Origin of the sequence: Streptomyces sp. PA03-3a (assembly GCF_033792735.1) — a bacterium.
Classification (GTDB): Bacteria; Actinomycetota; Actinomycetes; order Streptomycetales; family Streptomycetaceae; genus Actinacidiphila.
In genome coordinates, this window is record NZ_JARAVM010000052.1 from 1 (window position 1) to 40,784 (window position 40,784).

At 72.3% G+C, this 40,784-nt stretch carries 41 protein-coding genes, 1 rRNA gene, 1 pseudogene and 2 riboswitches; of the genes and pseudogenes, 26 read left to right on the forward strand and 17 right to left on the reverse strand.

What is annotated here, in order from left to right; translation table 11 throughout:
• The 12 genes and pseudogenes from rrf to PV342_RS37300 form a co-directional block, all read left to right on the forward strand.
• Nucleotides 1-96 (forward strand): 5S ribosomal RNA (gene rrf, locus PV342_RS37245); the annotation flags it as partial.
• 117 nt (nt 97-213) lie between these two features.
• Nucleotides 214-822, forward strand: a complete 609-nt coding sequence (clsA, locus tag PV342_RS37250; RefSeq protein ID WP_500320578.1) for a cardiolipin synthase ClsA — start codon at nt 214-216, stop codon at nt 820-822.
• A 140-nt stretch (nt 823-962) separates the two neighbouring features.
• Nucleotides 963-3,458 carry a mannose-1-phosphate guanyltransferase gene (locus PV342_RS37255; RefSeq protein WP_018558710.1) on the forward strand — a complete coding sequence of 832 codons (2,496 nt, stop codon included), beginning with the start codon at nt 963-965 and terminating at the stop codon, nt 3,456-3,458.
• Between the two features lie 94 nt (nt 3,459-3,552).
• Complete coding sequence (locus PV342_RS37260; RefSeq protein ID WP_406262765.1) at nt 3,553-4,494, forward strand: DUF881 domain-containing protein; 942 nt, start codon at nt 3,553-3,555, stop codon at nt 4,492-4,494.
• On the forward strand, nt 4,491-4,823 hold the full coding sequence (locus PV342_RS37265; protein WP_003984969.1) for a small basic family protein: 333 nt from the start codon (nt 4,491-4,493) through the stop codon (nt 4,821-4,823). Before PV342_RS37260 ends, PV342_RS37265 begins: the two co-directional genes overlap by 4 nt.
• A gap of 7 nt (nt 4,824-4,830) precedes the next feature.
• The gene (locus tag PV342_RS37270) at nt 4,831-5,832 is read left to right on the forward strand and encodes a DUF881 domain-containing protein (RefSeq protein WP_400808665.1); all 1,002 of its coding nucleotides are present in this window, start codon (nt 4,831-4,833) and stop codon (nt 5,830-5,832) included.
• Nucleotides 5,833-6,069: 237 nt separating this feature from the next.
• A pseudogene (locus PV342_RS37275) lies at nt 6,070-6,303 on the forward strand (FHA domain-containing protein); the annotation flags it as partial.
• Between the two features lie 15 nt (nt 6,304-6,318).
• Nucleotides 6,319-6,765 (forward strand): FHA domain-containing protein, encoded by a 447-nt coding sequence (locus PV342_RS37280; protein ID WP_324603862.1) that lies wholly within the window; start codon nt 6,319-6,321, stop codon nt 6,763-6,765.
• 19 nt (nt 6,766-6,784) lie between these two features.
• Complete coding sequence (gene ftsR / locus PV342_RS37285; protein ID WP_361012326.1) at nt 6,785-7,531, forward strand: transcriptional regulator FtsR; 747 nt, start codon at nt 6,785-6,787, stop codon at nt 7,529-7,531.
• Nucleotides 7,532-7,619: 88 nt separating this feature from the next.
• Entirely contained in the window at nt 7,620-8,093 is a 474-nt protein-coding gene (locus tag PV342_RS37290) for a bifunctional nuclease family protein (RefSeq protein WP_018558705.1), read from the forward strand.
• A gap of 192 nt (nt 8,094-8,285) precedes the next feature.
• Entirely contained in the window at nt 8,286-8,909 is a 624-nt protein-coding gene (locus PV342_RS37295) for a MerR family transcriptional regulator (protein ID WP_026250925.1), read from the forward strand.
• A gap of 82 nt (nt 8,910-8,991) precedes the next feature.
• The gene (locus PV342_RS37300) at nt 8,992-10,449 is read left to right on the forward strand and encodes a DNA polymerase IV (RefSeq protein WP_500320606.1); all 1,458 of its coding nucleotides are present in this window, start codon (nt 8,992-8,994) and stop codon (nt 10,447-10,449) included.
• Here the strand turns inward: PV342_RS37300 and PV342_RS37305 are convergent.
• Nucleotides 10,362-10,742 (reverse strand): PRC-barrel domain-containing protein, encoded by a 381-nt coding sequence (locus PV342_RS37305; protein WP_018558702.1) that lies wholly within the window; start codon nt 10,740-10,742, stop codon nt 10,362-10,364. The genes PV342_RS37300 and PV342_RS37305 overlap by 88 nt on opposite strands.
• Nucleotides 10,743-10,843: 101 nt before the next feature.
• Nucleotides 10,844-10,948, forward strand: a riboswitch (glycine riboswitch).
• A 4-nt stretch (nt 10,949-10,952) separates the two neighbouring features.
• A riboswitch (glycine riboswitch) is annotated at nt 10,953-11,067 on the forward strand.
• 39 nt (nt 11,068-11,106) lie between these two features.
• On the opposite strand from PV342_RS37305, the gene gcvP reads away from it, so the two are divergent.
• Nucleotides 11,107-13,992, forward strand: coding sequence for an aminomethyl-transferring glycine dehydrogenase (gcvP, locus tag PV342_RS37310; protein WP_400808656.1), 2,886 nt, complete (start codon nt 11,107-11,109; stop codon nt 13,990-13,992).
• A gap of 69 nt (nt 13,993-14,061) precedes the next feature.
• Here the strand turns inward: gcvP and PV342_RS37315 are convergent, their stop codons facing one another.
• The gene (locus tag PV342_RS37315) at nt 14,062-14,268 is read right to left on the reverse strand and encodes a DUF5999 family protein (protein WP_326578093.1); all 207 of its coding nucleotides are present in this window, start codon (nt 14,266-14,268) and stop codon (nt 14,062-14,064) included.
• 248 nt (nt 14,269-14,516) lie between these two features.
• On the reverse strand, nt 14,517-15,107 hold the full coding sequence (locus tag PV342_RS37320) for a hypothetical protein (RefSeq protein ID WP_018558699.1): 591 nt from the start codon (nt 15,105-15,107) through the stop codon (nt 14,517-14,519).
• A 557-nt stretch (nt 15,108-15,664) separates the two neighbouring features.
• On the opposite strand from PV342_RS37320, the gene PV342_RS37325 reads away from it, so the two are divergent.
• Together PV342_RS37325 and PV342_RS37330 are read left to right on the forward strand one after the other, a co-directional pair.
• Nucleotides 15,665-17,161 (forward strand): glutamate-cysteine ligase family protein, encoded by a 1,497-nt coding sequence (locus PV342_RS37325; protein WP_018558698.1) that lies wholly within the window; start codon nt 15,665-15,667, stop codon nt 17,159-17,161.
• 34 nt (nt 17,162-17,195) lie between these two features.
• Entirely contained in the window at nt 17,196-18,023 is an 828-nt protein-coding gene (locus tag PV342_RS37330; RefSeq protein ID WP_386997832.1) for a CPBP family intramembrane glutamic endopeptidase, read from the forward strand.
• Between the two features lie 7 nt (nt 18,024-18,030).
• Here the strand turns inward: PV342_RS37330 and PV342_RS37335 are convergent, their stop codons facing one another.
• From PV342_RS37335 to PV342_RS37355, 5 genes are all read right to left on the reverse strand, one after another.
• Entirely contained in the window at nt 18,031-18,858 is an 828-nt protein-coding gene (locus tag PV342_RS37335) for a PhzF family phenazine biosynthesis protein (protein ID WP_386997830.1), read from the reverse strand.
• Nucleotides 18,859-19,011: 153 nt separating this feature from the next.
• Nucleotides 19,012-19,290: a hypothetical protein gene (locus tag PV342_RS37340; protein ID WP_400808650.1), complete on the reverse strand. Its 279-nt coding sequence runs from the start codon at nt 19,288-19,290 to the stop codon at nt 19,012-19,014.
• 325 nt (nt 19,291-19,615) lie between these two features.
• A complete protein-coding gene (locus PV342_RS37345; RefSeq protein WP_391579085.1) occupies nt 19,616-20,206 on the reverse strand; it encodes a TetR/AcrR family transcriptional regulator in 591 nt (196 codons plus the stop codon).
• Between the two features lie 82 nt (nt 20,207-20,288).
• Nucleotides 20,289-21,305 carry an alcohol dehydrogenase catalytic domain-containing protein gene (locus PV342_RS37350; protein ID WP_500320586.1) on the reverse strand — a complete coding sequence of 339 codons (1,017 nt, stop codon included), beginning with the start codon at nt 21,303-21,305 and terminating at the stop codon, nt 20,289-20,291.
• Between the two features lie 376 nt (nt 21,306-21,681).
• Complete coding sequence (locus PV342_RS37355; RefSeq protein ID WP_018558691.1) at nt 21,682-21,861, reverse strand: hypothetical protein; 180 nt, start codon at nt 21,859-21,861, stop codon at nt 21,682-21,684.
• Between the two features lie 228 nt (nt 21,862-22,089).
• Between PV342_RS37355 and PV342_RS37360 the strand changes: the two genes are divergently transcribed.
• Complete coding sequence (locus tag PV342_RS37360) at nt 22,090-22,317, forward strand: hypothetical protein (protein WP_500320589.1); 228 nt, start codon at nt 22,090-22,092, stop codon at nt 22,315-22,317.
• Nucleotides 22,318-22,461: 144 nt separating this feature from the next.
• Entirely contained in the window at nt 22,462-24,147 is a 1,686-nt protein-coding gene (locus tag PV342_RS37365) for a cytochrome c biogenesis protein DipZ (protein ID WP_400808634.1), read from the forward strand.
• Nucleotides 24,148-24,379: 232 nt separating this feature from the next.
• On the opposite strand, the gene PV342_RS37370 is transcribed toward PV342_RS37365, so the two are convergent.
• Nucleotides 24,380-25,438, reverse strand: a complete 1,059-nt coding sequence (locus tag PV342_RS37370) for an alpha/beta fold hydrolase (RefSeq protein WP_500320592.1) — start codon at nt 25,436-25,438, stop codon at nt 24,380-24,382.
• Between the two features lie 320 nt (nt 25,439-25,758).
• Here PV342_RS37370 and PV342_RS37375 point away from each other — a divergent pair, with 320 nt between their 5' ends.
• Entirely contained in the window at nt 25,759-26,379 is a 621-nt protein-coding gene (locus PV342_RS37375) for an HAD-IA family hydrolase (protein ID WP_500320593.1), read from the forward strand.
• Nucleotides 26,380-26,430: 51 nt separating this feature from the next.
• On the opposite strand, the gene PV342_RS37380 is transcribed toward PV342_RS37375, so the two are convergent.
• Nucleotides 26,431-27,462 (reverse strand): NAD(P)H-dependent flavin oxidoreductase, encoded by a 1,032-nt coding sequence (locus PV342_RS37380; protein ID WP_500320594.1) that lies wholly within the window; start codon nt 27,460-27,462, stop codon nt 26,431-26,433.
• 233 nt (nt 27,463-27,695) lie between these two features.
• Between PV342_RS37380 and PV342_RS37385 the strand changes: the two genes are divergently transcribed.
• The 4 genes from PV342_RS37385 (at nt 27,696) to PV342_RS37400 (ending at nt 30,760) form a co-directional block, all read left to right on the forward strand.
• Nucleotides 27,696-28,085, forward strand: coding sequence for a YybH family protein (locus PV342_RS37385; protein ID WP_361013097.1), 390 nt, complete (start codon nt 27,696-27,698; stop codon nt 28,083-28,085).
• Nucleotides 28,086-28,281: 196 nt separating this feature from the next.
• Nucleotides 28,282-28,584, forward strand: coding sequence for a muconolactone Delta-isomerase family protein (locus PV342_RS37390; RefSeq protein WP_354800567.1), 303 nt, complete (start codon nt 28,282-28,284; stop codon nt 28,582-28,584).
• Between the two features lie 114 nt (nt 28,585-28,698).
• On the forward strand, nt 28,699-29,964 hold the full coding sequence (locus PV342_RS37395) for a YbfB/YjiJ family MFS transporter (protein ID WP_500320596.1): 1,266 nt from the start codon (nt 28,699-28,701) through the stop codon (nt 29,962-29,964).
• Between the two features lie 82 nt (nt 29,965-30,046).
• On the forward strand, nt 30,047-30,760 hold the full coding sequence (locus PV342_RS37400) for an SDR family NAD(P)-dependent oxidoreductase (RefSeq protein ID WP_018558682.1): 714 nt from the start codon (nt 30,047-30,049) through the stop codon (nt 30,758-30,760).
• A 95-nt stretch (nt 30,761-30,855) separates the two neighbouring features.
• Here the strand turns inward: PV342_RS37400 and PV342_RS37405 are convergent, their stop codons facing one another.
• From PV342_RS37405 to wrbA, 4 genes are all read right to left on the reverse strand, one after another.
• Nucleotides 30,856-31,569, reverse strand: coding sequence for an SDR family oxidoreductase (locus PV342_RS37405; RefSeq protein WP_500320598.1), 714 nt, complete (start codon nt 31,567-31,569; stop codon nt 30,856-30,858).
• A 137-nt stretch (nt 31,570-31,706) separates the two neighbouring features.
• On the reverse strand, nt 31,707-32,588 hold the full coding sequence (locus tag PV342_RS37410) for an MmyB family transcriptional regulator (RefSeq protein ID WP_500320600.1): 882 nt from the start codon (nt 32,586-32,588) through the stop codon (nt 31,707-31,709).
• Between the two features lie 119 nt (nt 32,589-32,707).
• Nucleotides 32,708-33,358: a DsbA family oxidoreductase gene (locus tag PV342_RS37415; RefSeq protein WP_392608419.1), complete on the reverse strand. Its 651-nt coding sequence runs from the start codon at nt 33,356-33,358 to the stop codon at nt 32,708-32,710.
• A gap of 116 nt (nt 33,359-33,474) precedes the next feature.
• On the reverse strand, nt 33,475-34,083 hold the full coding sequence (wrbA, locus tag PV342_RS37420) for an NAD(P)H:quinone oxidoreductase (RefSeq protein WP_354802633.1): 609 nt from the start codon (nt 34,081-34,083) through the stop codon (nt 33,475-33,477).
• A gap of 228 nt (nt 34,084-34,311) precedes the next feature.
• On the opposite strand from wrbA, the gene PV342_RS37425 reads away from it, so the two are divergent.
• From PV342_RS37425 to PV342_RS37435, 3 genes are all read left to right on the forward strand, one after another.
• On the forward strand, nt 34,312-34,731 hold the full coding sequence (locus PV342_RS37425; protein ID WP_400808618.1) for a MarR family winged helix-turn-helix transcriptional regulator: 420 nt from the start codon (nt 34,312-34,314) through the stop codon (nt 34,729-34,731).
• 202 nt (nt 34,732-34,933) lie between these two features.
• Nucleotides 34,934-35,902 (forward strand): SDR family NAD(P)-dependent oxidoreductase, encoded by a 969-nt coding sequence (locus tag PV342_RS37430; RefSeq protein WP_500320603.1) that lies wholly within the window; start codon nt 34,934-34,936, stop codon nt 35,900-35,902.
• A gap of 109 nt (nt 35,903-36,011) precedes the next feature.
• Nucleotides 36,012-36,587: a CGNR zinc finger domain-containing protein gene (locus PV342_RS37435; protein WP_386997844.1), complete on the forward strand. Its 576-nt coding sequence runs from the start codon at nt 36,012-36,014 to the stop codon at nt 36,585-36,587.
• Between the two features lie 81 nt (nt 36,588-36,668).
• On the opposite strand, the gene PV342_RS37440 is transcribed toward PV342_RS37435, so the two are convergent.
• The 3 genes from PV342_RS37440 to PV342_RS37450 are packed head-to-tail and all read right to left on the reverse strand — an operon-like array spanning nt 36,669 to nt 39,548.
• The gene (locus tag PV342_RS37440) at nt 36,669-37,361 is read right to left on the reverse strand and encodes a cytochrome b/b6 domain-containing protein (RefSeq protein WP_018558674.1); all 693 of its coding nucleotides are present in this window, start codon (nt 37,359-37,361) and stop codon (nt 36,669-36,671) included.
• The gene (locus tag PV342_RS37445) at nt 37,303-37,977 is read right to left on the reverse strand and encodes a molybdopterin-dependent oxidoreductase (RefSeq protein ID WP_361013105.1); all 675 of its coding nucleotides are present in this window, start codon (nt 37,975-37,977) and stop codon (nt 37,303-37,305) included. Before PV342_RS37445 ends, PV342_RS37440 begins: the two co-directional genes overlap by 59 nt.
• A gap of 59 nt (nt 37,978-38,036) precedes the next feature.
• Complete coding sequence (locus PV342_RS37450; protein WP_472975027.1) at nt 38,037-39,548, reverse strand: GMC family oxidoreductase; 1,512 nt, start codon at nt 39,546-39,548, stop codon at nt 38,037-38,039.
• A 732-nt stretch (nt 39,549-40,280) separates the two neighbouring features.
• Here PV342_RS37450 and PV342_RS37455 point away from each other — a divergent pair.
• Nucleotides 40,281-40,784: transglycosylase SLT domain-containing protein (locus PV342_RS37455; protein WP_500320605.1), on the forward strand; the 504-nt coding region annotated here is incomplete at its 3' end.

Below are 40,784 nucleotides of genomic sequence, written 5' to 3' on the forward strand. Positions count from 1 at the left end.
GAAACGCCCGGTTACATTCCGAACCCGGAAGCTAAGCCTTTCAGCGCCGATGGTACTGCAGGGGGGACCCTGTGGGAGAGTAGGACGCCGCCGAACAATTCTTGTAAAGCCCGTCGCCGGAGCCTCTCAGAGGCCCGGCGGCGGGCTTTTTCATGCCCTGATGTAAGGTCGGGTGGAATCATCGGAGCGTACGTTCAACAGGAGGGGCCCCCGGTGGAGGTCCAGGAGACAAGGGTGCAGACGGATCGCGTCTTCACGATCCCCAACATCCTGAGTATGGCACGGCTGTTGGGCGTGCCCGTGTTCCTGTGGCTCATCCTGTGGCCGGAGTTCGGCGGTCCGAAGGTCGACGGCTGGGCGCTGCTCGTGCTCGCCCTGAGCGGTGTCAGCGACTACCTGGACGGGAAGCTCGCACGCCGCTGGAACCAGATCAGCAGCCTCGGCCGGGTGCTGGACCCGGCCGCGGACCGGCTCTACATCGTCTCCACGATCATCGGCCTGACCTGGCGCGGGATCCTACCGTGGTGGCTGACGGCCATCCTGGTGGCCCGGGACGCCGTCATGGGCGTGATGATCCTGGTCATGCGCCGGCACGGCTGGGGTCCGCCGCAGGTCAACTTCATGGGCAAGGCCGCCACCTTCAATCTGATGTACGCCTTCCCGTTGCTGCTGCTGAGCGACGGCGACGGGTGGCTGAGCACGCTCGCTGCTATTTTCGGATGGGCGTTCGCCGGATGGGGTACAACGCTGTATTGGTGGGCAGGGATCCTCTACGTGGTCCAGGTCCGCCGACTCGTCAGGGCGGACGCCACGGCCGATTGAGCCCGCGTACCCGGCAGGAGAACCTCCGGCCGGGTGCCCCGCGCGTGACCGGCGGTCCGGGGGACCGCGACGGTCCGCGCAAGAGAGAGTACGGGTGACGTCGGCAAGACAGTCGTCTCTTTGAGGAGGACGCTTCCGACATGAAGGCCGTCGTGATGGCCGGCGGCGAGGGCACGCGCCTTCGCCCGATGACCTCGAGCATGCCCAAGCCGCTGCTGCCGGTCGTGAATCAGCCGATCATGCAGCATGTGCTCAAGCTGCTCAAGCGGCACGGTCTGACCGAGACCGTGGTGACCGTGCAGTTCCTCGCCTCCCTCGTCAAGAACTACTTCGGCGACGGCGAGGAACTCGGCATGGAGCTCACCTACGCGAACGAGGAGAAGCCACTCGGCACCGCCGGCAGCGTCAAGAACGCCGAGGACGCACTGAAGGACGATTCGTTCCTGGTGATCTCGGGTGACGCCCTGACCGATTTCGACCTCACCGAGCTGATCAACTTCCACAAGGAGAAGGGCGCGCTGGTCACGGTCTGCCTGACCCGGGTGCCCAACCCCCTCGAGTTCGGCATCACCATCGTCGACGAGGAAGGCAAGGTCGAGCGCTTCCTCGAGAAGCCGACCTGGGGCCAGGTCTTCTCCGACACGGTGAACACCGGCATCTACGTCATGGAGCCCGAGGTCTTCGACTATGTCGAGCCCGATGTCTCCGTGGACTGGTCCGGTGACGTCTTCCCGCAGCTGATGAAGGAAGGCAAGCCCATCTACGGCTACATCGCCGAGGGCTACTGGGAGGACGTGGGCACCCACGAGAGCTACATCAAGGCGCAGGCGGACGTCCTCGAGGGAAAGGTGGACGTCGATCTCGAGGGCTTCGAGATCTCGCCCGGCGTCTGGGTCGCCGAGGGTGCGGAGGTCCACCCGGACGCGACGCTTCGCGGTCCGCTGTACGTCGGTGACTACGCCAAGGTCGAGGCCGGGGCCGAGCTGCGCGAGCACACGGTGATCGGCTCCAACGTCGTCGTGAAGTCGGGCGCCTTCCTGCACAAGGCCGTGGTCCACGACAACGTCTACATCGGGCCCCAGACCAATCTGCGCGGCTGCGTCATCGGCAAGAACACCGACGTCATGCGCGCGGCGCGGATCGACGACGGCGCGGTCATCGGCGACGAGTGCCTGATCGGCGAGGAGTCGATCATCGCGGGCGACGTCCGGGTGTACCCGTTCAAGACCATCGAGGCCGGCGCCTTCGTGAACACCTCGGTCATCTGGGAGTCCAGGGGCCAGGCGAACCTCTTCGGCGCGCGGGGCGTCTCCGGCATCCTGAACGTGGAGATCACCCCGGAACTGGCCGTGCGACTGGCGGGCGCGTACGCGACGACGCTCAAGAAGGGCGCCACCGTCACCACAGCCCGTGACCACTCCCGTGGTGCGCGTGCGCTCAAGCGGGCGGTGATCTCGGCGCTCCAGGCCAGCGCGATCGACGTGCGCGACCTGGAGAATGTGCCGATGCCCGTGGCGAGGCAGCAGACCGCCCGCGGCAGCGCCGGCGGCATCATGATCCGGACGAGCCCGGGCATCCCCGACTCGGTCGACATCATGTTCTTCGACGAACGCGGCGCCGACCTGTCGGCGGCCGGGCAGCGCAAGCTGGACCGCGTCTTCGCGCGCCAGGAGTACCGCCGGGCGTTCCCCGGTGAGATCGGCGACCTGAACTTCCCGGCGAGCGTCTTCGACTCCTACACCGGCGCGCTGCTGAGGGCCGTGGACACCTCGGGCATCGCCGAGGCGGGGCTCAAGGTCGTGGTCGACGCCGCGAACGGCAGTGCGGGCCTCGTCCTGCCGAGCCTGCTCGGCCGGCTCGGGGTGGACTCGTTGACGATCAACCCCGGCCTCAATGAGGCCAGACCGACCGAGACCGCGGACAGCCGGCGGGCCGGCCTGGTCCGGCTCGGGGAGATCGTGGCCTCCTCGCGGGCCGCATTCGGTGTGCGCTTCGACCCGGTGGGCGAGCGGCTGTCGCTGGTGGACGAGCGCGGCAAGATCATCGAGGACGACCGGGCCCTGCTGGTCCTGCTCGACCTGGTCGCCGCCGAGCGCCGCAGCGGCCGGGTGGCGCTCCCCGTGACGACGACACGCGTCGCCGAGCAGGTCGCGGCGTACCACGGCACGCAGGTGGAGTGGACGACGACCTCGCCCGACGACCTGACCCGGGTCGGCCGGCAGGACACGACCATCTTCGGCGGTGACGGCAAGGGCGGCCTCATCGTCCCGGAGTTCAGCAGCGTCTTCGACGGCGCGGCGGCCTTCGTCCGGCTGATCGGCCTGGTGGCGCGTACGCAGCTCACCCTGAGCCAGATCGACGCCCGCATCCCCCGTGCCCATGTCCTCAAGCGGGACCTGGCGACGCCGTGGGCGGTCAAGGGCATGGTCATGCGCCGCGTGGTCGAGGAGGCGGGCGACCGCAGCGTCGACACCACCGACGGCGTGCGCGTGGTCGAGGCGGACGGCCGCTGGGTGATGGTGCTGCCCGATCCGGCCGAGGCGGTCACACACCTGTGGGCGGAGGGCCCGGACGACGCCTCCGCGCAGGCACTGCTCGACGAGTGGGCGGGGATCGTGGACAGCGCGGGCCGCTGACCGAGCCCCGGCGACGGCTCACGGGCCCCTCCCGACGCGACGAACGGCGCGTCGGGAGGGGCCCGTTCGAGGTCGGTGGCGGGGACGTGCGACGATGTGCGGCATGCCGCAGCAGCACCCCGATCGGAGCAGCGCCCCTGGGAGGGCCGTGACCCGGCGCCCGGACGCCTCCATGTCGCTGCTGAACAACGTCATGGAGCACAGCCTCGACGACGGGTACGCCGAGGCCGCCGCCCGCCGGGGTGCCACGGGCACGTCGCGTCTGCCCGGGACGCTGCGGGGCCGGCTGGTGCTCGCACTGGGCTTGGTGCTGGCCGCCGTGGTGGTCACCATAGGCGCGGCGCAGACGCAGGTGGCGGCCCCGACGCTGGCCAAGGAGCGGCAGAAGCTCATCGACCGCATCCAGTCCGAGACCCGTACCGCCGACGAGCTGCAGAAGAGCGTGGACGAGCTGCGCGACGACGTGGCGGCCAGGCAGCGGCAGGCGCTCAACGACCAGGACGGCGAGGCGGAGCGCGTGGCGCTGCTCGCCGGGGCGACGCCGGTCACGGGGCCGGGGATCGAGCTGGAGGTCAACGACGCCAAGGAGGCCTCGTCGGGCGGCGGCAACGATCCGCGTACGACCAGTGACTTCACGGACACCGGCCGCGTGCGCGACCGGGACATGCAGCGCGTCGTCAACGGCCTGTGGGCGTCGGGGGCGGAGGCCATCTCCATCAACGGGCAGCGGCTGACGTCGTTGTCGGCCATCCGTGCCGCGGGTGACGCCATACTGGTCGACAACCGGCCGCTGGTACCGCCCTACACGGTGTTGGCGATCGGGGACCCGCAGAAGCTGAGCACGTCCTTCCTGGACAGTGCGGACGGGCAGTACCTGCACGTCCTGCAGGAGAACTACGGGATCCGTACGCGCATCTCCGAGAAGGAGAAGCTGGAACTGCCCGCGGCTCCGAGCCTGATCATCCGCTCCGCGACCCCGGTCCCGTCGACCGGGCCGTCGTCGAGCGCATCCGGAAATGGGAAGGGTACGAATTGATCGCCGTACTGGGCCTGATCGTTGGAGTGGTGGTGGGCCTGGTGGTCCGCCCCGTGGTGCCGACGGTGGTCGAGCCCTACCTCCCGATCGCCGTGGTCGCCGCGCTCGACGCCGTCTTCGGCGGTCTGCGGGCCATGCTCGACGGGATCTTCGACGACAAGGTCTTCGTGGTCTCCTTCCTCTCCAACGTCGTCGTGGCCGCGCTGATCGTCTTCCTGGGCGACAAGCTGGGGGTGGGTGCGCAGCTCTCCACGGGTGTGGTCGTCGTCCTCGGCATCCGCATCTTCTCCAACGCCGCGGCGATCCGCCGCCATGTCTTCCGGGCGTGACAGCACGATGAGCGACGAGAGCGACCAGACGCCGGAGCGCCCGGAGACGTCGCGCCCCGGCACTCCCGGCGAGCCCGCGGAACCGCGCAGGCCGGCGGGGCACGCCGGGCCCGAGCGGCCCGAGCCGCCCTTCCGGCCGGAGCCGTCCTGGCGCCCCGAGCCCCCGGCCCGCCAGGAGCTGCCCGCCGCCGGACCGATGCCGCCCACCGCACCGGCGGACGCGGGGCCTTCCGCGCCGGGTCGGCAGCAGCCGTCGCCGGACGCGGGGGGACCCGTGGGTCCCGCGCCCGTGACCGGCCGGCAACGCCTCAAGTCGGGGCTGTGGCCGCCGCGGGTGTCCCGGGCCCAGCTGATCGTCGCGTTGCTGCTGTTCGTGCTGGGCCTCGGCCTGGCCATCCAGGTCCGCTCGACCAGCGACACCGGCGCGCTGCGCGGCGCCCGCCAGGAGGACCTGGTGCGCATCCTGGACGAGCTGGACAACCGCTCGCAGCGACTGGGCGACGAGCGGCGGCGCCTTGAGGAGCAGCGCACGGAGCTGGAGAACAGCTCCGACCAGGCCGAGGAGGCCCGCAGGCAGACCGAGCAGAAGGCCGAGCAGCTCGGGGTGCTGGCCGGCACGGTCGCCGTCGAGGGGCCCGGGATCACGCTGACCGTCAACGACCCCCAGGGCGGGGTCGAGGCCGACATGCTCCTCGACGCGCTCCAGGAGCTGCGCGCCGCGGGAGCGGAGGCGATCCAGATCAACGACGTGCGGGTCGTCGCCGACACGTACTTCACCCAGGGGTCGGGCGGTGTGCAGATCGACGGGCACAAGGTGAGCGCGCCCTACCGCTTCAAGGTCATCGGTAATCCACAAGATCTCGAACCCGCGCTGAACATCCCGGGCGGCGTGGTACAGACTTTGGAGAAGGAGCAGGCCACAGCGGACGTGGCACGATCGGAGAAGATCGTTGTCGACGCCTTGCGGCCGTCGGAGCAGCCTGACTACGCTCAGTCGTCAACCCGGTGATGCGGGGGCGAGTGAGGTATGCGGGGGAGGGCGGGAGAATGCGGGGGGTCGCCGCACCGTTGGGGTGGTGCGTGAGAGAAACTGTGTGTTGGTCGTGACTGAGGGTTCGTCCTGCCCCACGGGCGGGTCTGTGTCGTTCAAGGGGAATCGCCCGTGAAGTTGTTCGGTAAGTGGTTCGGCAAGAGTTCGCGTCCGGCTGGTGACAGCCCGACCGCGCGTCACCGCGCGCCGCGGCACGTGCAGGGGGAGGGGCCGGGCGAGGAGCGCCCGCTGTTCCGTGACGAGGCCGCTGCTCCGGGCGGTGACATTTCGGGCGGTCCTGGTGCGGTTTCTGTTGACCCTGCGGCTGCGGGGCGCATAGGTTTCCAGCAACCATCAGCCTCTAGCACGGGTGGAGGGTCCTTGCCGGTCTGTGCGCGGTGCGGGTTCCAGAACGCGGAAGCGAGCCGTTTCTGCTCCAACTGTGGCGCGCCGTTGCGCGCCGGGGTGCCGTCCGAGCGTGCCTCCGAGACCACGTCCACGATCTCCATCTCCGGGATCGAGGCGTACGAGGCCGAGGCGACGGGGCAGACCGTGCTGCCGGCGCTGTCCCCGGAGGCCCAGGCCGCGGTCGACGCGCTGCCCCCGGGCTCCGCGCTGCTGGTGGTGCGCCGTGGCCCCAACTCGGGGAGCCGCTTCCTCCTGGACGGTGAGCTGACCACGGCCGGCCGCCACCCGGAGAGCGACATCTTCCTGGACGACGTCACCGTCTCGCGGCGTCACGTGGAGTTCCGGCGCCAGCAGGACGGTTCCTTCACGGTCTCCGACGTCGGCAGCCTCAACGGCACCTACGTCAACCGGGAGCGGATCGACTCGGTGACCCTGTCCAGTGGCGACGAGGTACAGATCGGCAAGTACCGACTGGTCTTCTACGCGAGCCAGTGGGGCGCCTGACCCCCGCGAGGGAAGGTTCATGCTTCTTACACCGTCGGGCGGTGCCGGCAACGGCACCGCCACCGCGGACGACCGGCTGCTGAGCATCGGAGCGGTGCTCAACGAGTTGCGGGAGGAGTTCCCCGAGGTCACCATCTCCAAGATCCGTTTCCTGGAGGCGGAGGGGCTGGTGGAGCCGCAGCGCACTCCGTCGGGGTACCGGAAGTTCACCGTCCGGGATGTGGAGCGGCTCGGGCACGTGCTGCGCATGCAGCGCGACCACTATCTTCCGCTCAAAGTGATCCGCGAGCACGTCGACGCCCTCGACCGCGGCGAGCCGCTGCCGCTGCCCGTCCCGTCCTCCGGGGAGTCCCGGGAACTGATCGAGGTCGGCGCGATCGAGCGGGAGGCGCCGGCCGCGCTGCGCATCGGCCGGGACGAACTGCTGGCCGCGACGGGTGCCGAACCGGGTGAGCTCGCCCAGTGGGAGGCGTACGGGCTGGTGGAGGCCGGTCCTGACGGCGACTATGACGCCGAAACGGTGAACATCGCCAAGATCGTGGCCGATCTGGGCCGTTTCGGGCTCGAACCGCGTCACCTGCGCGCGATGAAGGCCGCCGCCGAGCGTGAGGCCGGTCTGGTCGAGCAGGTGGTCGCGCCCCTGCGCAGGCACCGCAATCCGCAGACCAGGACGCACGCGGAGGCCACCGCGCGGGAGCTGGCGGCGCTGTCGGTGCGCCTGCACGCGGCGCTGGTGCAGTCCGCGCTCAGGGTGCGGCTCTTCTGAGCCGAGGTGGCCGGGACACGCCCGGTCGGCGGCCGGCCGGGCCCGTCCCGACTACCCAAACCTGCCGGGCACGGCCTAGGGTTGCTGTGTGAACGAGCTCGACGTCGTGGGTGTCCGGGTCGAAATGCCCTCCAACCAGCCGATTGTGCTCCTGCGGGAAGTGGGAGGCGACCGCTACCTGCCCATCTGGATCGGGCCGGGGGAGGCCACCGCCATCGCTTTCGCGCAGCAGGGCATGACGCCCGCGCGGCCGCTGACCCATGATCTGTTCAAGGACGTGCTCGAGGCCGTCGGCCAGACGCTGACAGAGGTCCGGATCACCGACCTCCGCGACGGCGTCTTCTACGCGGAGCTGGTGTTCGCCAGCGGCGTGGAGGTGAGCGCCCGTCCCTCGGATGCCATAGCGCTGGCGCTCCGCACCGGAACCCCCATCTACGGGAGCGACGGTGTCCTGGACGACGCCGGCATCGCCATTCCCGACGAGCAGGAGGACGAGGTCGAGAAGTTCCGCGAGTTCCTCGACCAGATCTCGCCCGAGGACTTCGGCACCAGCAGTCAATGAGGGGCCGCCGAGGCCATTCGTCCAGCCCTACCCTCACCGTGGACACGGAAAACCACCTCTGGGGTTGATATCACTCGGCGTGCCGAGCGTGGCGATCGTTGACGCACCCGGAGTGACTGCCTACCGTCGAGAAGGAAAGTCCCGATGGCACGTGCGCGTGCCCTGAGGGGTGCGAAGGGACGGGAGGTCGGCGTGAGAAGCACCGGCGACGGTACGGCCTTCGGCGGCCCGTATCCGATGCGCGGGGCCCTGGCCCGCAACGCCGCGACGCCCCCCGGAGGGGGTTCGGGCGACACCTCGGGACAGCTGCCGGAGGGGGCCGGCGAACGGGTCGGCTATCGGGGGCCCACCGCCTGCGCGGCGACCGGCATCACCTACCGCCAGCTCGACTACTGGGCGCGTACCGGGCTCGTGGAGCCCAGCATCCGGCCCGCGTACGGCTCGGGGACGCAGCGGCTGTACAGCTTCCGGGACGTCGTGGTCCTCAAGATCGTCAAGCGGCTCCTCGACACGGGCGTGTCCCTGCAGAACATCCGCACCGCCGTGCAGCACCTGCGGTCCAGCGGGCCCGCGGAACTCACCCGTATGACGCTGATGAGCGACGGGGCGACGGTGTACGAGTGCACCTCGCCCGACGAGGTCGTCGACCTGCTCCAGGGCGGTCAGGGGATCTTCGGGATCGCCGTGGGGGTGGTGTGGCGGGACGTCGAGGGCGCCCTGTCGCAACTGCACTCCGAGCGGGTCGACACCGGGGAGACCCTGGTCGGGCACAACCCGGGCGACGAGCTGGCACGGCGCCGCAACCGCGCGGGCTGACCGGGCCGGACCGGCCGCGCCCCATCCGTCCGCCGTACACACGTACGGCGGATGTCGGACCAATGGTGCACCATCGGTGACTGTGAGAAGCGCGCCGACCATCCTCCACCTCGACATGGACGCGTTCTTCGCCGCCGTCGAGCAGGCCGCGAAGCCGAGTCTGCGGGGCAAGCCGGTCATCGTGGGGGGTGTCGGGCCGCGCGGGGTGGTGGCGACCGCGTCGTACGAGGCCCGGGTGCACGGGGTGCACTCGGCCATGGCCATGGCCCACGCGCGCAGGCTGTGCCCCAACGCCGCCTACCTCGTTCCGCGCTTCGCGGTCTACCGGCAGATCAGCGACACCGTGATGGAGCTGCTGTCGAGGCTTTCGCCGCTGGTCGAGCCGCTCAGCCTGGACGAGGCCTTCGTGGACCTGGAGGCGGGCGGGATCGCGGACGACCCGCGCGCGGTGGGGGAGCGGCTGAGGGCGGACATCAGGGCGGCGACGGGGGTCACCGGTTCCGTGGGGCTCGCGGGCTCCAAGCTGATCGCCAAGATCGCCTCGGAGCAGGCCAAGCCGGACGGCCTGGTGCTCATCGAGCCCGGCACCGAGCGTGAGCTGCTGGCCCCCATGCAGGTCCGCACGCTGCCCGGCGTGGGTCCCGCGACGGCGGAGCACCTGCGGAGAGCGGGCATTCTCATGGTCGGCGAGGTGGTGGAGGCGGGGGAGGCCGAGCTGGTGCGGCTGCTCGGCAAGGCTCACGGCGCCCATGTGTACGGGATGGCCCTGGCTATCGACGAGCGGCCGGTGGTCGCCGACCGGGAGAGCAAGTCGGTCTCGGTCGAGGACACCTTCGACGTGGACCTCACCGACCGGGTACGGGTCCGGCTGGAGGTGGACCGCCTGGCCGACCGCTGCGTGCGACGGCTCCGCTCCGCCGGCCGCTCGGGCCGCACGGTGGTGCTGAAGGTGCGGCGCTACGACTTCACGACGCTGACCCGCTCGGAGACGCTGCGCGCCCCGACCGACGACCTGGCGGTGGTCCGGGAGACCGCGGCCCGGCTGCTGGAGGCCGTCGACATCACCGGCGGCGTCCGGCTGCTCGGGGTCGGTGTCGCCGGGCTCGCCGACTTCACACAGGAGGACCTGTTCGCCCAGGCGGCGGAACGGGTGGAGGAGAGCGCCGCGGAGGAGGATTCCGGTGCGTCGCAGGGGGTGCCGGAGCGGCCCGCGGAGGTACCCCGGGAGCCTGCGCCGCAGGAGCGGCGCTGGGTGCCCGGCCAGGACGTACGGCACAGCGAGTACGGCGCCGGATGGGTGCAGGGCAGCGGCGTCGGCAGGGTCACCGTGCGCTTCGAGGAACCGGGTTCGGTGGCGCCGGGGCGGGTGCGAACCTTCGCGGTGGACGACACGGAGCTGGAGCCGTCCGAGCCGCTCCCGCTGGTGTTATCGGGCCTGCCGGCGCTCCCGCGTCAGCTGTCGCCCGCCAGCGTGCCGAAGTCGCGGTCCGGCGGGGGCTCCGGCACCGGGCCGGACAGCGAGGGCCCGCTCATGCCGTAGTGGTGGTAGAGCTGGAGCTCCTGCTCGGGGGAGAGGTGCCGGCCCACGCCGAAGTCCGGGGCGTCCTTGATCAGTGCCTTGTCGAACGGCACGCGCAGCTCCTCCCCGGTGAACTCGCTCGGTTCCAGCGGCACGAACGCGTCACGGCTGAAGAGACCGGTGCGCACCGCAGCCCATTCGGGTTCCCCGGTGGCGTCGTCGAGGTACACCTCGTCGACGGTGCCGATCTTCATCCCGTTGCGGTCGAAGGCCCTGCGTCCGATGAGGCTGCGCGGATCGATACCGGTCTGCACGGTCCCTCCAACTGGTCGCGTTTAATCCTATTTAGGCACGAAAGGTGGCGGCTGTCACATGACTCGTTCCCTGACCGCGCTGGTACGCTGACAGCGGCTGCTGACCCCTTGCGGGAGAGTCCTGACGACGCGGGGAACCGCCCGTCGGGCGCCGAAGGAGCAAACCCTCCCCGGAATCTCTCAGGCATCCGTACCGCATGGGTGAGGTCACTCTGGAAAGCAGGAAAGGGCGGCACAAACTGTGCGCGGCCTGTTCCTCACCGACGGTGAAAGCCGCCCCGGCGCATGTGCGGGACGGTGAAGCTCTCAGGTTCAGATGACAGAGGGGGAGGCCGTGTCGCGCCAGACCAGGAGGCCTCCGCAGATGACCGCCAACCGCATCCCACTCTCCGAGCTGGAGCGCGGCATCCCCTTCGAGCAGCGTCACATCGGGCCCGACGCCGGTGCGCAGGCCAAGATGCTCGCGCAGGTCGGCTACGGCTCGCTGGACGAGCTGACCGCCGCAGCCGTCCCGGACGCGATCAAGAGCGCCGAGGCGCTCGGCCTGTCCGGCGCCCGCACCGAGCCCGAGGTCCTCGCCGAGCTGCGTTCGCTCGCCGACCGCAACCAGGTGCTGCGGCCGATGATCGGCCTCGGATACCACGGCACCTTCACCCCGCCGGTCATCCTGCGCAACGTCATGGAGAACCCCGCCTGGTACACGGCGTACACGCCCTACCAGCCGGAGATCTCCCAGGGCCGCCTGGAGGCCCTGCTGAACTTCCAGACGGTCGTCGCCGACCTCACCGGGCTTCCCACCTCCGGTGCCTCGCTGCTCGACGAGGGCACCGCGGCCGCCGAGGCGATGGCGCTCGCCCGCCGCGTCGGCAAGGTCAAGGACGGCGTCTTCCTGATCGACGCCGACACCTTCCCGCAGACCGTCGCCGTGATCGAGACCCGCGCCGAGCCGACCGGTGTCGAGGTCGTCGTCGCCGACCTCAGCGACGGCATCCCGGCGGAGATCGCCGAGCGGGGCGTCTTCGGCGTGCTGCTGCAGTACCCGGGCGCCTCCGGCGCCGTGCGCGACCTCAAGCCGGTCGTCGAGCAGGCCCACGGAATCGGTGCGATCGTCACCGTCGCCGCCGACCTGCTGGCCCTGACCGTGCTCACCTCCCCGGGCGAGCTCGGCGCCGACATCGCGGTCGGCACCACCCAGCGCTTCGGCGTGCCCATGGGCTTCGGCGGCCCGCACGCCGGCTACATGGCCGTCCGCGACACGTACGCCCGCAGCCTGCCGGGCCGCCTGGTCGGTGTCTCCGTCGACGCCGACGGGGACAGGGCCTACCGTCTGGCGCTGCAGACGCGTGAGCAGCACATCCGCCGCGAGAAGGCCACCAGCAACATCTGCACGGCGCAGGTGCTGCTGGCCGTCATGGCCGGGATGTACGCGGTCTACCACGGCCCCGACGGCCTGGCCCAGATCGCCCGCCGCACCCACCGCTACGCCGCGGTCCTCGCCGCCGGCCTGCGCGCCGGAGGCGTCGAGGTGACCACCGGCGCCTTCTTCGACACCGTCACCGCGCGTGTGCCCGGCCGTGCCGCAGAGGTGGTGGCCGCCGCCCGCGAGGCCGGGGTCAACCTGCGCGAGGTCGACGCCGACCTGGTCGGCATCGCCTGCGACGAGACCACCGGCCGCGCCGATCTCGCCGCGGTCTGGGGCGCCTTCGGCGTGACCGCCGACGTCGAGTCCCTGGACGCGGCGACCGAGGACGCGCTGCCCGCCGGCCTGGCCCGCGCGGTGGACTACCTGACCCACCCGGTCTTCCACCAGCACCGCTCCGAGACCGCGATGCTGCGCTACCTGCGCCGTCTCGCCGACCGCGACTACGCGCTGGACCGCGGCATGATCCCGCTGGGCTCCTGCACCATGAAGCTCAACGCGACCACCGAGATGGAGCCGGTCACCTGGCCCGAGTTCGGCGCGATGCACCCCTTCGCGCCGGCCGACCAGGCCGAGGGGTACCTGACCCTCATCCGTGAGCTGGAGGAGCGCCTCGCCGAGGTCACCGGCTACGACAAGGTCAGCCTCCAGCCGAACGCCGGCTCCCAGGGCGAGCTCGCCGGCCTGCTGGCCGTACGCGCCTACCACCGCGCGAACGGCGACAGCGGGCGCACGGTCTGCCTGATCCCGTCCTCCGCGCACGGCACCAACGCCGCCAGCGCCGTGATGGCCGGAATGAAGGTCGTCGTCGTCAAGACCGCCGGCGACGGCGAGGTCGACGTCGAGGACCTGCGCGCCAAGATCGAGCAGCACCGCGAGGAACTCGCCGTGCTGATGGTCACCTACCCCTCCACGCACGGTGTCTTCGAGGAGCACATCGGCGACATCTGCGCCGCGGTGCACGACGCGGGCGGCCAGGTCTACGTGGACGGCGCGAACCTCAACGCCCTGGTGGGCCTGGCGAAGCCCGGCCACTTCGGCGGCGACGTGTCGCACCTGAACCTGCACAAGACCTTCTGCATCCCGCACGGCGGCGGCGGTCCCGGCGTGGGCCCGGTCGCGGTCCGCGCCCACCTCGCCCCGTACCTGCCCAACCACCCGCTCCAGCCGTCCGCCGGCCCGGAGACGGGCGTCGGCCCGATCTCGGCCGCGCCGTGGGGCTCGGCCGGCATACTCCCGATCTCGTGGGCGTACGTGCGCCTCATGGGCGGCGAGGGCCTCAAGCGCGCCACCCAGGTCGCCGTGCTCAGCGCGAACTACATCGCCAAGCGCCTGGAGCCGCACTTCCCGGTGCTCTACACCGGTCCCGGCGGGCTCGTCGCGCACGAGTGCATCATCGACCTGCGCCCGCTGACCAAGGAGACGGGCGTGACGGTCGACGACGTGGCCAAGCGCCTGATCGACTACGGCTTCCACGCGCCGACGATGTCGTTCCCGGTGGCCGGGACGCTGATGATCGAGCCGACGGAGAGCGAGAACCTCGCGGAGCTGGACCGCTTCTGCGACACGATGATCGCGATCCGCGCCGAGGTCGAGCGGGTCGGCTCGGGGGAGTGGCCCAAGGACGACAACCCGCTGCGCAACGCCCCTCACACGGCCGCGGCCCTGGGCGGCGACTGGGAGCACCCGTACTCCCGTGAGGAGGCGGTCTTCCCCGCCGGTGTGTCGGCCGCGGACAAGTACTGGCCGCCGGTCCGCCGCATCGACGGCGCCTTCGGCGACCGCAATCTCGTCTGCTCCTGCCCTCCGCTCGAAGAGTACGACGCGTAAGGGCGGTTGACGCTCAAGGGTCGGCCCCGCTGCAGCAGCGGGGTCGGCCCTGTGTCGTTCCCGGCCCGGTCAGGCCGCCGTGACGATGTGCTCGCTGCCGAGCGGGCGGTGCGGGGCGATGATCTGCCCGTCGGGGAGCAGCTCACCGGTGTCCTCGAAGAGGAGGACGCCGTTGCACAGCAGGCTCCAGCCCTGCTCGGGGTGGCTGGCCATGATGTGGGCGGCCTCACGGTCGGGGCTGCCGGCGGACGGACACTGCGGCTGGTGCGGGCACATGGACGACGTCTTTCGCTGCGAGTGGTGTGAAGTACGGCTGCCTTGGGTAGGAACCTCAGTCATGCCGCTCCCCCGTTCAGTCGGTCGGTCCCAGTGTTGCTCTACTGAGGGATTTCCGCAGGGATTTCGCGTGAGCTGTCCTCGTTAGTTGGGGACGCATTCACTCTCGCGGGCGGTTGCCCGGACAATGCAACGCCTCCGTGACCGGACGGTCACGGAGGCGTGCGAGGTCGCCCCAGCCGGCAGTCTCAGGCGGTGGTGCCCAGCAGCGGTGGCGGAGCCAGCCGCAGGGTCAGCACCGGCACCAGGTCGGAGAGCCGGTGCATACGGTGCGCGGCGATCCCCGGCGGCGCCGGCGCCAGCGGGATCAGCAGGTCGGCGGGGGCCGGCTGCGCGGTGCCCGCGTCGGCCGCGACGTCCCCGTGCAGCCACAGCGTCAGCATGTAGAGCCCCGGTACCGAGAGCAGGTGCGGCTGGTAAGGGGTGGTGAGCGCGTCGGCCTGGCGCAGCGCGCGCTCGGTGGAGTCGAGGTAGGGGCCCTCGCAGAAGTGCGAGAACGCCCAGCCGTCCGGGGTGTCCACCGTCTCGCCCGCGGCGGCGACCTTCTCGCCGGTGCGGATGTGGAAGCGCCAGCCGGTCAGTCGCGCGCGCGGCAGTCCTCCCGGTTCGGTGATCACGGGGTCGAGGACGTGCAGCGGGAGCGGGTGCTCGGCGACCAGCGGCCCCGTGGCGTTGCGCAGCGAGGGGGTGCGGGCCTCGCGGACTGCGGTCGGGGAGCTCAGGGCGGCGAGAACGCTCCGCAGGGCGGGAGCGGGGGCTGGGGCTACCTGCAGCGGCATGGTGGGCGGCCTCTCATGAGGAGACACGGGGGTGCTCGGCGGGGTGCGGACAGCACTGTCAGCGATGGAGCAGACGACACGGCGGCAGGCCGGGACAGCCCGGATCCGTGAGGCGCGTGGGGGCGGCGACGAACGGAATCAGCGTGGGCATGCGGATCCCTTCCCGTGGCCGGTGCGTCGCGGGCGCGCGGCGGGTCGCGGAGGCTCTGCCTGTGAACGAAGGATATACGAGGTGTGTTCGCGCAGTGTTTCATCTAGCCGTCAGTGATATTACGGGCAAGGCGGTTCCAGGACACCCTGGGCAGGTAATTGCTCCCCGATTGCACCGTCGCTCACGCCGTGAACTGCGCTTTCCGTGTTACTGCGGATGGCTGAATCTCGTCGGTGTTTTTCACGAGAGGGCCGACGCCGGCATGTGAATTCCGTACGTGCCCGTGGAATGTGCCGCGAGACGGTGCTCGTGGCCAGCTTAGCGGCTCCGGACCGGGGCCGGGGGGCCTTATCGATCTCAGGGCTGGGCATGATGTGATCACGGCCCACTCGAGGAAGGACCTCCGATGGGGGAAAAGGTCGCGGCCACGGGGTTCGACCTGGCCGACCGCCAGCGGTACCGCAGGAAGCTCAAGCAGTGCCTGCTGGGGTTGGAACGACTGCTGGAGGAGAAGCGGTTCGACCGTCCCCGCAATCTCATGGGGCTGGAGATCGAACTCAATCTCACCGACCGCGACGGGCTGCCGCGCATGATGAACGAGGAGGTCCTCGAGCGCATCGCGAGCCGCGATTTCCAGACCGAGCTCGCGCAGTTCAACATTGAAGTGAACATCGCGCCGCACCGGCTTTCCGGCCGGGTCCTGGACCGTCTCGCCGAAGAGTTGCGCATGGGTCTTGGATATGCCGAGGGAAAGGCCCGCGAGGTCGGCGCGCGCATCGTCATGGTGGGAATCCTGCCCACCCTCGGCGCACAGGACCTGGTGGGTGCCAATCTCTCCCGCGTCGACCGCTACATGCTGCTGAACGACCGCATCCTGGCCGCCCGCGGCGAGGACATCACCCTCGACATCTCGGGGGTGGAGCGGCTGACCTGCGTCTCCGGCTCGATCGCCCCGGAGGCCGCGTGCACCTCGATGCAGATGCACCTCCAGGTCACCCCCGCGCGCTTCGCCGCGGTGTGGAACGCCGCGCAGGTCGTGGCCGGCCCGCAGGTGGCGCTCGGTGCCAACTCCCCGTTCCTGTTCGGCCGTGAGCTGTGGCGGGAGACCCGGCCCACCCTCTTCCAGCAGGCCACCGACACCCGGCCCGAGGAACACCGGGCCCAGGGCGTGCGCCCGCTGACCTGGTTCGGCGAACGGTGGATCGACTCCGCGTACGACCTCTTCGCGGAGAACGTGCGCTACTTCCCCTCCCTGCTGCCCATCTGCGAGGACGAGGACCCGCTGCACGTCCTCGACGAGGGCGGGGTGCCGCAACTGAAGGAACTCACGCTGCACAACGGCACGATCTACCGCTGGAACCGCCCCGTGTACGCGGTCGTCGACGGCGTGCCGCACCTGAGGGTGGAGAACCGGGTGATGCCGGCCGGGCCCACCGTCGCCGACGTGCTCGCCAACACCGCCTTCTACTACGGGCTCGTCCGCTCCCTCGCCGAGGCGTCGCGGCCCGTGTGGAGCCGGCTGCCGTTCGCGGCGGCCGCCGCGAACTTCGACGCCGCGTGCCGGTACGGCATCGACGCGGTGTTCACCTGGCCCCGGCCGGGGCGCGGCAGCGGTCTCATGGAGATCGGGGCCGTCGAGCTCGTCCTGGACGAACTGCTGCCGATGGCCGCCGCGGGACTGGACGCCTGGGGGATCGACCCGGTGGACCGGGACCACTACCTCGGCATCATCGAGGGCCGCTGCCGCAACCGCATGAACGGCGCCGAGTGGCAGGCCGTCGCCTTCCACCAGGAGCTGGACCGCGGGCTGGACCGGCAGCGGGCGCTGGCCGCGATGACCCTGCGCTACTGCGAGCTGATGCACACCGGCGCCCCCGTGCACGAGTGGCCGCGGGAACGCTGAGCCGCCGCCCGCGCCGTCGCACCGATGAGGCAGGATGGCGCGGGTGGAGGCATCTGAGGACAGGAATGCGGCGGAGCCGGGCGGGGCCGGGGCCGGCACGGTGGAGCGGCTCGCCCCGCGGACGCTGCGCAGCGAGACCCTTCTGGTGCTCGCGCTGTCGCTCGGGGCGAGCGCGCTCTCGGCACTGATCAGCTTCGTCGGGTCGCTGACCAAGCCCGGCGGACTCAAGGACCAGGCGGCCACCCTCGTCGGCTCGCAGGCGCCGGGCCGTCCGTGGCTGGACCTGTCCTGGCAGCTGTTCGGCGTCGCCACGGCGCTCGTCCCGGTCGCGCTCGTCGCCCATCTGCTGGCCCGCGAGGGAACGGGCATGCCGGCCATCGGTTTCGACCTGCGCCGCCCGCGGACCGACCTGCTGCGCGGCGCCGCCCTGGCCGCGGCCATCGGCGGCACCGGGCTGCTGTTCTATCTGGGCGCGCGCGCCTCCGGGTTCAACCTGACGGTCGTGCCGGAGTCGCTGCCCGACGTCTGGTGGAAGATCCCCGTGCTGATCGCCTCCGCGATCCAGAACGCCGTGCTCGAGGAGGTCGTCGTCGTCGGCTATCTTCTGCGCAGACTGGGCCAGTTGGGCTGGACCCCGGTCGGCGCGCTGGTGGCCAGCAGTGTGCTGCGCGGCTCGTACCACCTCTACCAGGGCATCGGCGGGCTCATCGGGAACATGGCGATGGGCGTCGTCTTCGTGCTGCTCTACCGGCGCTGGGGCCGGGTGGGGCCGCTGGTGGCGGCCCACGCGCTCATCGACATCGTGGCCTTCGTGGGCTACGCCCTGCTCGCCGGGAAGGTCGGCTGGCTGCCGACCGCCTGAGAACGCCCTACGGGTGGGCGTGCAGCTCGCCGTCGATCACGGTGACGGCACGGCCGCTGAGCCGTACGCGGTCGCCGCTCAGCACCGTGCGCACCAGGCCGGAACGCGCCGAGGCCTGCAGCCCGATGAGTGCGTCGCGGCCCAGACGCCGTGACCAGAACGGCGCCAGCGCCGTGTGGGCACTGCCGGTGACCGGGTCCTCGTCGATGCCGACGGCGGGGAAGAAGCCGCGTGAGACGAAGTCGTAGCCGGTCGTCGCCGGGGACTCGGCGGCGGCGGTCACGACGAGGCCGCGCCTGGAGGGCAGCGCGGCGACGGCGGCGATGTCGGGCGTGAGCGCCCGTACGGTCCTCTCGTCGACGACCTCCACCATCAGGTCGCCGACGTCGTCGCCGGTCTCGTGCACCGACAGCACGTCGGCGCCGATCGCCGCGGAGATCTCGCCCGTGACGACGACCGAGGTCAGCGGGGCGACCGGGAAGTCCATGGTGATGGTGCCGTCCTCGGCGGCGGTCGTGGTGAGGACGCCGCAGCGGGCGCCGAAGCGCACCGGGCCGCGGGCGGCGCCCGTGCTGTGCAGGATGTGCGCGGTGGCGAGCGTCGCGTGCCCGCACATGTTCACCTCGGCCCTGGGGGTGAACCAGCGCAGGGCCCAGTCCGTGTCCTGGGCGCCCGGCGTGGGATGGGCGAACGCGGTCTCGGAGAGGTTGACCTCCGCGGCGACCCGCTGGAGCCAGCCGTCCTCGGGGAAGCTGTCCGCGTCCAGCAGCAGCACGCCCGCGGGGTTGCCGGCGAAGGGGCGGTCGGTGAAGGCGTCGACGATACGGATCCGCATGTCGCGAGCCTACGGAGGCACGGACGCGAGCGGCCAGGGCCAATCGAGGGGTCGTGGCCCGCGCGGCGGGTGCCGCAGCCGGATCCGTGTCCCAACAGGGCGTGCGTCCGGCTGACTTGAGGCCGTGGCGTCGGTGCGCCCCGTGGCAGCCTCTCAGGCGGGCGGCGGGTCGTCGGACATCATCGGGGGCACCAGGGCGGCGTGCGCGGCGAGCACGGCACGGCAGCGCGCGCGTTCCGGATGATGGGCGTCCGGCTCCCGGAGGCGCACCGCATGCTCGTCTTCCGGATCGACCGGCTCGGCGAGTTCGGCCGCCACGGCGACGAGGTCGGTGAGGCCGGAGCGCACCGGGACATCAGGACACACGGCGAGGCGGATGACGAACGGCAGGGCGGCCGGTATCGCGGCGCCCATCCGGAAGACGCCGTCCAACAGGACGTCGGTGAGCGCCGCACGGCCTCGGGAGCGGCGCGTTCGTCGAACAGCGCGTGGAGGAGGGCAGGCAGCCCCGCGGGGCAGTCGGGGAGGTCGGCCCACGGCGCCTCGGTACAGCCGCGCAGCGCGGGGTACGTCGCACCGGCCCGCCCGGCGTCCGGATGGTCGCGGAGGAACCGGGCCACCATGGCCTCCTCGGCCGCGGTGTCGATCACCGCACAAGGCCGTCCGCCTTCCGATCACGTCGTGGTGTGGCCCGTGCCCGAACGGTACGGGAGACGACTGCGGGACGGTGCCCGGGCACCGTCCCGCAGTCACACTTTCAGGACGTGGCCGGGGGAGGGGCGAGCAGGGTCCCGAAGACCATCTGGAAGAAGTCCTCGAAGGCCTCGTCCGACCGGCCGGAACGCGCGGTGATCAGCGTTCCCTCCCAGGCGTTGAGCACGAACCGTGCCGTCCGCCCGGTGTCGAGGTCCGCCCGCAGCTCGCCGGCGCGCTGCGCCTCGGCGAGCGCGCCGGCGATCAGCGAGGCCCACACGCCGAGTGACGTGCGGACGCCCGCGCGGATCGTCTCGCTGTGGTCGGCGATCTCGGCGCCGAAGTTGCCGAACATGCAGCCCCGGGTGAAGTCCGCGTCCACGGTCTCGTCCCGCAGCATCTCGAAGTGCGCGCGCAGCCGGGCCAGCGGCGGGATTCCCGGTTCCGCCAGCTCGTGCGTCCGCCGGCCCGCGCCGTAGCGGTCGAGCGCGACGAGGGCCAGCGACTCCTTGCTGTCGAAGTGGTTGTAGAACGACCCCTTCGGCACTCCGGCCGCGTCCGTGATGTCCTTCACGCCCGCGGCGTTGTACCCCTTCGCGTGGAACTGCGCGACCGCCGCGTCGACGATCGCCTCGCGCATGCTCTGCCGGGCCATGGCGCCTCCTCCTCCGGACCGCAATATGGCCGGTCGTCTCCTGCCTGTCAAAAATACACCCGGCAGGGCACGCCCCACCGGGTCAGGCCGCGGCGTCCAGCACGACCCGGAAGCGGGACTTTCCGGACATCATGCGCGCGTAGGCCTCGGGCGCCTGCGACAGGGGCATCGTCTCGATCATCGGACGGACACCGGAGCGCGAGCTGAACTCGAGGTTGTCCTCGTTCTCGATCGCGGAACCGGTCAGGCTGCCGCTGATGGTGCGCGAGGCGAGGATCAGGTCGGGCGTGGCCACGGAGAGCGGGTCCATGGAGACGCCGACCACGACCATGTGCCCACGCGGGGCGAGCCCGGGGACCAGCGGCGTCATCGACGTGCCGCTCGACGCCGTGGCGACGATGGCGTCCGCGCCGCCCAGCTTGCGGAGCTCGGCTCCCGGGTCCTGCGCGGCGCTGTCGATGTAGTGGCTCGCGCCGAGTTCGAGGGCGAGCCGCTCCTTCTCGGGGCCGCGGGCGATGGCCGCGACACGGTAGCCGAGCCGGGTGGCGTACTGGAGGCCCAGGTGGCCGAGGCCGCCGATGCCCTGGATCGCCACGAGCCCGCCGGGGCGGACGTCCAGCCGGCTCAGGGCGCTGAAGGTCGTGAGGCCGGCGCAGAGCAGCGGGGCGGCGAGGGCGGGGGAGAGCGCGTCCGGCACGCGGACCAGGCCGCTGCTGCGGGCGATCATCATCTCGGCGTAACCGCCGTCGGTGGTGGTGCCGGTCTGGGGCTGGTCGGTGCAGTTGACGAAGTCTCCGCGGCGGCAGGAGGTGCACTCGCCGCAGTGTCCGTTGAGGAAGCCCACGCCGACACGGTCGCCGACCCGCCAGGTGGTCACGCCCTCGCCGACCGCGTCGATGACGCCGACGACCTCGTGGCCCGGGACGATCGGCTGCGACGGGTCGGCCCGCATGCCCTCCACGGCGAGCGCGTCGGAGTGGCAGACGCCGCAGTTCTCCACCCTCAGCCGGACGTGCCCGGCGGGTGGGGCGACGATCTCGCGGGTGACGAGCTCGAAGTTGCGGGCGCCTGTGACCTCGAATGCGCGGTACGTGGACATGGTTCTCCTCGACGGTTCGGCTGGTTGGGGGTGGCCGGGCGAGGCGCCACAGCGGCGGCGCCGGCCGCGGCGCAGGCCGCACGCGTCGCGCCGGAGCGACGGGTGGACCTGCGCCGGAAGTCCAATATGACCGGTCGTCTCAAATGCGTCAAGCGCCGCCCGGCGTGCCCGGCCGGGCCTGGACAAGAGGGCGCCGGCCCGCCCGACGGTGGTCGGGGCGGGCCGGCGAGGCGCAGGGGGCGGGGCGGTCAGACGACCTGGGCGAAGCAGGCGACGCTCACGGCCGCCGCGAGCACCATCAGGGACGCCGCCAGAAGGGGCTTGGGGACACGCACGGGAAAACCTCCGTCTCCACGGCCGGTGGGACCGGCGCGATTCACAGGCAGTAGCGGACGAGCCACTCGTCGGCGCTGTACACGCGCCGGGCCGGGTCGGGTGCCGTGGCCGGGGTCTCCTGGACCATCTGGTCGGGCCGTATGCGCTCCGGCAGCTTGCCGAACCGGGTCCTGCGCGCCGTCGCGGCGGCATCGGGCGTCTTGTGTTGCGTGGGCGGCATCGCGTCGTCTCCTCCGCGGGCGGGTGTCGTTCCCGTCGACGATGTCTCCCCGGCTGTCACCTGTCAAGGGAGTGATTCGTCTCATGTGCAGTGGGGATGGCTGATGACCGGAGTGGTGGTGTCACCTGTTTGACAGGTGACGAAAGGCTCTGTCACAGTCGTTTCCACATCTGGAGAGGTGGGGGAATCGGGCCGTGCTCGGCCCGGGACGTGCGAGAAAGGCCGCTCGTGACCGAGACGAACCACATCGCGGTCGTCACCGCCGCCGGAGAGCGCCGCGACGGCCGGGCGACCGGTCCGGAGCAGCCGGAGCATCCGGAGGATTCGGCGGCCGGGGGACCGGCCGCGCGCTCCCCGGACGTGGTGAAGACCACGGCCACCCGGCGCGAGGTGCGGGCGCAGGGCACGGCCGCCCACCGATCCGCCCCCGCTCCACGGTGCTCGCCGTCCCGGTGACCGCCGGGGCCACCGCCGTCTGAGGCCGTGCCCGCCGCCGCCCGTGGAGGCGGCACCGTCAGTCCGCGTCGTGCCGGGGCCCAGGCTCCCGGCGCCCGCCGTTCCCCCCGGGGCTGTTCGTGAGAGCCCCGTCCGGAGGTCGTCTTGCTCACCCTGCTGCTCATCGGGCTGGTCGGTGGATTCGTCACCGCCGTCTCCCCGTGCGTGCTCCCCGTCCTGCCCCTGGTCTTCCTCTCGGGCGGGGTCCCTGCGTCCCGGCAGGGGGCGGAACCGGCGCGCAGGAGCCGGCCGTACGCGGTGATGGCCGGACTGGTCGTCAGCTTCAGCCTCATCACGCTGTTCGGCACCCTTGTGCTGGGCGCCCTGCCGGTGCCGCCGGACATCCTGCGGTGGGTGGGACTCGGCGTGCTGCTCCTGCTGGGCGTGGCCATGATGTTCCCGGCCGTGCAGGACCTGCTGGAGCGCCCGTTCGCCCGGATCGGGCAGCGGCGCGTCGGGGGCGGCCGGGGCGGGTTCCTGCTGGGACTCGTCCTCGGGACGGTGTACGTGCCCTGCGCCGGTCCTGTGCTCGCCGCGATCGCCGTCGCCGGCGCCACCCACCGGATCGGCCCGGGGACGGTCGTGCTCGCCGTCGCCTTCGCGGTCGGCACCGCGATTCCGCTGCTCTTCTTCGCGCTGGCCGGCCGGAGGGTGGGCGAGCGGGTGCGCGCGTTCCGCGAGCGGCAGCGCGGGGTGCGGTTCGCCGCGGGACTGACCTTCGTCGTCCTCGCCTTCGGCCTCACCTTCAACCTCACCGACGTCGTGCAGCGAGCCGTCCCCGACTACACCTCCCGCGTCAACGACGCGATCGCCGGCCCCGGTCTCCCCGGCGGGCACGGCGCCTCCGGCTCGCGGGAGTTGCGCTCCTGCGCGGAGGAGACCGAGGCCGTCCTCCTGGACTGCGGCGCGGCGCCGGAGATCTCGGGGATCCAGCAGTGGCTGAACACGCCGGGGGACGCGCCGCTGACGAAGGGGTCACTGGCCGGCAAGGTCGTCCTCGTCGACTTCTGGGCCTACTCCTGCATCAACTGCCAGCGCGCCATCGAGCACGTCGGCGCCTGGTACGAGAACTACCGGTCCGACGGCCTCGTCGTCATCGGTGTGCACACCCCCGAGTACGCCTTCGAGCGCGTCCCCGGGAACGTCGCGGCGGGCGCCCGGCGGCTCGGCGTCGACTACCCGGTGGCGCTGGACAACGACTACGCGACCTGGGACAACTTCGGCAACCAGGCCTGGCCCACCCAGTACCTGATCGACGCCCGCGGCACGGTCCGGCACGTCGCCGTCGGCGAGGGCGGCTACGGCGGCACCGAGTCCCTGATCCGGCGACTGCTCACCGACGCCCGCCCCGGCGCCGCACTGCCGCCGCCCACGGACGTCCCCGACGACACCCCGACCGACCAGCGGCAGACCCCGGAGATCCCGCTGGGGGCGGGCCGCAGTGCCGCCGTGGTGAACGGACCCGTGACCACCGGCACCGGTGAGTTCGCCCGCCCGGAGGAACTCCTTCCCGGCCAGGCCGCCCTGACCGGGACCTGGCAGGCCGGCGCGGAAGCGGTCACCAGCGGGCGGAACGCCGGGATCACGCTGGACTTCTTCGCCCGCGACGTCTACCTCGACGTCGGTGGCACCGGAACGGTCACCGCGACCCTGGACGGGCGGACCACCACCCTCCCCGTCTCCGGCGCCCCCGGCATCCACCGTGTGGTGAGCGGCGGTTCGTCCCGCCAGGGCGTCCTGACGCTGAAGCTCTCGCCAGGGCTCAGCGCCTACTCCTTCACCTTCGGCTGACCGCACGGCCGCCGGCCTGCCGTACCGCCACCGCCCCCGGCCGTGACACGGCCGGGGGCGGTGGCACGCCGCCGGCGGACGGCCGGTGCGGCCCCGCGCGAGAGTGGTTCGTGCGCGGCGCGCACACAGCGGATCGGGGCGGAGGGGGAGCACGGCACCATCGACGGTGCCGTGCTCCCCCTCCGCCCCGATCCGGTCCCGGTCACGATGCCCGGGTCGTTGGCGGCCCGGCTCAGAAGGAGTCGACGTCGACGACGGCCGCCGCGAACGCCTCCGGTGCCTCCTGGGGCACGTTGTGGCCGATGCCCTTCAGCGTCCGGTGGGCGTACCGGCCCGAGAACTTGGCGCGGTAGGCGGCCCCCTCCCCAGCCGGGGTGAACGGATCGTCCCCGCCGTCGAGGGTGATGGTGGGCACCGCGATCATCGGGCCCGCGGCGAGCCGCCGCTCCAGGCGGTCGTAGCGCGGATCGCCCTTCGCGAGGCCGAGCCGCCAGCGGTAGTTGTGGAGCACGATGGCGACGTAGTCCGGGTTCTCGAACGACGCCGCGGTGCGGCGGAAGGTGGCGTCGTCGAACTCCCACGTGGGGGAGTTGAACTCCCAGACCAGGCGGGCGAGGTCGTGCCGGTTCTCCTCCAGGCCGAGGCGGCCCCGCTCGGTGGCGAAGTAGTACTGGTACCACCACGCCCACTCCGCCTTCGGCGGCAGCGGCTGCTTGTTCACGTCCCGGTTGGTGATCAGGTAGCCGGTGACGGAGACCAGGGCCTTGCAGCGCTCCGGCCAGACGGCGGCGATGATGTCGGCGGTCCTCGACCCCCAGTCGTAGCCGGCCAGCACGGCCTTCTCGATCCGCAGGGCGTTCATCAGGGCGATGACATCGAGCGCCACCACCGACTGCTGGGCGTTGCGGAAGGCGCGGGGCGACAGGAAGCGCGTCGTGCCGTGGCCGCGCAGGTGCGGGACGATGACGCGGTAGCCCTCGGCCGCCAGCAGGGGTGCGACGTCGACGTAGCTGTGGATGTCGTACGGCCAGCCGTGCAGGAGTATCACCACGGGGCCGTCGGCGGGGCCGGACTCGGCGTAACCGATGTCGAGGACGCCCGCTTCCACCTGCTTGAGGGCGCCGAGGGAGGTGTACGTACCCCGGACCGGAGCCGTTCCTCGGGCGTCCGGCCCCGGCCCGTGCGCCGTCGCCGCCGAAGCGGGCTGTGACGCGAGGCCCGACAGCCCCGCGAGCGACGCCGCGGCCGCGCCCGCGCCGAAGACCTTGCCGAAGCTCCGCCTGTCGATCATTCCCAACCTTCTTTCATGTTCCGGGGGTTCTCCCGTCGGCAACCCTTGCACGCGCATGCGTCACCGGTCAAGGTGGTGACGATCGTGAGGCCGGTCGCCGAGTCGCCCCCGGGCGGGGGAGGGGTGGCCGGCCGGGCGGCGGAAGGGGGTGGCAGGATGACGTCCGGTCGTGTCCCGCGTGTGCCGCCCGTGCGGCCGCCGTCGCGGACCGGCCCCCGCGGGCCCCGCGCGGCAGCGTCGCCGGCGGACGGCCCACCACGCGGCTGCCGCGTCCGCATCGCGGTGGCACGCGTCCTCGTCGCTACCGCTGGAGTTCCGCCATGTCCCACCGCACCGGCCTGATCCTCGACTTCGGCGGTGTCCTCACCACGCCCCTGCTGCCCGCCGTGCTCGCCTTCGAGCGGCGCGAGGGGCTCGCCGAGGGCGCCTGCATCACGGCGCTCTACCTCGACGAGGAGGGCACCCGGCGCACCCACGACCTCGAACGCGGCGCGATCTCCCAGGAGCAGTGGAACGCCGCGGCGGCCCGCAGCCTCGGTGTTGCGCCGGACAACCTGATGGGCCGGATCTTCGCCGACCTGCGGCCCGAGCGGGCCCTGATCGACGCCGCGGCCGCCGCCCGGCGCGCCGGGGTGCGCGTGGGGATCCTGTCCAACTCCGTCGGCTTCGCGCCGTGGGACCTCTACGAGGGCTACGACCTGGAGGGTTCGTACGACGCGGTGGTCATCTCCGAGCACCACGGGATGCGCAAGCCGGAGCCCGCCATCTTCGAACTGGCGCTGAAGGAGCTCGGTCTGCCCGCTGAGGCCTGCGTGTTCGTGGACGACACCGAGCAGTACCTCGCGCCGGCGGCCGAGTTGGGGCTCGCCGGCGTCCACGCCAAGGACACCGAGGGGACGATCGCCCAGCTGGAGGTCCTGCTCGGTGTCGCTCTGAGCTGACGGCCGGAGAGGGCGGGCCGGCGTGCGCGGCCCGCCCGCAGGCGTCCGGGATCAGATCCCGGACGCGAGCCGCCGCAGGATCCGCTCCGCGGGCTCCTCGGTGGCGTGACGGTGGCCGGTGCCGGCCCACAGATGGATCCGCTCCTGGTCGCCCGCGGCGGCGGCCGCCCTGCGCATCGGGCCGGTCAGATGGTGCAGGGCCGGGTAGCCGGCCGGTGCCGCGCCGGTGTGGCGGTCGGTGAACTCGTTGCGCAGCGCCCTCGCCGGGCGTCCCGTGAACGCCCGGGTCACCACCGTCGCGGTGCGTGCGGGGTCGGCCAGCGCCGCCCTGTGCGGCGTGGAGGTGCCGGCCTCGTCGGCGCGCATCAGGACGGTGCCGACCATGACCGCGTCGGCTCCGGCGCGCAGCGCACCGGCCACGGCCGCGGGGGTCGCCAGGCCGCCGGCGGCGACGAGCGGCAGGGGGACGGCCGCGCGCACCTGGCCGAGCAGGTCCTCCAGGGGGACGGCCGCCGGTGTGTGCTGCGGGGTGAGGGTGCCGGAGTGCCCGCCCGCGGCGGACGCCTGGACCGCCAGCGCGTCGGCGCCGGACTCCGCGGCCGCCCGGGCCTCCGCGGCCGAGGTGACGGTCTGGACGACCAGGCTGCCCGCGGCGCGCAGCGCGGAGACGACCGAGGCCTCCGGGATGCCGAAGGTGAAGCTCACCACCGGCACCGGGTCGGAGAGCAGCAGGGCGACCTTGTCCGCCCAGTGGTCGTCGTCCTCGACGGCCTCCGCGGTCGCAGTGTCGATGCCGTGGATCCCGGCGTCGGGCGCGATGGCACGGGCGTAGCGCCGGAAGGCACCGGGGTCGACCGGGACGGGATTGGGCGCGAAGAGGTTGACACCGAAGGGCACCCCCGCGGACCGGACGGCGGCGATCTGCTCGGCCAGCGCCGCGGTGGTGCGGTACCCGCCGGGCACGAAGCCAAGACCACCGGCCCGGGCGGCGGCGGTGACCAGTGCGGGCGTGGTGGGACCGCCGGCCATCGGCGCGGCGAGGACCGGGGTGTCCACCCCGAGTGCGAGCAGTGGCGAGACCATGATGTGAGTGTTCCTCCTGCGGGGCGGCGACGCTCGTTCGCGGGGCGGGCAGGGTCGGGCGGTGTCGGCGGGGCTTGTCGCCGGCGCCACCGGACGGCCCTGTTTGCCAGTATACGACCGTCCAACTATTTTTATTTGACCGGTCGACTATCATCGGTCGTCCTCGGTCCGGTCGCCCTCCGCACGCGGGCGGGCGCCGCCCTTCCTACCGTTGAGCACAGAGGAGAACCGACATGAGCCTTGATCCGACGGACACGACGAACGGACCCATGCGTGAGGTGGTGTCCCGCTGGAAGGCCGCCTTCGACGGCCACCGGCCGGACGAGATGGCCGCGTTGTTCACCGCCGACGCCCTTTTCCAGGGCTTCGGGCCCGAGGTCACGGCGGGCCGGGACGCGGTGCGCGCCTACTACGAGGCCGTGACCGAGGACCGCTGGGCGGACGTGGGGAGGATCCAGGGCTACCGCATCGGCGACGACGTGGCCGGCGGCTTCGCCGACGTCGTCTTCCGGGGCGCGGAGGGCTGGACGGCCCCCGTGCATCTCTCGCTGGTCCTGCGGCGCGAGGGCGACGGCTGGCTGATCCGCGCCTACCACGTCTCCCGGATCGTCACCGACCACTGAGACCGGACGTCACCCGCCGTGCGGGCGGGGCCCGTTGCGAGGTTGCGCCTTCCAGCAGGGAGGCAACCGGTCGTGGCGCCGCCCCGGCCCGCGGGCGCAGGGTGGGGGCAGGCGGGACCGGCACCACGTCACCGGCCCGGCCGTGCGCCCCGCAGAACGTTCCGGCCGTTTTCCAGGTTCTAGGAGAGGCAACACCGTGAAGGAGTTCCTGGTCGAGCTGACCACCACCGTTCCCGAGGGCACCGACCCGGCCGAGGTCGACCGGCGTCGCGCGGCCGAGGCCGTCCGGGCCGGGGAACTGGCCGCCGCCGGGCACCTCGTCCGGCTGTGGCGCCCGGTGGGCGAACTGCGCAGCATCGGGCTGTGGCGCGCCGACGACGAGGCCGGGCTGTACGAGAAGGTCCTCGGCACGCTGCCGCTGTGGCCGTGGATGTCCGCGGTCGTCACCGCGCTGCAGTCGCACCCCAACGACCCGGGGAAGGCGGACGCCGGCGTCTGACCGCGCACGCCCCGCCGCACACGGCACCCCCACGGCTCCCCGCCGACCTGACACGGTCCCCGCGGGGGGCCGTGGTCCGTCCCGACCCGGAACGCGCCCATCGAGGAAGATGTCATGAGCGATTCAATCCAGCGCCCGTCCGCCGCACCCGGCGGCCTCCCGGGCTCGCCCTGGGGCCACGTACTGCGGGCCGCGGCCGCGCTGGCGGCGGCGATGGGGGTCGGGCGCTTCGTCTACACCCCGATCCTCCCCCTGATGCACGCTCAGGCGCGACTGACCGCCGGGGCCGGCGCGCACCTGGCCACCGCGAACTACGTCGGCTACCTCGTCGGCGCGCTGGCCGGGACCTTCCTCCCCCGGCTGACGCGCTCCGCCGCCGTCCTGCGCGGTTCGCTGCTGCTGCTCGTCGTGAGCCTCGCCGCCATGCCGCTCACCCGTACGACCGCGGTGTGGCTGGTGCTGCGACTGGTCGCGGGCGCGGTGAGCGCGACGGTCTTCGTCATCGCCGTCAGCGCGCTCCTCGGACGGCTGCGCGAGCACCCCGCGCACCTGCCCGGCTGGGGCTTCGGCGGGATCGGTGCCGGGATCGCCCTGTCCGGCCTGCTCGTCCTCGTGCTGCGCGGTTTCGCGGACTGGCGGGCCACGTGGTGGGCGTCCGCCGCCCTCGCCGCACTGCTGTCGGTGCCGGCGTGGACGATGCGTACGGAATCCGCGCCGGCGACCGCGGCCCCCGCGGCCGCGCCGGCTGCCCGGGGGCGGGCGCGTACGGCGCCGCGCACACACCGCTGGTTCGGCGCCCTGTTCGCCTCGTACACGCTGGAAGGCGTCGGCTACATCATCGCCGGCACCTTCCTGGTCGCCGCGATCGACCAGGGCTCACCCGGCCGGCTCGGCACCGGCGCCTGGGTGCTGGCCGGAGTGGCGGCCGTTCCCTCCGCCGCGCTGTGGGCGGGGCTGGGGCGGCGCTGGTCGCGCCCGGACGTACTGCTCGCGGCGCTGGTCGTGCAGGCCGCCGGGATCGCCCTGCCCGCTCTGGTCGAGGGGCCGGCCGCGGCACTGGTCTCGGCGTTCCTCTTCGGCGCCACCTTCATCGGCGTGAGCACGGTCGCCCTGGCGGCCGGGACGCATCTGCGGTTCCCGCGCGCGGTCGCCCTGCTGACCGCCGGGTACTCGGTGGGGCAGATCCTCGGCCCGCTGGCCGTGGAGCCCCTGCTGAGGCACGGCTACCGGCAGGCCCTGGTCCTGGCGGCGCTCGTCGTCCTGGCCGCCGCCGCGGCGGCGTTCGTGCTGCGTGTCGGGTTCCCGCACCGCATGGACCCGGCCGGTGTCCGGGAAGCGGTGCCGGGTGGGGGCACCCCCGCCCGCATACCGGGTCTTTGACATTTCTAGACCGGTCGTCTACTTTTAAGTGACCGGTCGTCTAGTGCCGGATCCCCATGTCACCCCCCGGAGAAGGAACACCATGAGCGTTCAGGGTCAGAAGGTCGCGGTCGTCACGGGTGCCTCGCAGGGCATCGGCGCCGGAGTCGTGGAGGGCTACCGCAAGCTCGGCTACGCCGTCGTCGCCACCTCGCGGAACATCGGCGAGTCGGCGGACCCGGGAGTGGTGACGGTCCGGGGGGACATCGCCGAATGGGAGACGGCCGAGCGTGTGATCGCCACGGCGGTGGAGCGCTTCGGCCGGGTGGACACGCTGGTCAACAACGCCGGCGTCTTCGTCGCCAAGCCGTTCACGGAGTACACCGAGGAGGAGTACCGCAGCGTGCTCGGCATCAACGTGGACGGCTTCTTCCGGATCACGCAGCTCGCGGTGGAGCGCATGCTCCAGCAGGGCGGCGGGCACGTGGTCCAGATCTCCAGCAGCCTCGGTGACCAGGCGGACGCGAAGATCACGTCGGTGCTGGCCTCGCTGACGAAGGGCGGCCTGCAGGCGGCGACCCGTGCGCTGGCGACCGAGTACGCGACCCAGGGGATCCGTGCGAACGCGGTGGCGCTGGGCACCATCAAGACCCCGATGCACCCGGTGGAGACGCACGAGTGGCTGGCCGCGCTCCACCCGGTCGGGCGTATGGGCGAGGTGGGTGACATCGTCGACGCGGTGCTCTACCTGGAGAACGCCCCGTTCGTGACCGGCGTGACCCTTCCCGTGGACGGCGGCCAGACCGCCGGCCGCTGACCGGCCCGGTCGGTCGCTGGCCGAGTGCGCGGCGAAGGCCCCGGACGGAGACGTCCGGGGCCTTCGCCGTGTCGGGTGCCGTGCCACGTGCCCCGTCAGGTGCCGGGAGTGGCGCTCGGGGGTTCGGAGAGGGCGGACTTGGCGCGCCGGGTCTCCTCGTCGGCGAGGACCTCCGGCCGGTCGTGGAGGAGCGCGTCCATGGTCAGCTCGGCCACCGTCGCGGAGCTGATCTTCGGGGCGTCGGTCCAGGCGCTGAGCTCGGTGTCCACGAAGCTCGCGTGGACGCCCACCACCAGCGTCCCCTGCGGGTGCAGTGCCTGCCGGAGGGCGTCGGTCAGCGACCACTCCGCCGCCTTGGAGGCCGCGTACCCGGGGATCAGGGGCTGGCCGACCCAGGAGGCCAGCGAGAGCATGTTCACCAGCGCCCCGCCCCCGTTCGCGGCGAGGACCGGGGCGAAGGCGCGGGAAACGGCCCAGGTGCCGAAGAAGTTGACCTCCATCGCCTGGCGCGCGCCGTCGAAGGGGCCGTCCAGCAGGTGGGTGCCGGCGCCGCCCGTGCCCGCGTTGTTGATCACGATGCTGGCGTCGGCGGCCGCGGCGGCCGCCGCGGCGATCTCCTCGGGCTTGGTGACGTCCAGGCGCAGGGGGACGAGGCAGTCGTCCACCAGGCTCTGGTCGACGAGGCTCTCCGGATCCCGGACGCCCGCGTAGACCCTGGACGCGCCGTGGGTGATGAGCGCGCGCGCGAAGGCGCGGCCGATGCCGCGATTCGCGCCCGTCACCAGGGCGACCGACCCCTTGATGTGCATCGTGCCTCCTTGCTGCGGGCGTGCGCTGCCCGGACGGCGCCGTGCGGTCGCCGGCGGCCCGGGCGGTGCGGCAGCCCTCGGGGCAGGCGCGGACCGGCCTGCGGGGCCAGGCTAACAGCTGACTTTAAGTGTGAAAGTCAGATGGTCCGGCCGGTGGGCCACATGTCCTCGGCCCACTCGGCGAGCCTCCGCAGGGCCCGCTCGGAGGCGGTCGCGGACTCCGCGGTGTAGACGCCGAGGATCTGGTCCCGGTCGCCGGTGACGGCCAGCGCCTCGTACTGCAGGGTGAGTTCACCGACCACCGGATGGTGGAAGTGCTTGACCCCGTATGTGCGGCGCCTGATGTCGTGGTCGTCCCACCACGCCCGGAAGTCGGCGTCGTGGGCGGACAGTTCGCCGACGAGTTCGGCGAGCCGGGAGTCGTGGGGGTGCTTGCCGGCGTAGAGGCGGAGCGCGGCGACGGAGGTGCGCGCCACGCCCTCCCAGTCGTCGTAGAGGGTGCGTGCGGCCTCGTCCAGGAAGATGAAGCGGGCCATGTTCCGCTCCCGCTGGGGGAGCGCGTCGAAGTCGGTGTAGAGCGCGCGGGCGAGCCGGTTGGCCGCCAGGACGTCGGTGCGGCGCCCCACGACCACCGCGGGGACGTCGGTCATCGTCTCCAGGAGGCGGTGCACGGCGGGACGCACCCGCTGCGGCGCCGGCGGACGGGCCGCCGGCCGTTCGGGCCTGGCCAGGGCGAACAGATGGTCCCGTTCGTCGTCGGTCAGGCGCAGGGCGCGGGCGAGGGCCGCGAGGACGGTCCCGGAGGCGTTGACCTGGTGCCCGCGCTCCAGTCGCACGTAGTAGTCGACGCTGACGCCGGCGAGCCGGGCGATCTCCTCACGGCGCAGGCCGGGCACCCGGCGGGCGGTCGGCTCGGGGGCCAGGCCGGCCCGCTCCGGGGAGATCCTCGCGCGGCGTGAGCGCAGGAAGTCCCCCAGAGCGGTGTTCCGGGTGCCGGCCCCGGTCGTGTGCGCGTCCATCTCCTTCACGCTACGACGGCCGCCAGGGAAGAACGCGCCGCAGACGGGTACTGCCGGACCCCCCCGGGGCCGGACCCCCCGGCCGGACCCCCCGGGCCGGGCCCCCGGGGGCCGGATCTTCAGGACCGGGCCGCTTCGTGGTTCTCCCAGGCCTGCTCCAGCGCGCGGGTCAGCATCTGCGCGGACTGCAGCCCGGTCACGCCGTACTTCCGGTCCAGCACGAAGAACGGGACCCCGCCGGCGCCGAGCTCCGCGGCCAGCCGCTCGTCGGCGCGGACCTCACCGGCGTACGCGTCGGGGTCCGCGAGGACGGCGTCCGCCTCCGCCCGGTCAAGTCCCGCCTCGACCGCGAGGTCCAGCTGGGTCTCCCGGTCGTAGACGGAGCGCTCCTCCGCGAAGTTCACCCGGAAGGCGATGTCGAGGAACTCCTGCTGGACGCCCCGCTCCTTGGCCAGGTGCGCCAGACGGTGGACGTCGAAGGTGTTGCCGTACACGCGACCGCCGACCCGGAAGCCCAGGCCTTCGGCGCCGGCCTCGGCGGCGGCGTGCTCCTCCCGGGCGACCTGCTGTTCGCGGGTCCGCCCGTACTGCGCCGCCACGGCGTCGATGATCGGTGTCGAGCCGTTCCGGGCGTCCGGGTTGAGCTCGAACGAGCGGTGCACCACCTCGACGCTCTCCCGGTGCCCGAAGCCGGCGAGGGCCCGCTCGAAGCGTGCCCGGCCGACGTAGCACCAGGGGCAGGCGATGTCGGTCCAGATCTCGACGCGCATGTTTGAGGATCTTCCTGTTCGTGGGTTCGGTGGGGGTGCGGGGGCGGCGCCGCGCGGCCCCCGGTGACGGGGGGTGGGGCCGCGCGGCGCCGCTGCCGGTGGGGTGCCGGTACGGGTCAGGCGGCCTTGAGCTGCGCGGCGACCCGGACGACCCGCTCGGCCTGGACGCGGGCCGCGGTGCGGGTGACCTCGTCCACGGGGTTGTTGCCCTGGCCGTCCACGTGGGAGGTGCCGTAGGGGTTGCCGTCGATGAACTTGGACGGCTGGGTGAAGCCCGGGGTGACCGTGATCCCGCCGAAGTGGTGGATCGAGGTGTAGAGGGACAGCAGCGTGGCCTCCTGGCCCGCGTGCGAGGTGGCGCTGGAGACGAAGCCGCTGAAGACCTTGTCGATCAGCTTGCCCTCGGCCCACAGCCCGCCCAGCGTGTCGATGAACTGCTTCAGCTGCGCCGAGACGTTGCCGAAGCGGGTGGGGGTGCCGAGGATGACGGCGTCGGCCCACTCGATGTCCTCGGGTGTGGCGTGCGGGACGTGCGCGTTGGCCGCGTGGTGGGCGGCCCAGGCCGGATTGGTGTCGATGGCGGCCTGCGGGGCGAGCTCGGCCGTCTTGACCAGGCGGACCTCGGCGCCGGCCTTGACGGCGGCGTCGTGCAGTTCCTTGGCGATCTCGGTGATGGTGCCGGTCGACGAGTAGTAGACGATGGCGAGCTTGACGGGGGTGGCCACAGGAGGCGCTCCGTTCCTTGGGTTTCGTTGCGAGGGGGGTGAGCGAACCGGAACTAACCGACCGGTCGCCTATTCGAAGCTAGACGACCGGTCGACAACTGTCAAAGGCGTGCGTCCCGACCGGAAGGGCGATCAACAGGTCTCATTGACCGGTCAAGGAGCTAAAGTGGGGTGATGGCCTCCACAAAGCACCAGTCGCAGCCTCTCAGCGCGAGTGAGGAAGCGTTCGTGCGTGCGCTGAGCCGGGTGCTCCTGGAGCTCCCGCGTGCCGTCGACGCCGACATGATCGAGGGGGCCGGGCTGCCGCTCTCCGAGTACACGCCGCTGATGTACCTGTCGGAGACCCCCGGTCGCGGGATGCGGATGAGCGAACTCGCCGCCGTCTGCAGCCTCTCCCTCAGCGGCATGACCCGAGTCGTCATCCGGCTGGAGAAGCACGGCTGGGTGGAACGGGTCAAGTGCGCCGAGGACGGCCGCGGTTGGAACGCCGTGCTGACGGATGCCGGGCTCGAGCGCCTGGAGCAGGCGTGGCCGACGCACCTCGCCAGCGTGCGGCGCCACCTCGTCGACCACTTCGGCGATCAGGACCTCGCCGGGCTGACCCTCGCGCTGCAGCGCGTGGCGAGCGACCAGGGCGACCACGCCTGATCCCGGGCGCCGCGGGCCGGGGTGACCGCCGTCCCCCCTCGACCCCGCGACGCCCGCCGGGCCCGGCCCGGGAGGTACTGCCGGACCCCCCGTCGCACAGGGCCCGCTGCGACCCGTCCGGCCCGTGCTGATCGGTGTTTGCCTGGAGAGCGGACACCCGTTCCCCGCTCCGCGGGACGGGGCGCACAGGAAGGCGGACAGCATGACCGAGCAGGCACTTGTCACCACCCCGTTCGGAGCGCGGACCACCGCGGCGGAGGTCGTCGCCGGCGTGGACCTCACCGGGCGGCGGGCCGTCGTCACCGGCGGCTCCTCCGGCATCGGCGTGGAGACGGCACGCGCCCTCGCCGCCGCGGGCGCCGAGGTCACCCTGGCCGTGCGCGACACCGCCGCCGGGGCGCGGACCGCCGAGGCCATCACCGCCACCACCGGCAACGAGCGGGTCCTGACGACACCCCTCGATCTGTCCGACCGGGCGTCCGTCGCCGCCTTCGTGGGCGCGTGGCAAGGGCCGCTGCACATCCTCGTCGACAACGCGGGCGTCATGGCGTCCCCCGAGACCCGCACCCCCGAGGGGTGGGAGCTGCAGTTCGCCACCAACCACCTCGGCCACTTCGCGCTGACCACCGGCCTGCGCCCCGCGCTCGGGGCCGCCGGTGACGCACGCGTGGTCGTGGTCAGCTCGGTCGGTCACGTCAACGGCGACGTCCTCTTCGACGACGTCAACTTCGAGTCCCGGCCGTACGACGCCTGGGCCGCCTACAGCCAGTCCAAGACCGCCAACGTGCTGTTCGCGGTGGAGGCCGCGGCGCGCTGGGCGCGCGACGGCATCAGCGTCAACGCCCTCAACCCCGGCCGGATCGCCGAGACCAACCTCGCCCGGCACATCGCGTCGGCGCTCGACGCACCCGCGTCCTTCGAGCCGGGCAGGAGCGACGGGGTGTCGGTGAAGAACGTCGAACAGGGTGCCGCCACGTCGGTGCTGCTCGCGGCGTCCCCCCTGGTCGCCGGGGTCACCGGCCGGTACTTCGAGGACTGCGCCGAGGCCGCCCCCCACCGGCCGGGGCTGCGCCGCGGGGTGGCCGCCCACGCCCTGGACCCGCGGAGCGCGGCACGCCTGTGGCGGCTCTCACTCGACATGCTCGCCGCCGCGCCCGCGACCGCCTCCTGACCGGAGCCGTCGGGTCGCCGCCGTGCGGCCGCTGTCCGCGAAAAAGGGGGTGCCGAGGCAGGGCGTACGTCTTGCCCTCTTGTTCGTCACCTGTCAAAATGGTGACATGATGCATGTGTTCAAGTGCGGTCTGCCCGTGCTGGACTTCGTCGGAACCCTGAGGCGCCGCCGCAACCCGGACCCCCAGGAGATGCTCACCACACCGGAGAGCCTCGACGCCTGGTTCCGCGAGTCGGGGCTCGTCGACGGGGACGTGCTCTCGCAGCCGTCCGACGTGGAGCGGGCGGTCTCCCTCCGTGAGGCGATCTTCTCGCTCGTCAGGTCCGCCCTGAACAAGGAGGGTTATGACGCCGACGCGCTCGCGCTCCTCAACGCGACGGCACGCGGGCCGTCCGCCGTCCCGCAGCTCACCAGGGAGGGGCGCAGGGTCGAGGCGACGCCGCAGCAGGCGTTGTCCTCGCTGGCCCGCGAGGCCGTACGGCTCCTGAGCGGCCCGGACGCGGAGCTGGTCAAGGAGTGCAGCAGGCCGGAGTGCACGCAGATCTACCTCGACCGCTCGCACGGCAGCCGCCGCGAGTGGTGCGCCATGGATCCCTGCGGCAACCGCGTGAAGGCGGCGGCTTACCGCGCACGGAAGAAGGCGGCCGCACCTCCCCTGGCCGCGTCCGCCGCGCGGGGCGGGTAGCCGTCCGACGCGCCCGGGTGGCCGGGCCCCGTTCTGCGGGGCCCGGCCACCCGGGCGTGCGTGTGTGCCGCGGGACGCGGATCAGGGCTCCCGTACGTCCTTCGTCGCCGCGCGGTCCTCCGTCAGCCAGTGGGTGTGCCACCGCCTGGCCCAGCCCAGGGACACGTACCCCGTGCGCATCCCGAGGCGGGCCTCGGGGTCCTGGAACGCCTTGCGCATGTGCCCGATCACCACCAGGGCGATCGCCCAGGCCAGGACGTCGTGCACGAAGATGGCGCTGGTGCGGGAGACCGCCGGCAGCAGACCGGTGAACCACATCAGCAGCCCGGTGGCCGTCATGACCAGCACGGCCCCGGCGAGCCAGCCCGCGTAGAGCTTCTGACCGGCGTTGAACTTGCCGGCGGGACGCAGGTCCGGTGCGGTCAGGCGCTTGCGCGCGGCCCGCAGCCAGCGCCTGTCGTACGCCGCGAACCGGTTCAGCCTGCGCAGGTCGGCGCGGAAGGCCGGCGAGACGAGCCCCAGCAGGAGGGGCAGCGGCAGCAGGATCCCCGACCACTCGTGGACCGTCGCGACCAGATGGCGCCGTCCGACCAGCTGGGCCAGCGGCCCCAGGTAGAGGCAGGCCGCGGTCGTCAGGCACAGCAGCATCAGCAGACCGGTGCCGCGGTGCACCCAGCGTTCGGCCCGGGTGAACCGCAGCACGCGCGCCGGGCGCTCAGGCGGCCTGCGCGTCGCCACGCCGGTCGGCCCCGTCGAGCCAGCCGTCGACGTCATAGCCGTACTCCTCCCAGTAGCCGGGGATGACCTCGTCGGTCACGGTGATTCCGGACAGCCACTTGGCCGACTTGTAGAAGTACATCGGCGCGGCGTAGAGCCGGACGGGGCCGCCGTGCTCATGGCTGACGGGCTTGTCCTGCATCTTCAGGGCGACCAGCATGTCGGGGCGGCGGGCCTGGTCGAGGGTCAGGCTCTCGGTGTAGACGCCGTCGAAGCAGGTGAAGTGGATCGCCTTGCCCTCGGGGCGCACCCCCGCGGCGTCCAGCAGGTCGGACAGCAGGACGCCCTCGAAGGGGGTGTCCGCCACCCGCCAGCCGTCGGTGCACAGCACGTCGCGTACGAGCCGCTTCTGCGGGAGCGCGCGGAGGTCGTCGAGCGTGTACGTCCGCGGACGGTCGACCAGGCCGTTGACCTTCAGCCGGTAGGTCCGCGCGTCCTTGCGCGGCACCGAGCCGACGACGCTGTAGTAGCGGAAGCCGCCCGGGTTGGGCAGGACCCCGGTGAGCCCGGTGGGGTCGGCCTGCGAGGCGGCGCCCAGGAAGTTCTCCCAGCCCCGTTGCAGCCAGGGCGCCGCGGCGACGCCGGCGACGCCGGCACCGAGCATGCCGAGCATGGCGCGGCGGGCCACGGGGGCCCCGCGCTCCGGCAGGTTCTCCTGTTCGGCCACGGCCGTCACGCTCCCTTCCGCGAGAGGAACCCGGCGGCCCGCTCGGCGATGCCGTAGACCGTCGCGTTGGTGTTCCCCGAGACGATCGACGGCATCACCGAGGCGTCGGCGACGCGCAGCCCCTCGATGCCGTGGACCCTCAGCTCCTCGTCGACCACGGCGTCCTTGCCGGTGCCGATCCGGCACGTGCCGACGGGGTGGAAGTAGGACGCCAGCCCCTTGTGGAGGTAGGCGGCGAGCGCCGCGTCGTCGTCGGCGTCCGGGCCGGGCAGGACCTCCTCGCCGCGCCAGCCGTCGAGCGCCCTGGCCCGGCCGATCTCGCGGGCCGCGCGGATGCCGGCGGCCATGGCCCGCAGATCCCGCGGGTCGCTGTAGTAGCGCGGGTCGATCAGCGGGGCGGTGTCCGGCGAGGACGAGGCGAGCCGAACCGTGCCGCGGCTGTGCGGGCGCATCAGCGAGGCGCGGATCGTGTACCCCTCGCGCGGCCCCGCGAGCGCCGGCGAATGGCTGGGGACGTCGATGAAGATGATCTGCAGGTCGGGGGCGGTGGCCGAGGGCGTACTGCGGAGCAGGCCCAGGGCCTCGCCGTGGTTGTTCCGAGCGGCGGGGACCGGGCGGGCGGCGGAGTGGACCACGCCGGCCGTCACATGGTCCTGCAGGCCGCTGCCGACGCCGGGCAGGTCGTGGACGACCTCGACGCCGGTCTCCCGCAGGTGCCGCCGGGGGCCGATGCCCGAGAGCATGAGCAGGTGCGGGGTGCCGATGGCGCCGGCCGCGAGGACCACCTCGCGCGTGGCGCGGGCGGTGATCTCCTCTCCCCGGAGGGTGTACGCCACCCCGGTGCAGCGGTCGCCGTCCAGCAGGACGCGGTGGACGAGCGCACCGGTCACCACGCGCAGACCGTCCCGTCCGGACGCGGGGGTGAGGTAGGCGTCGGCCGCGCTCTGGCGCCGGCCGTCGACGATGTTCAGGTCCGGCAGACCGAATCCCTCCTCCAGCCCGGAGCTGATGTCGGCCGCCCTGCGGTGGCCTGCTTCCGCGGCCGCTTCCAGGCAGGCCTCCAGCACCGGGTTCGGCTCGCGGGCGGGGGCCACGGTCAGTGGTCCGTCCTGCCCGCGCGTACGGGGGTCGCGGCCCTCGGCGCGCTCGCTGCGCATGAGATACGGCAGGAGGGCGTCGAAGTCCCAGCCTTTCGCGCCTCCGGCCGCCCACGCGTCGTAGGAACTGCGGTGCCCGCGGGTGAAGACCATGGCGTTGATCGCCGACGAGCCGCCCAGCCCCCGGCCCCGCGCGAGGGCGACGGGCGTCCCGGTGGGTGCCTGCCCGGTCGTGCGGTCGCCCCAGTCGGACGGCGTGCCCAGCAACCGGGGCCACGCGGGGGGAGTCGGCATCGCCTCGGGCACCTCGGGACCGCCGGCCTCCAGCAGCAGGACGCGGGCGCCGCCGTCCTCCGACAGGCGCGCGGCCAGCACACTGCCGGCCGTTCCCGCGCCCACCACGACGTAGTCGTATTCCACAGCCTGGCTCACGCGGCCTCTCCTGTTCCGGCGACGCCACGACCCGCCTCGTCACCCATTGAAGTGGTGATGACCTTCCCACGGCCAAAAGTCACCTGTCAAGGCGGTGATGGATTCCAAGGGGTGGACTCCTGTTCCGTATGTGGGTAATAAATGTCCGGGTTGGGATCGATATGCTCCGCACTTACTTGCATGGTGCATCGCTTCCCTGATCTACTCCTTGACGCAGCAAGCGCAATTGGCCGGGGTCTGCGTCTCTCGTGCGCACGCCCGTCAGGACAAGAAGAGGGATCTTCGTGAGCTTCCACCGTCGGGGCGGTGACGCACCGGGACGTCGTGCGACTGCGATACGCCGGCCGGATTCTTCCGCCGACGCCGCCTGTGCACTTTCTTTCCCTTCGTGTTCCCTTCGCGGGGGCGGGACTTGTGGCGGGCTCTCGGAATTCGGCTGGTGAAGCCCCGTGCCTTTCCCGTTCGCCGTCCCGCCGGCTGCCCGCGTGGGAGTGTCCACGTTCCGGCGGTGGCCGCGTCGGGGCCGGTCGGCGCTGGTGCCGGCCGTCCGGTCCGGCATTGCGCGGCGAACGGGACGGCGTGGCTCGATAGTGACGGCGCCTCAGTTCCGCGGGGTTGTGACGTGAGTAGAATCCGCGAGCCTCTGCCGGACCGACGGCGCGTCACATCGCGCTGCGTTCAGCGGAATTGGCTCCATTCGTTCAAGATTTGGGATTGTTGATGACATCAGATACTTCCACCCGTCGGCATGCCAAGCGACGTAGGACCGGCCTGCTGGCCGCGGCCGGTGCGCTGGTTGTCGCGGGTTCGGTGGCCGTGCCGCTGACGGCGCAGGCCACCGGTGCCGCGCCGGCGGACACCGCCCGGCAGCGCGACTTCGCTGCGGCGGCCGAGGAGTTCCACGTGCCGGAGCAGCTGCTGCTGGCCGTGGCGTACCAGGAGTCGGCGTGGGACGGGCACGCCGGCAGGCACAGCACCACCGGTGGCTTCGGTCCGATGCACCTGACCGATGTGACGGCGGAGATGGTGTCCGGCGGTGACGCCGGAGCGGTCGGCCGTAGCGACATCGCGTCGTTCGTGGCCGACCCGGCGCTGCATACCCTGCAGGCCGCGGCGAAGCTGACAGGTCTGTCGGCGAAGGAACTGCGCGGCGACGCGGCGGCCAACATCCGCGGCGGTGCGGCGCTGCTGGCGTCGTACCAGAAGGCCGCGGGCGGTTCGGTC

What these genes read in the sequence shown, in the direction of transcription:
- PV342_RS37255 (WP_018558710.1), top strand. Translation starts at nt 963, where the DNA reads ATGAAGGCCGTCGTGATGGCCGGCGGCGAGGGCACGCGCCTTCGCCCG.
- PV342_RS37260 (WP_406262765.1), top strand. Translation starts at nt 3,553, where the DNA reads ATGTGCGGCATGCCGCAGCAGCACCCCGATCGGAGCAGCGCCCCTGGG.
- PV342_RS37270 (WP_400808665.1), top strand. Translation starts at nt 4,831, where the DNA reads ATGAGCGACGAGAGCGACCAGACGCCGGAGCGCCCGGAGACGTCGCGC.
- ftsR (WP_361012326.1), top strand. Translation starts at nt 6,785, where the DNA reads ATGCTTCTTACACCGTCGGGCGGTGCCGGCAACGGCACCGCCACCGCG.
- gcvP (WP_400808656.1), top strand. Translation starts at nt 11,107, where the DNA reads ATGACCGCCAACCGCATCCCACTCTCCGAGCTGGAGCGCGGCATCCCC.
- PV342_RS37315 (WP_326578093.1), bottom strand. Translation starts at nt 14,268, where the DNA reads ATGTGCCCGCACCAGCCGCAGTGTCCGTCCGCCGGCAGCCCCGACCGT.
- PV342_RS37320 (WP_018558699.1), bottom strand. Translation starts at nt 15,107, where the DNA reads ATGCCGCTGCAGGTAGCCCCAGCCCCCGCTCCCGCCCTGCGGAGCGTT.
- PV342_RS37325 (WP_018558698.1), top strand. Translation starts at nt 15,665, where the DNA reads ATGGGGGAAAAGGTCGCGGCCACGGGGTTCGACCTGGCCGACCGCCAG.
- PV342_RS37330 (WP_386997832.1), top strand. Translation starts at nt 17,196, where the DNA reads ATGGCGCGGGTGGAGGCATCTGAGGACAGGAATGCGGCGGAGCCGGGC.
- PV342_RS37335 (WP_386997830.1), bottom strand. Translation starts at nt 18,858, where the DNA reads ATGCGGATCCGTATCGTCGACGCCTTCACCGACCGCCCCTTCGCCGGC.
- PV342_RS37345 (WP_391579085.1), bottom strand. Translation starts at nt 20,206, where the DNA reads ATGGCCCGGCAGAGCATGCGCGAGGCGATCGTCGACGCGGCGGTCGCG.
- PV342_RS37350 (WP_500320586.1), bottom strand. Translation starts at nt 21,305, where the DNA reads ATGTCCACGTACCGCGCATTCGAGGTCACAGGCGCCCGCAACTTCGAG.
- PV342_RS37355 (WP_018558691.1), bottom strand. Translation starts at nt 21,861, where the DNA reads ATGCCGCCCACGCAACACAAGACGCCCGATGCCGCCGCGACGGCGCGC.
- PV342_RS37370 (WP_500320592.1), bottom strand. Translation starts at nt 25,438, where the DNA reads ATGATCGACAGGCGGAGCTTCGGCAAGGTCTTCGGCGCGGGCGCGGCC.
- PV342_RS37375 (WP_500320593.1), top strand. Translation starts at nt 25,759, where the DNA reads ATGTCCCACCGCACCGGCCTGATCCTCGACTTCGGCGGTGTCCTCACC.
- PV342_RS37380 (WP_500320594.1), bottom strand. Translation starts at nt 27,462, where the DNA reads ATGGTCTCGCCACTGCTCGCACTCGGGGTGGACACCCCGGTCCTCGCC.
- PV342_RS37385 (WP_361013097.1), top strand. Translation starts at nt 27,696, where the DNA reads ATGAGCCTTGATCCGACGGACACGACGAACGGACCCATGCGTGAGGTG.
- PV342_RS37395 (WP_500320596.1), top strand. Translation starts at nt 28,699, where the DNA reads ATGAGCGATTCAATCCAGCGCCCGTCCGCCGCACCCGGCGGCCTCCCG.
- PV342_RS37400 (WP_018558682.1), top strand. Translation starts at nt 30,047, where the DNA reads ATGAGCGTTCAGGGTCAGAAGGTCGCGGTCGTCACGGGTGCCTCGCAG.
- PV342_RS37405 (WP_500320598.1), bottom strand. Translation starts at nt 31,569, where the DNA reads ATGCACATCAAGGGGTCGGTCGCCCTGGTGACGGGCGCGAATCGCGGC.
- PV342_RS37410 (WP_500320600.1), bottom strand. Translation starts at nt 32,588, where the DNA reads ATGGACGCGCACACGACCGGGGCCGGCACCCGGAACACCGCTCTGGGG.
- PV342_RS37415 (WP_392608419.1), bottom strand. Translation starts at nt 33,358, where the DNA reads ATGCGCGTCGAGATCTGGACCGACATCGCCTGCCCCTGGTGCTACGTC.
- PV342_RS37430 (WP_500320603.1), top strand. Translation starts at nt 34,934, where the DNA reads ATGACCGAGCAGGCACTTGTCACCACCCCGTTCGGAGCGCGGACCACC.
- PV342_RS37435 (WP_386997844.1), top strand. Translation starts at nt 36,012, where the DNA reads ATGCATGTGTTCAAGTGCGGTCTGCCCGTGCTGGACTTCGTCGGAACC.
- PV342_RS37440 (WP_018558674.1), bottom strand. Translation starts at nt 37,361, where the DNA reads ATGACGTCGACGGCTGGCTCGACGGGGCCGACCGGCGTGGCGACGCGC.
- PV342_RS37445 (WP_361013105.1), bottom strand. Translation starts at nt 37,977, where the DNA reads ATGCTCGGCATGCTCGGTGCCGGCGTCGCCGGCGTCGCCGCGGCGCCC.